The organism is Streptomyces sp. NPDC048295 (assembly GCF_040652135.1).
Classification (GTDB): domain Bacteria; phylum Actinomycetota; class Actinomycetes; order Streptomycetales; family Streptomycetaceae; genus Streptomyces.
On record NZ_JBEZLL010000031.1, the window covers coordinates 1 to 55,460 of the forward strand.

The following is a 55,460-nucleotide window of genomic DNA, read 5'->3' on the forward strand; positions in this document are numbered from 1 at the left end:
GTACTGCAGGGGGGACCCTGTGGGAGAGTAGGACGCCGCCGAACTCCTTTTACGGGAAAGCCCCGTGCCCTTGTGGCACGGGGCTTTTCTGCGTTCCGAGCGTCTAGGCTCGAACCATGCGCTACGAACTGGTCATCTTCGACAACGACGGTGTGCTCGTGGACAGCGAGCCGATCTCCAACACCATCCTGGCCGAGTACCTCACGGAGCTCGGTCACCCCACCTCGTACCAGGAGAGTCTTCGCGACTACATGGGGGCCGCCGTGCACCGGGTGCACGATCTCGTCGAGGAACGGACCGGGGAGAAGCTGCCCCCGGACTTCGACGCGACGCTGCACTCGCGGATCTTCGCCGCGTTCGAGCAGGAGCTGGAACCGGTGGCCGGGGTCGAGGACGTGCTGGGGAAGCTTGTCGCCGATGGGGTTCCGTACTGTGTCGCGTCCTCCGGCAGTCACGAGCGGATCCGGGTCGGGCACCGCAGGACCGGGCTCGACCAGTGGTTCGAGGAAGAATGGATCTTCAGCGCGGAGGACGTGGGGCACGGAAAGCCGGCGCCCGATCTGTTCCTGCGCGCCGCCGAGCGGATGGGCGTCGCTCCCGAGCGGTGCGTCGTCATCGAGGACAGCCCGCTCGGAGTGGAGGCGGCCAGGGCCGCGGGGATGGATGTGTACGGGTTTACGTCGATGATGCCGGCGGACCGACTCGCCGGGGTGACCGGGCACTTCTCCGACATGGGCCAACTCCGGGAATTGCTCGCCTGATCCGTCTACCCATGGGTAGGAACTGGCCTTACGCTCGCGGCCATGACAGATGCTCGTTTGCGGCACGGCAGGGCCTCCCTCACGCTCAGTTTCTTCGTACAGGGAGTCACCTTCGCTCTGCTGGTGACGCGGATCCCCGCCATTCAGGACCGGTACGGGATATCCGACGGGCTGTTGCCCGTCTTCCTGGCCGCGGTGCCCATCCTGGCCGGGGTGGGCAGCGTGGTCACCGAGAAGGTGGTCGCTCGGGTGCGGCCCAGGGTCGTGCTGCGGTGGGCCCAGCCCGTCGTGATGCTCGCGCTGCTCGGTGCCGGGGCCGGTAACGCACTGTGGGAAGCGGCTCTGGCACTCGGCGTGTTCGGGCTGTCCGTCGGGGCGCTCGACGCCTCCATGAACATGATGGGGGTCAGCCTCCAGCGGGCGTACGGGCGTTCCATCATGCTCGGCTTCCATGCCGCGTACAGCCTGGGCGGGATCGCCGGGGCGTCCATGGCGTGGGCCGGGGCGCACTGGGACCTCTCGCTGCTGGTCTCGTACCTGCCTGCGGTCGTCGTGCTGCTGCCCGCCGCGTTCATCGGGAGCCGGTGGTACGCCGAGGGCGCTTCGACGGAGGCGGGGGCGGGGGAGACGCAGGGCAAGGGGGCTGCGGCCTCGGTCTCCTTCAAGTTGCTGATGCCGCTCTGTCTGGTGATGAGCTTCGCGTACATCGGGGACTCGACGGTCTCGAACTGGAGCGCCAAGTATCTGCAGGACGTGCTGGGGAGCTCGGAGCAGCTGTCGACCGTTCCGTACAACGTCTACATGGTGACGACGCTGCTGGGGCGGGCTGTCGGGGACTTCGGGGTGCGGCGGTTCGGGGCCGTGGCCGTGGTGCGGTCCGGGAGCGTGCTGGCGGCTGCCGGGTTCGCCGTGGTGGCGGTGGCAGGTGGGGCGTGGACCGGGATGCTCGGGTTCACCATGCTGGGGCTCGGGCTCTGCGTGATCGTGCCGCAGACGTTCGCCGCTGCCGGGCGGATGTTCCCCGGGGCGAGCGATACGGCCATCGCGCGGCTGAACATCTTCAACTACGTGGGATTCCTGGTGGGATCGCCGTTGGTGGGGGCGCTCGGGGACGCCTGGAGCTACCGCGGGGCGATGCTCGTACCGATGGTGCTGGTGCTCGCGACGCTGGTGTACGCCAAGTCGTTCGGCGCGGAGTCCGCCCGATACGGTGGCGGGCATGAGCGGCCGCGCACAGTTGATGTGGGATGACGCAGTAACGGGTTACAACTTCGGGGAAAGTCATCCGATGGACCCCGTCAGGCTCGCCCTGACCATGGGGCTGGTCCGGGCGTTCGGGCTCGACGGCGCGGTGGACGTGGTGGCGGCCAGGCCCGCCGGGGAGTCCACGTTGCGACTGGTGCACCGCGAGGACTACGTGGCCGCGGTGCGTGCCGCCTCGGTCGATCCGAAGCGGGCCGATCAGCGCTACGGGCTCGGGACGGTGGACGATCCGGCGTTCGCGGGGATGCACGAGGTGTCGGCGCTGATCGCCGGTCAGTCGGTGGCGGCGGCCGAGGCGGTGTGGCGCGGGGACACCTCTCACGCCGTGAACTTCACGGGCGGGCTGCACCACGCCATGCCCGGCGGTGCGGCGGGGTTCTGCGTCTACAACGATCCGGCGCTGGCCATCGCGCGGATGCTGGAGCTGGGCGCCGAGCGGGTCGCGTACATCGATGTGGACGTGCACCACGGCGACGGGGTGCAGGCCGCGTTCTGGGAGGACCCGAGAGTTCTGACCGTCTCGCTGCACGAGCACCCGCGCACGCTCTTCCCGCAGACCGGCTGGCCGGAGGAGACCGGCTCCGGGGCGGGCGAGGGCAGTGCGGTGAACGTGGCGCTGCCGGCCGGTACGGGGGACGCGGGGTGGCTGCGGGCGTTCCACGCGGTGGTGCCGGAACTGCTGGCCGACTTCCGGCCACAGGTGCTGGTGAGCCAGCACGGTGCCGATACGCATTTCGAGGACCCGCTCGCCCACCTCGCGGTGTCGCTGGACGCGCAGCGCGCGGTGATGTCGGCCTGTCACGATCTCGCCCATGAGTACGTGGAGGGCGGGCGCTGGGTGGCGCTCGGCGGGGGCGGATACGCGGTGGTCGACGTGGTGCCGCGGTCCTGGACGCATCTGGTGGGGATCGCCGCGCATGCGCCGGTGGACCCGGAGTCGGTGATTCCGTCGTCGTGGCGGGACGAGGTCTACGCCCGGACCCGGCAGTTGGGGCCGGCCCGGATGACGGACGGCCGTACTCCTTCGTGGAAGTCGTGGGAGGAGGGGTACGACCCTGCGGACCGGCTGGACCAGGCGGTGCTGGCGACGCGGCGGGCGGCGTTTCCCCTGCGGGGGCTGCTGGCCTGATCCGGGCAGGGGTGGTCGTGGCGCGGACGTTTCCGTGCGGTGGCGCGCAATGGTTACGCCAACTGTGCGGCGTAACCCGGCTTCCGGCCCTCCGTCCGGGTGATTGGGGGAGCATCGGTGGTGTGTTGAGCACCGGAGCGCTGCGTGCGCATCTGCTGGCGGCCCGGCTGGCCGGGCCCGTGGCCACCTCGCGGGAAGCGAGTCTGCGGAGCTATCGGCTCTTCGCCGCCGGGGATCCGCGGGTGACGCTCGGCCTCGTCCCCGGGCAGGGCTGGAAGGAGCCCGATCTGCTCCGTCTGATGGCCGACCGGTGCGGGGTCTCCGACGATCCCGCTCATGTGTCGGGGCTCGATGTGATCGATCCGGAGCGGACCCTGGCCGGTCTGGAAGCTTTCGCCGAGCGGCTGTCGCATGCCGCGGTCCGGCGGGCGCCGGTGCTCTTCGGGACCGGGCATCCGCACCGGCTGCTCGGTTTCTACGCAGCGCTGGCAGACGCCATGTCGGCGGCCGGCTGCCGCGTACTCACCCCCGCGCAGGGGCGATGTATCGACATAACGACCCGGTTCGGCGTACGCACGTGCAGCCTCGATTACGTACGAGGAGTCGCGATGGTGCGCGAACCCGGCGTGCGGGCTCCGGGTGGTGACACCGGCGCACATACCCATTCCCCGCTGCCGGTCAGGGTCGTGCTGGAGGCTGCCGCGCAGGGTCGCGGGCGGCTGCCGGAACTGGTCGTCGGGGACCACGGGTGGGTCTGCGGGGCAGGTCAGCTGGGCATTGAGGCGATCGGCCTGGCCGATACGGACGATCCCGCGCTGTTCGTCGGGGAGGCCGAGGGGAGGGTGGCGGTCGCCGTGCCGCTCGACGACGCCGTGCCGTCCGCGTACTACCGGCCGCTCACGCGCTATGTACTCAATCGGGCGTTTCTGTCACGGTAGGCGGCCGATCGCCTCACCTCTTCCCCACTCGCATCACCCGCCCCTAACCTGGGGAGTGAGCGCACAACGACGAAGAGTCACCGGAGGGGAAGCCGGTGCGCGTCTCGTGCGGAAGGTACAGGTGGGTCATGGCTGCTGGCAGCGAGAGGCCTCTCAACGAGGTCAAGTTTCTGACCGTGGCGGAAGTCGCCTCGGTCATGAGAGTGTCGAAGATGACCGTGTACCGCTTGGTGCACAGCGGTCATCTGCCGGCGATCCGGGTGGGCAGGTCCTTCCGGGTTCCGGAGCAAGCGGTTCACGAGTATCTCCGCGAGTCCTTTGTGGGGGTGGAGTCCGCCTGAGGTTCACCTCGGATTACGCCCCTCACGCGCTGGCGGGTAGGCTAGGCCGACGTAGGTCGTGTGGGCCCAGACGCCCCGCACCAGTGAAGAAGAAGTGAGCGAGGGTAGTCGTGGGCTCTGTTATCAAGAAGCGGCGCAAGCGGATGGCCAAGAAGAAGCACCGCAAGCTGCTCAAGCGCACGCGCGTTCAGCGTCGCAACAAGAAGTAGGCGAACGCAGTTCGTGAATCCGCAGCCCTCCCGCCGATCCGGCGGGAGGGCTGCGGCGCGTTGTGGGGCGGTGACCCGCATTCGGGCCAAAGACTCGGGGGAAGGCCGCCGTGCGGTCATCACAGGGCAACATCCACCCGCTACGGTGACGGCCAGGGGAAACCTTTCGACGGAAGGCGCGGATCTTGGGGAAGGTCGTGCTGGTCACGGGAGCGGCCCGGCAGCTGGGCGGCCGCTTCGTGCGGCGCATCCAGCGTGATCCGGGCGTGGACCGGGTGATCGCCGTCGACGCGGTCGTGCCCGCACACGAGTTGGGCGACGCCGAGTTCGTGACGGCGGACATCCGCCAGCCGGCGATCGCCAGAGTCCTCGCCGAGCACTCCGTCGACACCGTGGTGCATCTGGACGTCTCGGCCAAGGCGGTCGGCACGGGCGGCCGGACGACGGTCAAGGAGACCAACGTCATCGGCACCATGCAGCTGCTCGGCGCCTGCCAGAAGGCGCCGAGCGTGCGGCGGCTGGTGGTCAAGTCCAGTACGAACGTGTACGGCTCGGCGCCGCGCGACCCGGCGGTCTTCACCGAGACCACCCCGCCCAAGTCCCTGCCCAGCGGCGGCTTCGCCAAGGACGTGGTGGAGGTCGAGGGGTACGTGCGGGGCTTCGCGCGCCGCCGCCCGGATGTGGCCGTGTGCGTACTCAGGTTCGCGAACATCCTGGGCCCCCGGGCCGATTCGCCGCTCGCCGACTATCTCTCGCTGCCCGTTCTGCCGACGGTGTTCGGGTACGACCCGAGGCTCCAGTTCGTGCACGAGGACGATGTCGTCGACGTACTGGGTGTCGCGTCGGGCGAGCCGGGGCGCGGGACGCTGAACAGCGGCACGTTCAACATCGCGGGGGACGGGGTGCTGCTGCTCTCGCAGTGCTCGCGGCGGCTGGGGCGGCCGACGGTGCCGTTGCTGCTGCCCGCGGTCACCTGGGTCGGCCAGGCGCTGCGTACCTTCGCCATGACGGACTTCTCGCCGGAGCAGATCCGGCTGCTCACCCACGGCCGGGTGGTCTCCACCGTGCAGATGCGCGAGACGCTCGGCTTCCACCCCCGGTTCAGTACCGCGGAGACGTTCGCGGAGTTCGCGCGCAGTCAGGGGCCCGGACTGCTGCCGCCCGAGGCGGTGGGCGGGGTGGTCGACAGACTGGCCGGCATGCCGTTCGCCGGGGCGGGCGGCGATGTTCCGGGGTTCACCGGGGCCGGCGAAACCGAGCCGACCCCCAGCGCCAGGTAGAGGAGCGCACCGACGATGGCGGATGCCAAGGTCATTCCGTTCGACGACGACCGTTCGCGGACGGGTGGTTCAGCGCGTCCCGCACGGCGCCGGTCCGCAGCGGGCGGTGTCCGGGGCCAGGGGCCCGGGCCGGCGGCCGTGAGCGCGCTTCCGGGGCAGCAGGACGCCTCGAAGCCGCAGGAGGAGCCCGAGGCACCCGAGGGGGCCGGGCGGTCCCTGGGAGGGGACGAGCGCGGCGGCTGGGACCGGAGGCTCGCCGGCGGGCTCGCGTTCCTGCGGCGACGGGTCACCGGCGAGTACGACGTCGACGAGTTCGGGTACGACGAGGAGCTGACCGGTCAGGTCCTGATGTCGATGCTCCGGCCGATGTACGAGAAGTACTTCCGGGTCGAGGTGAAGGGCATCGAGAACATCCCCTCCGAGGGCGGGGCGCTGATCGTGTCCAACCACTCGGGGACGCTGCCGCTCGACGGGCTGATGCTCCAGGTCGCCGTGCACGACAACCATCCGGCGGGCCGTCATCTGCGGCTGCTCGCCGCCGATCTCGTCTTCGTGCTGCCGGTGGTGAACGAGCTGGCGCGCAAGGCCGGGCACACGCTGGCCTGTGCGGAGGACGCCGAGCGGCTGCTGCGGCGGGGCGAGGTCGTGGGGGTGATGCCGGAGGGGTTCAAGGGCATCGGGAAGCCGTTCGGCGAGCGGTACAAGCTCCAGCGCTTCGGGCGGGGCGGCTTCGTGTCCACGGCGCTGCGGGCCGGGGTGCCGATCATTCCGTGCTCGATCGTGGGGGCGGAGGAGATCTACCCGATGATCGGCAACTCGAAGACGCTGGCGCGGCTGCTGGGCTTTCCGTACTTCCCGATCACGCCGACGTTCCCCTGGCTCGGGCCGCTCGGGGCGGTGCCGCTGCCGACGAAGTGGACGATCCAGTTCGGTGAGCCGATCTCCACGGCCGGGTATCCGGTGGAGGCGGCGGAGGATCCGATGCTGATGTTCAATCTGACGGATCAGGTGCGGGAGCAGATCCAGCACACGCTGTACAAGCTGCTGGTGCAGCGGAGGTCGGTGTTCTTCTGAGGCTGCGGGGATGGCAGCACGAGACGGGCGGACGGGCACTCCGAGCCCGTCCGCCCGTCTCGTGGCGGCGCCAGTCGTTCCCGCGCGGCGCTAGTCGTTCCCGTCCTCGCCGTTGATGCCCAGGCCCGGGAGCAGGCCGGGGAGGAGCGGCGGGAGGGTGACGTCCGGGGTGGGCGGGGTGCCGGCCCGGCCGTCGGTGGACGGGGCGGTGCCCGGGGGCGGGGTGCCGAGGAGGCCGTCCGTGCCGCCGATCAGGCCCTCGGACGCGGCGCTGCCCGATCCTGACGGGTGGGGCGCGGTGCTGTCGCCCGTGCGGCCGTGCGGGGCCTCCGGGGACGTGGGCGCCGAGGGTGTCGTGCGGGAGGGCGCGGTGTCCCGGTTCGTGGTGCCCGGCTGCTGTGCGCCGCCGCTGCCGTCCGGGATGCGGGGGAGCAGCGACTGGAGCGGCTGGACCTCTTGGTCTATGGCGTCGAAGACCGAGCTGACCTGGTCGCCGACGTCCGTCAGCTGCACGGGCAGCCGGTCGCGGAGGCTGCTCCAGGTCTCGCGGTGCGCGCGGGAGAAGGAGTCCAGGGTCTGGATGGGGCCGATGGCGCCGTTCTGCTGGTAGGCGGAGTGGAGCAGGCGGTGGCCCTCGCTGGCGTCGTGCGTCATGCCGTTGAGCGTGCGCCTGATCTCGCCGAGCTGTTCGTGGTCCAGGGCGCCGGAGCGGGCGCGCTCCATCAGCCGGCGTGCCTCGCTGAGCCTGGTGGACGCCTGGTCGAGGTAGACCTCGCCGCGGTCGGCGTCGCCGCTGGCCATGCCGAGGTGGATGTCCTCCATGCCGCGTTTGAGCCCGTACAGCGAATCACCCGGCAGGGCGTCGGAACTGGCAGCGGCCACGCCGCCGAAGGCTCCCGCCGCCACACCGACGGTGAGTCCGCCGGCCGCGAGGCCCTTCGTCCAGCGTGAACGCGGTCGCAATTTCCGGAGCGGGGAGGCCCGGTGGGCTCCCTTGGCACGCTGCTCGGGCACCGTAGGGCCCGCGGACGCGCCGCCCTCGGTGAGCATGGCCTCCATGGCGGCGACGAGTTGGGCTCGCTGCACCACTTTGACCTCGGGATCCAACTCCGGCCGCGGTACCTCACCGAGGCCGTTCGCCAGGGCCAGCAGCGGTCCGTGGCCGGCCTCTTCGGCCGGCTCCTCGGGCTGTGCGGCCGCCGCACCGCGGAGCGACTGCTCCTCCAGGGCCTGGGCGAAGGCGTTCGCCCGCCGGTGTGCCGAAACGTTTGCGATCACTGGCGGCACCTCCTCTCGTCATGACGGTCGACTCCCCTGGGGGTCCGGAAGGTTGCACACCTTGAGCGCTTCCACACGAATGAGTGAGTGTCGGCGGACATGGGGTGACGACAGGGGGCCTGCAACCGGCACAACGAGGGGCTCGGCACTTGGGTTACGCACGAAGGATGATCGGACCAGTGCGTGATGAGCGTGTCGCCGAGAGTGATTCGGCCCGGCGTGGGGTCAGCGGGCATCGTCCGGGAGGAGCCGGGCCAGCGTGCGGACGGCGCGGTACTGGAGGGTCTTGATCGCGCCCTCGTTCTTGCCCATGACCCGGGCGGTCTCGGCGACCGAGAGGCCCTGGAGGAAGCGCAGGGTCACGCACTCCTGCTGCTGGGGATTGAGCCGGCGCACGGCCTGCAGGAGCGCGGCGTTGGAGAGGGACTCCAGGACGGAGTCCTCCGGGCTGCGTTCGACCTCGTTGGCGTCGAGCATTTCGCCGGTGGTCACTTCGAGCCGGAAGCGGCTCGACTTGAAGTGGTCGGCGACCAGGTTGCGGGCGATGGTGACCAGCCAGGCGCCGAAGTCGCGGCCCTGCCAGGTGAAGGTGGAGATGCGGCGCAGGGCGCGCAGGAAGGTCTCGCTGGTGAGATCCTCCGCCGTCGCCTTTCCGCCCACGCGGTAGTAGATGTAGCGGTAGACGGTGTCGCTGTACTGGTCGTAGAGGCGGCCGAAGGCGTCGGCCTCGCCGGCCTGGGCGCGCTCGACGAGATCCATCATGCGCGCGCTGTCGCTGTCGGCGGTCGGCCGGCGGACGGTGGACGTGGTCGTTGCACCGCGGTTGCTGCGTCTTCCGACCGCCGCACCGCGTTCGGCCAGGGCATAGCAGGGGCCGACAGGTGCAGGGGTGGCAAATGCGGGGACGGCGTACGCGGTGGGGACGAAGCCGCGCAAGCGGTCGGCGACCGTTGCGCGCAGCGTAGCCAGGCCCGAGGTGTCAACCCCGACGTGTGGGTACACGGGACTCCCAGAGGCAGAGCTTCCATCACGTGCAGTGCGAAACCGTCACTCGTCGTAGTGAGCGGTGGGTTCCGGAATGCGTCTGAGGAGAATAACGCTTCGTACAGGCAGTGCTACACCCAGTTGCTCAAATCACCGATTACGTCGCTTCCGTAGCGACTAAATGACGCATCAGGTAGCACATCGTGACCGATTGTTGATCGAATTACTTCGTGATCTGTCTGCCGGGGCGACGGGTTGTGGTCGTGTGCGAGCAACGCGACTGGCGGGAGCGGTCGGTGGGTAAGGGGTTCGGATCGGTCGCGCGGGTCCGGGCGTGGCTCGCCCGGCCCCTGGAGGGGCCGGGCGGGGCGGGGACGTGTCAGCGGCGGCGTCGGTGCAGGGCGACGGCGGCCGCGGTGCCGCCCGCGATCGCGCCCACGCCGGCCGCGGCCGGGATGCCGACCTTGGCCGCCTTGCGGCCCGTGCGGTAGTCCCGCAGTCGCCAGTCGAGCGCGCGGGCGTGCTTGCGGAGCTTGGCGTCGGGGTTGATCGCGTACGGGTGTCCGACCAGGGACAGCATCGGGATGTCGTTGTGCGAATCGCTGTACGCCGCGCAGCGGTCGAGGTCCAGGCCCTCGGCGGCGGCCAGGGCGCGGACCGCCTCGGCCTTCGCGGGCCCGTGCAGCGGCTCGCCGACCAGGCGGCCGGTGTAGACGCCGCCCACGGATTCGGCGACCGTGCCGAGCGCGCCGGTCAGGCCGAGCCGGCGGGCGATGATCGTGGCGGTCTCGACCGGGGCGGCGGTGACCAGCCAGACCCGCTGTCCGGCGTCGAGGTGGGCCTGGGCGAGGGCCCGGGTGCCGGGCCAGATGCGGTCGGCCATGTACTCGTCGTAGATCTCCTCGCCGATGGACATCAGCTCGGAGACCCGGTGGCCCTTGACGATGGACAGGGCGCTGTCGCGGGCGTCCTGCATGTGTTCCGGGTCCTCGACGCCGGCCAGCCTGAACCAGGCCTGCTGCCAGGCGAACCGGGTCAGCTCGCGGCGCTGGAAGAACTTCCGCTTGTACAGGCCGCGGCCGAAGTGGAAGATCGCCGCGCCCTGCATGACGGTGTTGTCCAGGTCGAAGAAGGCGGCGGCCCGGTCGTCGCCGACGACGGGGAAGGGGGCTTCCTCGGCCTCCGCCTTCGTGGCGGCGTCCTGCCCGGTGCCGGGGGACTGATCGTCGGGGAGGGTGGATTTCCGCGCTGCCTCAGCTGCTGCCTCGCCGGCCAGCACGCTCCGTGCTGTCGCGGGGCGCCTACGGGGTGTGAGCCATCCAAGAGCGGCCATGCCGTGAGCATAGCCAGTCGGTCAGTCCCTTCCCGACCTGCCGGGATGCCGCGGCGTGAACTCTCGGCGGCCGATTTGTCGGGCGGGTCATTCCCTGCGTTCCGGATGGAGAACGTAAAGGCTTCGCCCCGGCGCAGAATGAAGGCATGAGTGCCCTGTTGCGACGTGCGAAGAAGAAGCCCGCGGAACGCGTGGTGACCCTGGTGGGGAAACCCGGGTGTCACCTCTGCGACGACGCCAGGCAGGTGGTGAGGGAGGTGTGCGAGGAGACCGGTGCGTCCTGGGCGGAGAAGGACATCACCCGGGACGAGGAGCTGTACCGGGAGTACTGGGAGCAGATCCCGGTGGTGCTGATCGACGACGAGCAGCACACGTTCTGGCGGGTGGACCCGGAGAGGTTGCGCAGGGCACTGCGTTCCTGAGCGAAAGCCGGTTACCATCGTGGGCGTTTTGAGTGCTCTCGGGGGAGTGGTTGTGAGGAGTGTGTGCCGCTTTGCCCCCTTCGGGCCTGCAACGGGCTGATGCGATCCTTGGTTCCGGGATCGCACGACGAATGTGCGTGACCCCGGTCACTTTGACCGGACAAAACGGACACTATCTTTGTGCACGCGTTCACAAAGACATAGCCTGCATTCGACGGGGCGGTCCTGGGAAATACGGCCGCCTGCAGCCCCGCTCATCCCGCAGGAGCACCGTGGCAACTGGCCGAACTCACCGACCGGCGACCCGTAGCCGAGGAATTCCCGAGGCCACCGTCGCCCGACTTCCGCTGTACCTGCGCGCACTGACCGCGCTCTCCGAGCGCTCGGTACCCACGGTCTCGTCCGAGGAGCTCGCCGCGGCGGCGGGGGTCAACTCCGCCAAGCTGCGCAAGGACTTCAGCTACCTCGGTTCGTACGGGACGCGCGGTGTCGGGTACGACGTCGAGTATCTCGTGTACCAGATCTCCCGCGAACTCGGGCTCACCCAGGACTGGCCGGTCGTGATCGTCGGCATCGGTAACCTCGGCGCCGCGCTCGCCAACTACGGCGGCTTCGCCTCCCGCGGTTTCCGGGTCGCCGCGCTGATCGACGCCGATCCCGCGATGGCCGGAACGCCGGTCGCCGGGATCCCCGTCCAGCACGCCGACGAACTGGAGCAGATCGTCGGTGACAACGGCGTGTCGATCGGTGTCATCTCGACCCCGGCCGGTGCCGCACAGCAGGTCTGTGACCGGCTCGTCGCCGCGGGTGTCACCTCCATCCTGAACTTCGCGCCGACCGTGCTGTCCGTGCCCGACGGGGTGGACGTCCGCAAGGTCGACCTCTCCATCGAGCTCCAGATCCTCGCCTTCCACGAGCAGCGCAAGTCCGGCGAGGACACCGCCGAGAGCACTCCGGACCCGGCCGCACCCCCGGTGCGCTCGGCCACCGGAAGCCGGAAGGGACCTGACGGGGACATGCCCGCCGTGATGCCGGCATGAGTCTTCTCGTCGTAGGGCTGAGCCACCGCAGCGCCCCCGTCTCCGTACTGGAGCGGGCCTCGCTGGCTGCCGAGACACAGGCCAAGCTGCTCCAGGACACCCTCGCCGCGGAGCCCGCGGTCGAGGCCGCCGTCCTGGCCACCTGCAACCGCATCGAGCTGTACGCCGACGTGGACAAGTTCCACGCGGGCGTCGCCGAGCTGTCCACGCTCCTCGCCCAGCACAGCGGCGTCGGTCTGGACGAGCTCACTCCGTATCTCTATGTGCACTACGAGGACCGGGCCGTCCACCACCTCTTCTCGGTGGCGTGCGGGCTGGACTCGATGGTCGTCGGCGAGGGCCAGATCCTCGGCCAGATCAAGGACGCGCTGGCGCTGGGGCAGGAGCTCCACACCGCGGGCCGGCTGCTGAACGACCTGTTCCAGCAGGCCCTGCGGGTCGGCAAGCGGGCCCACAGCGAGACCGGGATCGACCGGGCCGGGCAGTCGCTCGTCACCTTCGGCCTGGAGCAGCTCGCGGCCGGCGCGGACGTCGCCGACTGGGCCGCGGGCAAGCGCGCCCTGGTGATCGGCGCGGGCTCGATGTCCTCGCTCGCCGCCGCCACCCTGGCCCGCACCGGTGTCGCCGAGATCGTCGTCGCCAACCGGACCCGGGCCCGTGCCGACCGGCTCGTCGAGATCCTGGCCCAGCCCGGAGGCACCGGCGTGGCCGCCCGAGCCGTGGAGATGGCCGCCGTCCGCGACGAACTGACACGTGCCGACGTCGTCGTCTCGTGCACCGGTGCGACCGGTCTCGTGCTGACCGCCGAGGCCGTCGCCGGGGCGCTCGGCCTGGACGTCGAGGCCGCCGTCGAGACGCCCGCCGCCGCGCCCGCGGTGCCCGCCCCCGCCGACGCCGACCGGCATGCGGCCTGGGTGGAGAACGGCAGCGCCCCGGCGGTGCGCCAGGCCGCCCGCCGGGCCACCGTGCCCGCGCAGGGCGCCGGCCCCGTGCGCCTGGCCCTGCTCGACCTCGCCATGCCGCGCGACATCGACGGCGGAGCGGCCAGGCTCGACGGGGTGCGCCTCGTCGACATCGAGTCGCTCGCGGAGGCGTCGGCGGACGCCCCGATGGCCGCCGACGTGGACCAGGTGCGCACCATCGTCTCCGACGAGGTCGCCGCCTTCGGCGCCGCCCAGCGCGCCGCCCACATCACCCCGACCGTCGTCGCGCTGCGCACGATGGCCGCCGGAGTGGTCGCGGGCGAGATCGCGCGGCTCGACGGACGCCTCCCCGACCTGGACGAGAAGCAGCGCGCCGAGATCTCGCAGACCGTGCGCCGCGTCGTCGACAAGCTCCTGCACGCGCCCACCGTGCGGGTCAAGCAGCTCGCCAGCGAGCCCGGCGGCGCCGGGTACGCCGATGCGCTGCGGGAACTCTTCGACCTCGACCCGCAGACGGTCGCAGCCGTCTCCCGGGCAGACCTGAACGACCCGAATCGAGGGCGGTCATGACCGACAACTCACCCCTGGGCGCGGGGGCCGACAAGCCGCTGAGGCTGGGCACCCGGCGCAGCAAGCTCGCCATGGCGCAGTCCGGCCACGTCGCCGACGCGGTCAGCGAGGTGACCGGGCGCGCCGTCGAGCTCGTCGAGATCACCACGTACGGCGACACCTCGCGGGAGCACCTCGCGCAGATCGGCGGCACCGGTGTGTTCGTCGCGGCGCTGCGCGACGCGCTGCTGCGGGGCGAGGTGGACTTCGCCGTCCACTCGCTCAAGGACCTGCCGACCGCGCAGCCCGAGGGCCTCGTGCTGGCCGCGGTGCCGGTGCGCGAGGACCCGCGCGACGTGCTGGTGGCGCGGGACGGGCTGACCTTCGAGCGGCTGCCGTCCGGTGCCCGCATCGGTACCGGCTCGCCGCGCCGCATGGCGCAGCTCAACGCGTACGCCCGTAACCACGGCCTCGACATAGAGACCGTGGCGATACGGGGGAACGTCGATACGCGTATCGGATTTGTCCGGAGCGGTGAGCTGGACGCGGTGGTACTCGCCGCGGCCGGGCTCAGCCGCCTCGGCCGGACCGGTGAGGTGACCGACTTCCTGTCGGTCGACACCGTCCTGCCCGCTCCCGGCCAGGGAGCACTGGCGATCGAGTGCGCTGCGAGCAGCGCCGACCTCGCCGCCGCGCTCGCCGAGCTCGACGACCCGTACACCCGGGTCGCCGTGACCGCCGAGCGTGCCCTGCTCGCCGCCCTGGAGGCCGGCTGCTCCGCACCCGTGGGTGCGCTGGCCGACCTCCTGGTCGACGGACAGGCTGTCAACGAACTGCGCCTGCGCGGTGTCGTCGGTTCCACCGACGGTTCCTCGCTGGTGCAGATGTCCACCACCGGTCCCGTCCCCACGTCGCAGGACGACGCGGCGGCCCTCGGTCGCGAGCTCGCGGCCGAGATGCTTGCCAAGGGTGCGGCCGGTCTTATGGGGGAGCGAGCACTTTGAGCCCCACCGGCCCCGCCGCATCCGACTTTCCGGCCCTGTCCGCACAAGGGCACGTCACCTTCCTCGGCGCCGGTCCCGGCGACCCGGGACTGCTGACTCTGCGCGCCGTCGAGGCGCTTGCGAGCGCGGACGTCCTTGTCGCCGAGCCGGACGTCCTCGGCGTCGTTCGCTGCCATGCGCGGGCAAGCGTAAGCACACCTGAGCTGACGGTTGTTGACGCGCAGTCAGCAGCCGCCGGTGTTCCCGTTCTCAGGGATGCGGCCAATCTTGTCATGGAGGCGGTGAGGGGCGGCAGGCGGGTCGTCCGTGCCGTCGCGGGCGACCCGGGACTGGACGGCAACGCCGGTGCCGAGATGCTCGCCTGCGCCGCCGCCGGCATCCCCTTCGAGGTCGTGCCGGGCGTCGCCAATGTCGTGGGCGTGCCCGCGTACGCCGGTGTGCCGCTCCGTGACGAGCAGGGCGCGGACGTCAGGTTCGTGGATGCCCGTACCGCCTCCGACCGCTGCTGGACCGAGGTCGGCGCGAGCGATGCCACGGCCGTCGTCTCGACGACGCTCGACGCGGTGGCCGCGGCCGCCGGTGAGCTGGTCTCGGCGGGCCGCAAGCCCGACACCCCGCTGACCGTGACGGTCGCCGGTACGACGACCCGCCAGCGCACCTGGGCGGCGACCCTCGGGACGATCGCCCAGGTCCTGAAGCAGGCGAAGGTACTGCCGTCGCCGGAGGGGCACCGGCCCGTCATAGCCGTGGTCGGTGAGCGCAGCTCCGCCGCCCAGCGCGACCAGCTCGCGTGGTTCGAGTCCAAGCCGCTGTTCGGCTGGAAGGTGCTCGTGCCGCGTACGAAGGAGCAGGCCGCGTCGCTCTCCGACCAGCTTCGTTCCTACGGGGCCGTGCCGCACGAGGTTCCGACGATCGCCGTCGAGCCGCCCCGTACGCCCCAGCAGATGGAGCGTGCGGTCAAGGGCCTGGTCACGGGCCGCTACGAGTGGATCGCCTTCACCAGCGTCAATGCCGTGAAGGCCGTCCGGGAGAAGTTCGAGGAGTACGGGCTCGACGCCCGTGCCTTCGCCGGGATCAAGGTCGCGGCCGTCGGCGAGCAGACCGCCGCCGCGCTCGTCGACTTCGGTGTGAAGCCGGACCTGGTGCCGTCCGGTGAGCAGTCCGCCGCCGGGCTGCTGGAGGACTGGCCGCCGTACGATCCGGTCTTCGACCCGATCGACCGGGTCTTCCTGCCGCGTGCCGACATCGCCACCGAGACGCTGGTGGCCGGGCTCATCGAGCTGGGCTGGGAGGTCGACGACGTCACCGCGTACCGCACGGTCCGCGCCTCGCCGCCGCCCTCGGACACGCGTGAGGCGATCAAGGGCGGTGGTTTCGACGCGGTGCTCTTCACCTCGTCGTCGACCGTGCGGAACCTGGTCGGCATCGCGGGCAAGCCGCACAACGTGACGGTCATCGCGTGTATCGGCCCGGCGACGGCGAAGACCGCCGAGGAGCACGGTCTGCGCGTCGACGTCCTCTCCCCGGAGCCGTCGGTGCACAAGCTGGCCGAGGCGCTCGCCGAGTTCGGAGCCCGGCGCCGGGAGGCGGCGAAGGAGGCCGGCGATCCGGTGACCCGGCCGAGCGAGCGGCGTCCCGGTGCGCGACGGCGTCGTACGACGACCTGACCCGACCGGTCGAGCAGTGTGAGGGGCCCGGTTGCTTCGGCAGCCGGGCCCCTGCCCGTTTCACCGTCTTCTTTGGCTCTTTTTTCCCGTCCTTCTCCCCGTCCTGCGCCCGTCCTCTTTCCGGCACAGGTGTCGGTAAGACGGTGATGTGTGCGGGTCTAATCTCGAAGGATGACTGTGTACGGAAACTTCCCCGGCTCCCGCCCCCGGCGGCTGCGGACCACCCCGACGATGCGGCGGATGGTCGCCGAGACACGGCTCGATGCGGCGAATCTGATCCTGCCCGCGTTCGTGCGCGAGGGCATCGACGCCCCGGTCGCCATCTCGGCCATGCCCGGCGTGCAGCAGCACACCCTGGACACCCTGCGGAAGGCCGCCGTCGACGCGGTGTCGGCCGGGGTCTCCGGAATCATGCTCTTCGGCGTCCCCGCGGACGAGAAGAAGGACGCCCGGGGCACGGCGGGCACCGACCCGGACGGCATTCTCCAGGTCGCTCTGCGCGCGGTGCGCGCCGAGGTCGGTGACGATCTCGTCATCATGTCGGACCTGTGCCTGGACGAGTACACCGACCACGGCCACTGCGGTGTGCTGACCGAGGACGGCCGGGTCGACAACGACGCGACGCTGGAGCGGTACGCCGAGATGGCCCAGGTCCAGGCCGACGCGGGCGCCCATGTGGTGGGCCCGAGCGGCATGATGGACGGCCAGGTCGGTGTCATCCGGGACGCGCTCGACCAGACGGGCCACGAGGACGTCTCGATCCTCGCGTACACCGTGAAGTACTCCTCGGCGTTCTTCGGGCCGTTCCGCGAGGCCGTCGGCTCCTCGCTCCAGGGCGACCGCAAGACGTACCAGCAGGACCCGGCGAATGCCCGTGAGTCGCTGCGCGAGCTGGCGCTCGACCTCGAAGAGGGCGCCGACATGGTCATGGTCAAGCCGGCCGGTCCGTACCTCGACATCCTCGCGAAGGTCGCCGACTCGGTGGACGTGCCGGTCGCGGCGTACCAGATCAGCGGCGAGTACGCGATGATCGAGGCCGCCGCCGAGAAGGGCTGGATCGACCGGGACGCGGCCATTCTGGAGAGCCTGACCGGGATCCGGCGCGCGGGTGCGCAGATGATCCTGACGTACTGGGCGACGGAGGTCGGGCAGCGGCTGCTGCGCTGACGGTCCCCGTGGGAACCCCGCGCGTGCGGGGTTCCCACGGGCACCCGGTGGGTCAGGCCCGCTTGGAGCGGCGGCGGGCCGCCACGGTCAGGCCGGCGCCCGCGGCGAGCACCACGACGGTGCCGATGGCCAGCGGGATGGTGCCGCTGCTGCCGGTCGAGGCCAGGTCGCCGTCCTTGCCGCCGGGCGTGCTCTGCGACGGGGCCGGGGTGGCCGGTGCGGACTCGGACGGGCTGTCGGACGGGGTGCCGCTCGCCGGCGGTGTGCTTGCCGGGGTGGAGGGCGTGCCGGTCACCGGCGGGGTGGTCCCGGGGGTGTTGCCCGGGGTCGGGGTGGCCGGGGGCGGGGTCTCGCCGGTCTCCGGAAGGCAGCCGGTGAAGGGGAAGTGGTGCGTCTCCGCGCCGCCCGAGCCGTGCAGCGAGGCGACCCAGACCGAGCCGTTGACGGGGGCGCCGGTGCCCAGCTCCAGGTGTGCCCTGGGGGCCAGCACGCTGCCGGGCCAGGCGGCCTGGCTGCTCTTGGTGACCGCGGTGGCGTCGGGGAAGTTCCACAGCAGGCGGGCGCGGACCTTGCCGTCGGAGGCGCTCTGGAGCTTGTCGTCCAGTACGTAGTCCTGGCCGCCGGAGAGGAAGAAGCCGGTGGTTCCGGCCTTGGCCATGTCGTACGTCGTGCCGCTGACGTTGACGACCGCGGTGGCGCCGGCCGGGACCTTGAGGTAGATGTCCTTGGCGCCTTCGAGCTGTTCGGCCGTCACCTCGAAGATGTTGCGGGTGGTGTTCCCGCCCTCCAGGGTGAGCTTGCTGCCGGTCAGTTCCACTTCGGTGCCGGTGGTCGCGGGTTCCTTCGCCAGTGCGGTGGAGTAGGACCGGAGCTTGGTGAACTCGGCGTCGAAGTCGATCAGTCCGGCGTTCTTGCTGAAGGTGCCGGAGTGCATTTCGAGGGCGCGGTCGCTGACCTTGCCGCCGACGACCGCGTTGCCCTTCATCACCGCGGTGACGGAACTGCCGTTGAGCAGGTCGCCGCGGACGACGAGGGAGGCCCGGCCGGGCAGGGCGTCGACCTCCGCAGCCGTCAGTTCGTTGGCGGCGCTGAAGCCGCCGCGGAAGTCGGCGTTGCCACCTACGGCCACCGCGCCTTCCGCGTCGGGGGTGTGGACGTCGTCACCGAGGACGAACTCGCCGTACTTTCCGGCGATTCCGAAGGCGTCGGTGGTGCAGCCCGTGGTGTCGGCGGCGGGCGTGGCCTGTGCGGCGGGGACGGCCGTGAGGCCGAGGACGAGGGCTCCGCCGAGTACTGCGGACGCGGCGGCGGTTGCGGATATGCGCATGGGGGCGTGTCTCTCCAGCGGAGGTGCTTGTAAAGATTCCGTGGCGGCTACGGCCAAGTTCTTCACACAATAGGATATTGGTCAAGACCAATGCGCAGAGTGCTGCTCTGTCCGTTTGCCGGTTCCGGTCCCATGCCGCTGTCGTTTCCTGGCCCCAGGCCGTTGTCAGCCCCTGGTTCGTGGGTCTGCTTCCCCCGTGACGTAGGCGTTCCAGATCCGGAGCGGGAAGACGTTGCCGCGTCCCGAATCGGGCCCGCCCACCCCCTGCATTCCCAGCAGTTGAGGGGTGCCCGGCTTGTTGCGGAACATCGTGACGGCCGTGGTCACCCCTTCGGTGTGGCCGATGAACCAGGCCGACTTCATCCGGTCGTCCTCGCCGGTCGCACCCGCCGAGAGGTCGTCGGCCGCCTTGGTCGTGGCGAACGTGCCGAACTTCCCGTCCCGGCCCAGCCGTGTCCAGGCCACCATCCCCAGGGTGCTGTTCACATCGTTGGCCACCGAGGCGTCCATCGCGCGTCGCGGCTCGGGCTTCTCGAAGCCCTCGACCGCCTCGCCGTCCCGGGTCATCCCGGTCACCGAGTAGGGATCGGCCCTCATGCCTTCGTTGCTGAAGGCGGTGTACGCGTCCGCCATCCTGACCGCGCTCGGTGTGGACGTGCCGAGAGGGAAGGACTTGTCCAGACGGGCCAGGCTCTCCTTGTGCAGTCCGGCCGATACCGCCAGTTCCTTCACCTTCTTCAGCCCGATGTCCTTGCCGAGCAGCGTGAAAGTGGCGTTGGACGACTTGATCAGCGCATCGCGCAGGGACGTCGGCGCCGTGACCGTCACCCGGCCGGGACCGGCACCCGACGGGGTGGGTTGTGCCGTGTACGGACCGTCCTTGATCAGCCGCCCCCCACTGTCGTAGCCGCTGTCCAGGGAGACCCCGTCGCCGTGCTGGAGCGCTGCGGCCAGCACGAAGGGCTTGAAGGCCGAGCCGACGGGGACCCCCGCGGTGTCGGCGTTGTTGGCGAAATGGGTGACCGCGTCGGCTCCGCCGTACACCGCGACCACGGCCCCGTCGGCCCGCACGGATGCGGCGCCGACCTCGACGTACTTGTCCTCGGAACGCTTCTCGGGGTCGAGGTCGCGCTTGCGCACACTTCGCACGGCCCGCTCCAACTGCCCCACCCTGGCCCTGTCGAAGGTGGTGTGCACCCGGTAGCCGCCCTGGAAGAGGTCCTTGTCGGTGAGGCCTGAACGCTTCTTGATGTACTTGTTGGCGATGTCGACGAGATAGCCGGTCTGGCCGCCGAGGCTGGTCGGCTTCGTGGCCGGCTTCGGCTCGGGGAACTTCTGGTACGCGGCCCGCTCGGCCTTCGTCATCGTCCCGATCTCCACCTGCCGGTCGAGGATCCACTCCCAGCGGTCGACGGCGCGTTCGTGGTTGCCCTTGCCGCCCGCGGGGTCGTACTGCTCCGCTCCCTTGAGCAGGGAGGCGAGCAGTGCCGCCTGACCGGGATCGAGGTCCTTCGCCGGGATTCCGTAGTACGCGTTCGCCGCTGCCTGGATGCCGTAGGCGCCGCGGCCGAACCAACTGGTGTTCAGGTACCCCTGGAGGATCTCCTTCTTGCTCTGCTTGTTGTTCAGCTTCAGCGAGATGAAGAATTCCTTGAACTTCCGGGTGGCCGACTGCTCCTGGCTGAGATAGGTGTTCTTCACATACTGCTGGGTGATGGTGGAGCCGCCCTGGGTCTCGCCGCCCGCGACGATGCTCACGGCCGCGCGGGCGATGCCCGTTGCCGATACTCCCGGGTCGGAGTAGAAGGTCTCGTTCTCGGCGGCGATCACCGCGTTCTGCACCGATCGGGGTATGTCGGCGAGCGTGACGTTCTGCCGGTTGACCGCGCCCACGCTCACCAACTGGCTGCCGTCCGCCCAGTAGTAGACGGTGCCCTGCCTGCGCGCCTCGTCGTTCTCGTTCGGGATGTCGACGGACGCGTACACCACGGCGAACAGGCCGGCCAGCGCGACGAGTCCGAGTACGACCCCGCTCAGCATCTGCCGCCACGAAGGTATCCAGCGGCGCCAAGTACGTTTCCCGCGGCGGGGGTAGTCGATGCCGAGTCCGCGAAGGCGGATCGCGCGGATCGCACGGATGGGGCGGATGGGGCTTCGGGCCATGCTCCAGCTCCTCGTTCACCGTCCCGTACCGGTGGCGCGGGGCTTGTGAGAGAGGATGTTCCGGATCGCGATCAGGTTGTCCCGGGACCCGTCCGGCTCGAATGGTGAACGCGTACCGGGCCGTCTTTCCGGAGGAACAGTCCCTGATACCCGACTTTGTCGCCGGTCGCGCCGGTCGCGCCGGTCGCGCCGGTCGCGCCGGTCGCGCCGGTCGCGCCGGTCACGGCGACCGGGCGTGGGTTCCGGGCGCGCTCAGGCGAGGCCCGCCTCTTCCAGGGCGGATCTCGCGCAGGCTTGGACGAGGGGGTCCTCCTCGGACCCTCCGGCGGCGATCAGGGCCTCGGTGACCGCCGGGTCGTCCGAGGCGTAGGGGCCGAGCGCCATCGCCGCGTACTGGCGCACCAGATCCTCCTCGGGGTCGTTCAGCGCCGCCAGCAGGGCCCTGCCCGCGCGGTGGCGCAGTTCGGGCTCGGCCGGGGGCCACAGGCGAAGGACCGTGGCGGCCTCGGTGCGGGCGAGGTCGTACTCGCCCGCGTCGGCGACCACCGAGACGAGAAACGGCTGCGCGGCCGCGTCGCCGTCCAGTTCGGCGATGATCTCGCGTTTTCTGTCGCTGTCGGCCGGCAGGGTGCGGAACTCCTCGACGAGACGGGCGAGGTGGTCTGCCCGGGTGGCGCGGGCAGCGCGGGTGGCGTGGTCCGGGGCCGGCTCGGGGTTCATGGGTGGTGATCCTTCGCTCGAAGGCTCAGGGCCAGTTGATCAGGGTCATGAAGGCGACCCAGGTGAAGAACACGGTGGCGGGTGCGGCCACGGCGAAGCCGATCGCGGCCGGCGGCCTGCGCCTGGTGCACACCCAGCTCGCCACCAGGATGACCAGGGACAGCAGCAGGCCGCAGCAGGAGACCGTCCAGGCCGGACCGAAACTGGCGTCGAAGCGGTCGGCATCCGCGTCCGAGCAGGAGTCGCAGGCCATGGGCGAGAGCATGCTGTACACCAGGGCGAAGAACGCGAGCGGGAGCGTGACGACCGTGGAGATCAGCGAGGCGACCCAGGTGTGCCGGGGGCCGTCGGAGCCGCCAGAGCTGTCGGGGCTGTCGGGGTTGTCGGGGTTGTCGTCCGTGATGTTGTCGGGCATGCGTGCGATTCAACCCGGGCCCCCGGTACGGCACATGAGTTGCCGTACCTAGGGCCTCCGAGTCGGCTCAGTCCCACCAGAAGGACCAGGTCTCCTGTCCCAGCACCATCTTCTCCGCGTAGACGTCCAGGTCGTACGGCGGGTTCTGTTCGATGTTGTCCGGGCAGAACGCGAAGTGCTCGGCGGCCACCGCGCGGGCCTCCGCGAGGGTGGTGGGCGGCCGGCCGACCGAGACCATCAGGGTGTCGAAGCCCAGCACCACGACCCGTATGCCGAAGCGGTCCTCCCAGGAGCGGAGCACGGCGCTGAGCCGGGCCGTGTCCTCCTCGTAGTTGAGCGGGCCGGACCAGCCGATCGCCGCCGGTATGTCCGCGCTGCGCCGGGCCGGGACGAGCGCCGCCCGCGAGCCGGGGTACCAGCCGTCCGGGCCGACGCACTCCTCGGCGATCGCGGCCGCCAGGTCGTCGGGGGTGTCCTGCCCCTCGGCGGCCGGGACGGGGGCCAGGCCCGGCCAGTCGCCCTCGGTGGCGTCGAGCTCCTCGGGCGCGCAGTCCTCCCAGTACTCGCTGAGCACTTCCTCGGCGTCGTGATCGCCGGGGTACGAGGTGCTGTCCGGGGTCAGGTCCCAGTCCTCGGGCCACTCCGCGCGCCGTCCGCCGTCGATCAGTACGGGAAGCAGGCCGACCGCCCGCCCGGCCGCGCGCAGTGTGCGCCAAGTGCCGTGGGTGGCGGACTCGTCGGCACACCAGAGCAACGGCTCGTGCCAGGTGCCGTCGATCGTGGCGTCCACCATTGAGCCGGGCGGGAGTTGGAGCCCTGACGTGGCCAGGGACGGGAGCGGGTTCGGGAGCGTCGCCATGACCAAACTGTAGGCCCGGCCACTGACAACCGGCCGGGCAGTGCGGTCCGGCTACGGGTGTGCGTGGACGACGATGAACTCGGTGGGCGCCGGAGTGCCGTCGGGCAGTGGCGCGGGCGCGGTGACGTGGCCGAGCGCCTGGCCGTCGGCGTTCTGTCCGGGCCGGAGCACGCGGTTGAGGCGGAGGGCCAGTTCGCGTCCGTCGGGTGCCGTCGTGACCAGGATGTCCGTGCCGTCCGTGCTGTTGGCGGCGGTGAAGGAGACGAGCTCCGCAGTGATGCCCGATGCGTCGAGACGGGCGGTGACGGACGGGTCCGGGGTGTCGCTCGTGCTCTGCATCTGCGGCTCCGCCTCGCCGGCGAGGAGCGCGAACAACTGGGCCACGACGACCGGGTCGTGCGCTCCGTCGTACACCCAGCGCTGCCCCAGTACGCCGTGCTCGGTCGTGCCGATGAGCGCGTCGTCGGCGCCCGCGAGCGGTGCGCCGCGGTAGCTGAACAGCACCTGGTACGTGACCGGTCGGTCCCCCGACGTGTCGGTGACCACCATGATCTCGATGCCCACCTCGCCCTTCGGGTCGTCCAGCCGGAACCCGCCGGTCCGGGCCGGTTCGGGCTGCTGCCCCGTGCCCCGGTACCAGGGCTGTGCGGGCAGCCAGGTGGCGAGGAGTTCCAGCTTGGTGGGCGTCAGAGTGGTGCGGTGGATGACAGCCATGGCGGTGGGATCCCTCCGGTGGGTTCAGGCGAATTGCCGGTCGGCGGCGAAGCCGGCGAAGGCCGTCCAGGTGGTGGGGGCGACGGTGAGGACGGGGCCGTCGGGGTCCTTGGAGTCGCGGATGTGGATGGCGGCGGGGTGGGCGGCGATCTCGACGCACGCGCCGCCTTCGCTGCCGCTGTGGCTCGACTTGCGCCATTCGTAGGCGACTTCGAGGCAGGCGCCGCCCTCGTCACCGCTGTAGCTCGACTTGCGCCATTCGTAGGCCACTTCGAGGCACTGCCCGCCCTCGTCGCCGCTGTAGCTGGACTTGAACCACTTGCGTGCTGTGTTCATCGCTCTCCCAGCAGACGGTCCAGCAGGCCCACGGTGTCTTCGGGGCTGAGGGCCTGGGCTCGCAGCATCGCATATTTCTGGGAGAGGATGCTGACCTCGTCGGGGTCGGGGACGAGCAGGCTGCCGCGCTGTGTCTCGGAGTAGGCGACGCGCTGGAAGTCCGGCGTCTCCAGCAGGATGAAGGGGCCGTTCAGCCCGGCATGGGTGCGGTGGGCCAGCTGGAGGACCTGGAGGCAGATGCCGGGGAGTGCGGCGCATCTCCGCAGGTGGTCGAGTTGCTCTGCGTGCCCTTCGTCGTCGAGGAGTTGGAGCATCAGGACCGGCTTCCACACCACGAAGCTGATGGTCGGGGGTGACGGCCGGTGAAGGATCTCCTGGCGCTTCAAACGGGATTTCGTCTGGCCGGCCACCTTCTCCTCGCTGAAGGCCGGGACCCGGTTGCGGAACACCGCCTCGGCGTAGCGGTCCGTCTGGAGGAGACCCGGCATGACCTGGTTGTCGTACCAGGACAGCGCCAGCGCCTCCCGCTCCAGCTCCACGTACTCCTCCGCCCAGGCCGGGATCAGGTCGATGTCCGGCATGTTCGCCACTGCCATCGCCAACGCGCCCTTGGTGTCCAGCCGTTCGTCCAACTTGGCGGCGAGGTCGGGCAGCAGCGCCCGTCTGCCCTGCTCGATGGAGGCGATCGTCTCCACCTGGTGGCCCACCAGCTCGGCGAGTCGGGTCTGGGTCAGGCCCGCCGCCCTGCGGAAGACGGCGACCAGTTTTCCCACGAGTTTCATTGCCGACGCGTTCTTGCGCTTCCGCTTTCCGGGGTGCATACCGAGCGAACTTCCACGTGCACGCGCGCGTCACGCGCGCACGACCCGTACAAGAAATCTGTACGGGTTCGAGTCCGGTCGGAGCAGGGGGCCTCAGTCCTCGGGTGCGCTGGACTCGACGGCCTCCCGGACCGTCGCGTCCGGGTCCTGGGCGAGGCGGTGGAGGAGTTCAGCGGCGGCCGGGCTCGACCAGTTCTCGACGGCCCATACGAGGGCCCTGCGGACCCTGGGGTCCGGGTGGTCCGCGAGGTGGGCCAGCTGGTCGACCGGTCCGCGTCGGCGCATCCCGAACCAGTGGAGGGTCTCGATGAGCTGTTCGGGGTCTCCGGGGCTGCCCGCCGCGGCGATCCGGCGCACGAGGACCGCGGAGGCGGGGGGAGGGCCGTCGAGCGGGTGCGGTCGGCGTTGCCGCAGGCGCTGCGAGCCGTATTCGCCGCGTACCCGGCAGCCGAAGCAGGTGCAGGGCACCTTGCCGTTCGAGTCGGGGAAGTACCGCCAGCCGGTGACCTGGCTGACCGCGCGGATGCGGTGCACCTCGCGCCGGGTGACGGGCCGGGGGACGAAGACCTCCCAGCCGCGCGGGTCGGGCAGGGCGGTGACACGGCGTACGGCTTCGGCGGCCGTGACGGTCACGGGGTCGCGGTGGTAGCGGCCCACGGTGACGGGTTCGTCGTCCGGCAGGCGGATGTGCACGGCGACGAGCCCACGCGGGCCGCCGCGCCTGGCCAGCTCGCGCAGCCATTGGTGGGTGAGGGTGTACGAGGGGAGGACGGGGAAGCAGTAGAGGCCCCGTGGCAGTGAGGCGTCGCGGCCGTGGCTGACGGCCCGTATTCCGGAACGGCGTACGCGCGCCGCGTTCGCCGAGGGTGTCAGGTGCACGAACATCGCCATGCGGCCGATGCTAGGGCCTTTCGTTCCCGTTCCGGCGGCCCGGCCGGAACGGGGGTTCAGTTGGAACGGGGGTTCAGTCGGGACGGGGGTTCAGTCGCCGAGGGCCAGCCGGACACCGAAGGCCGCGATGACGGTTCCGGTGATCCGGTCGAGCAGGAGGCGGGCCCGGGGCCTGCGGAGCCAGCCGTGCAGGACGCGGGCGAAGCCGATGAGGGCGGCCGACCAGACCAGGCCGATGAGGATGTGCACCGCGGTGAGCAGGAGGCCCATGACGAAGTGGTCGGCGCCGGCGGGGATGAACTGGGGCAGGACGGCTACGTAGAAGGCGCCCATCTTCGGGTTGAGGAGGTTGGTGAGCGTTCCCTGCCGCCAGCCGCCGCGTACCGAGTCCGTACCGGCGAGTGGTGCGGACTCGCTCGTGTCCGGTGCGGAACGGCGTCCCCGGAGGGTGTCCCGGAGCATGCGGACGCCCAGCCAGACCAGGTAGGCGGCGCCGGCCCAGCGCAGGGCCGTGTAGGCGAGGTGGGAGGCGGTGAGGAGCGCGGTCACGCCGAGGGAGGTGAGCGCACCCCAGAGCAGGGTGCCGGTCTGGATTCCGAGGACGACGCCCCAGGCTCTTCTGCGCCGGCCGAGGGCCGAGGTCCGCAGGATCAGAGCGGTGTCGAGTCCGGGGGTCAGCGTGAGCAGCCCCACAACCAGGGCGAAGGACCACAGAGCGGTGCTTATAACCATGGAAGGCCAGCTTACGTCAGTTGACGGAGGCGGAGGCCAGGGCCGGGACCGAGGCCAGGGCCGAGGCCTCGCGGGCCTCGCGGTGGTTCAGCCAGGAGGCCGTCAGAGCGGCGGTTCCGGCGATGACGAGCGCGACCGGGGTCCAGATCCGCCAGTGGAGCGGGGACGTGGAGTCGTACGCCCATCCGTCGCCCGCGAAGATCGTGTCACCGGCTTCCACCCGGGCGCCGGTGATCTCGCCGGAGGCCGTACGGCCGTCCGCGAAGGCCCATGTGCCGTCGCAGTGGGCACGGGCCAACTGGCCGTCGCCCTGCACGCATTGGGTGACGCTGTACACGGTGGCGGAGTCGCCGGTGAGCAGTTTCTGCACGCCGTCACCGACCCACAGCGCTGCGAGGACCGGCAGGAAGGCCGCGAGCGCGAGCGCGGACACCAGAGGACCCAGCGACTTCAGTCGGGTCCGGTCCATGTGGTGCTCCCGTGGGTCGAATGCCGTTCAGCGCGATGACGAATGCGGACTCCAAGGCGTGCCGGCCACGCCGGATCACGAGGTCCGCGAGTACCGCCGGGCCCCGGGGACCGGCCGGTCGGGCCGGCCCCCGGGGCAGCGCCCCTCGGGGCGGTTCTCCGACGAGAGCGGCAAGGACTGCGCCGGACAGCCGGCGGTCCGTGCAGCGGATCAGTACATGAGGGCGTCGGACATCTCGCTCTGCCAGTAGGTGACGAAACCGTTGTCTCCCCAGGTGGTGCCCGCGGGGAGCATCAGCTCGGCGGGGACGCCCGTGGAGCCCTGGTTGGCCTTGCCGGTGAAGTACACCGTGAGGTGCTTGCTCTTGTGCAGTTCCTGCCCGTCGGACTCACCCGACAGCCCGATGGAGGCGTACGCGGACTGGCCCGGCGCAAGGGTGACCACGGCCTGCGGGATGCTGTCGCGGAGGACCGGGAAGGCGGCCTGGGCGTCGTCGAAGCGGAGCGCCGGCGCGTAGTACGCGTAGCAGGGCACGGAGCCGGTGTTGGTCGCCGTGAGCAGCAGGTGGTTGATGGGGCGGCTCACCTTGCTGATGGTGACCTTGGTGTTCGAGCCGGTGCAGGTGACGGGGGTCTTGCCGCCCCTTCCGGTGGCGCCGGCGCTGCTCTTCCCGCTGCTGCTGCCGGCGCTGGAGCTCTTGGAGGTGGTGGAGGTGTTCTCGGCGGGGGCCTGGGCCGTGCCGCTGTCGGTCTCCTTGGCGTCCTTGGTGCCCCCGGCGTCCTTGGCGTCCTTGCCCGTGTCGGTGGTGGTGGCGTTCGCCGCCGGGGCCGCCGCGCCTGCCTTCCCGTCGTTCGCGCTGTCGCCGCCGCCGCAGGCGGTGAGCGAGAGGGCGGCCAGGAGGGCGGTGGCGGCGAGGGCGGTGGTGCGGATGTGGTTGCGCATGGTGGTGGTACTCCCCGTGTGTGGGCCGGTGATGTCGGTCGGTCAGTTGTGGCAGATCAGGACCATGACGATCGCGGTGGACACGATCACCACTCCTATGGCCACTGCGTCGACGAGCTCGACGCGGAAGTGGAGTCGCACTGCGTTGTCCCGGTGGTCGCTGCGGTGTGTTCCCAGATTGCGGGGCGGTGGATTCCGGCCGCAACGCCGAACAGCCCATTGGGGAAGCTGGAATGCCTGCGCGTACTGTGACCTGGGCAGATTCCACGTCCCTGGAACGGCGTTCCGGGACGGACCAGGAGGGGGAACGCCGAGGTGGCGACGCCGGAGGCCGGAGATTTCGCGGCTCTGCTGAAGGAACTGAAGGACCGTTCGGGGCGCAGCTACGGGGTTCTCGCCGGAAGACTGCACGTCAGCACATCGACGCTCCACCGGTACTGCAACGGTGACGCGGTGCCGAGCGAGTACGCCCCGGTGGAACGCCTGGCGCGGTTGTGCGGGGCGGCCCCGGAGGAGCTGGTGGAGCTGCACCGGCGGTGGATCGTGGCGGATGCGGCCCGGCGGCGCCCTCCCGCGACTGCTCCCGCGACGACTGCTCCCGTGGCTGCTCCCGCGGTTGTTCCTGAGGCTGTTCCCGTTCCTGCTGCTGATTCCGCGGAGCCGGTGCCGGACGCGGTTTCGGACAAGGCTTTCGACCCGGGTCCGGAGACGGAGCAGGAGGCGGCTCGTGGTCCCGGGACCGGGACCGGTTCTGGTCCCGGGGGCGGTGGCGACGCGTCCGAGCGCACGCCCGAACCCGAACCCGAGACCGAGACCGAACCCACGATCCTGGCCGGCGGAGCGAGCCGGCCCCGGCGGTTCCTGGCCTCCACGCGGACGCGCGTGCTGCTCGCGGCCGTCGCAGTCGTCGCGCTGACCGTGCCGACCTCGATCGTCATCAGCAATCTGTCGGGTAAGGACAAGGGCGACTTCAGCAACGCCCCCGCCGTGGACGCGAAGGGCCCGGACGAGCCCGAGCTCGCCGGGTCCGGCGACGACGCGAGCGCCACCGCCTCGCCGAGCGCCAAGAAGTCGGGCAAGCCCGTACCGTCCCGCTCGGCGACCGTCCCGTCACCGCCGTCCGGCGGCGCCTCCGCCACGTCCGGGAAGCACGGCACGGGAGCCGGTTCGGATGGGCAGCGGAGCGGGGGCGTGCCGCTGAGCGCCACCATCAGCTCGTACAACTGGGACGCGCCCTGCGACCAGCACTACGTTCTGGACCAGAAGCCGGAGGACGTGCCTCCGCCGCCCTCGCCCCAGGACACCCGCGGCTGGGCCAGGGCGCTCGGCGGGGTGGACGGCGGGCAGATGCTCATCGAACTCACCGTGCAAGGGAAGTCGGGGCAGGCCGTCGTGCTGAGCGGACTGCACGTACGGACGCTGTCCCGGAAGGCGCCGCTGGCGTGGTCGGCGTACTCGATGGGCGAGGGCTGCGGGAGCGGCGTCACACCGCAGTCCTTCGACATCGACCTCGACGACGGCCAGCCGACCCTCACCCCGGTGGCGGGGAAGCAGGGGGACGTGCGGGTGCCGCCGAAGAACTTCCCGTTCCAGGTGTCCTCCACCGATGTGGAGGTGTTCGACCTCAACGCCCACGTCGAAGGGCACGACGTCAGCTGGTACCTGGAGCTGGACTGGAACAGCGGCGGACGGAAGGGGACGCTGCGCATCGACGACGGCGGGAAGCCGTTCCGTACCAGCAGCATCCAGACACGGCCGAAGTACATGTACCGGTACGACACGGCCCAGTGGGTGACCAAGGAGTGGGACTAGCGTCCCTCGTGGTCACGGCCACCGGGCCGGTGTGTACGGACTGACCGGCGTCCCGGTCAGAGGCGCTCGGGGGTCCGGATGCCGAGCAGCTCCATGCCCCGGTGCAGGGTGCGGGCGGTGAGGTCCGAGAGGAAGAGGCGGTTCTCGGCCACATCGCCCGGCACCTCGGGCTTGAGCACCGGGCACTGGTCGTAGAACGTCGTGAAGAGCGACGACAGCTGGTAGAGGTACGAGGCCAGCTTGTGCGGCTCGTACGCGGCGGCGACCTCGGCCACGACTTCGGCGAACTGGTCCAGGTGCAGGGCCAGCGCGCGCTCGGCCGGGGCCAGCTCCAGCTCCGGGCGGGGCCGGGACTCCAGCTCGCCCGCCTTGCGCTTGATGGACCGGGACCGGGCGTGCGCGTACTGGATGTACACGCTGGTGTCGCCGGTCAGCGAGACCATCTGGTCCAGGTCGAACTTGTAGTCGCGGGCGGCCGACGTCGACAGGTCCGCGTACTTCACCGCGCCGATGCCGACCTGCGTGGCACGCTCGGTGATCTCGTCCTCGGTGAGGTCCTTGGCCTTCTCGCGCACGACGGCCGACGCCCGGTCGATCGCCTCGTCGAGCAGGTCCTGGAGCCGGACCGTCTCGCCCTCACGGGTCTTGAACGGCTTGCCGTCCTTGCCGAGCACCGTGCCGAAGGCGAGCTGCACGGCCTTGACGTCCTCGTTCAGCCAGCCGGCCCGACGGGCGGTCTCGAAGACCATCTTGAAGTGCAGGGCCTGCCGGGCGTCCACGACGTACAGCAGGGTGTTCGCCTTGAGGTTCTGGACCCGGTCACGGATCGCGGAGAGGTCCGTCGCCGCGTAGCCGTAACCGCCGTTCGACTTCTTGACGATCAGCGGCACCGGGTTGCCGTCCGGGCCCTTCACGTCATCGAAGAAGACGCAGAGCGCGCCCTCGGAGCGGACGGCGACGCCCGACTCCTCAAGGATGCGGCAGGTCTCTTCAAGCATGTCGTTGTAGCCGGACTCGCCGACGATGTCGGCGTCCCGGATCTCCATGTCGAGCTTGTTGAAGACCGAGTAGAAGTAGATCTTCGACTCGTCGACGAAGCGCTGCCACAGGGCGAGCGTCTCCTCGTCGCCCGCCTGGAGCGCCACGACGCGGTCCCGGGAGCGGGCCTTGAACTCCTCGTCGGAGTCGAAGAGCGCGCGGGATGCCTTGTAGAGCCGGTTCAGCGAGGACATGGCGGCCTCGCCCTCCGCTTCGCCGCCGGCGCCCTCGTGGGTCAGCTCGCCCGGGTGCTCGGTCAGGTACTGGATGAGCATGCCGAACTGGGTGCCCCAGTCGCCGATGTGGTGCCTGCGGACCACGGACTCGCCCGTGAACTCCAGGATCTGCACCATCGCGTCACCGATCACGGCGGAACGCAGGTGGCCGACGTGCATCTCCTTGGCCACGTTCGGCTGCGCGTAGTCGATGACGGTGGTGCCCGCGGCGCTGTTGTACGGCACACCGAGCCGGCCCCGGTCGTCCGCGGCGCGCGCGGCGAGGGTCTCGATGATCGCCCGGTCGGCGAGCGTGATGTTGAGGAAGCCGGGGCCGGAGACCTCGATCTCCTTGATCAGGCCGCCCGCCGGGATCGCGGCCGTGACCTGCGAGGCGAGCTCGCGCGGATTGCCCTTGAGCTTCTTGGCGAGGGCCAGGATGCCGTTGGCCTGGAAGTCGGCCCGGTCGCTTCGGCGCAGCAGCGGGTCAGCGGTGCCGGCATCCGGCAGAGCTGCCGTCAGGGCGTCCGCCAGCTGCTGCTGGAGCGTGGAAGCGAGGGAATTGACCGAGCCGTGCTCAGGCATGGGACGGGCTGCCGTTTCCGTAGGAGTACAAGGGATCACACCCAGTATTCCACGGGCGGTAAAGCCGTTTTCTTCGTGCGGGCCGTAAGCCGTTTTCGCGCCGCCGGTGGACCTGGGAGAATGGGCGGAGCCCCTGGGGCCTTTCCAGGGCCTGCCCTGTGAGTCCCAGCGAGTCCCACAGGGGTTTGTTCCTACGAGTCCTACAAGAGAGAAGGACGTGCAGACCGTGGCTCAGAGTCAGAGCAGCACCGAGGCCGACTGGGTCTCCCGCTTCGCGGACGATGTCATCGCCGAATCGGAGCGTCGTGCGCCTGGCAAACCGGTCGTCGTCGCGTCCGGCCTCTCCCCGTCGGGCCCGATCCACCTGGGCAACCTCCGCGAGGTCATGACCCCGCACCTGGTCGCCGACGAGATCCGCCGCCGCGGGTACACCGTCCGGCACCTGATCTCGTGGGACGACTACGACCGGTACCGCAAGGTCCCGAACGGTGTCCCGGGGATCGACGAGTCCTGGGCCGAGCACATCGGTAAGCCGCTGACCTCGGTGCCCGCCCCGGCCGGATCCGCGTATCCGAACTGGGCCGAGCACTTCAAGGCCGCCATGACGGACGCGTTGGACGAGCTGGGCGTCGAGTACGACGGCATCAGCCAGACCGAGCAGTACACGGCGGGCGCCTACCGCGAGCAGATCCTGCACGCCATGAGGCACCGCGCCGACATCGACGCCGTCCTCGACCGGTACCGGACGAAGAAGGACCCGGCCGCGGCGGGCGCCAAGGGCGGCAAGAAGCCGCAGCAGCAGAAGAAGGTCGACGAGGCGGAGCTGGAGGCCGAGGCGGGCTCCGGTGCGGCGAGCGAGGACGACGGCAGCGGCGGTTCGGCCGGTTACTTCCCGTACAAGCCCTACTGCGGCAACTGCGAGAAGGACCTCACGACCGTCACCTCGTACGACGACGACAGCACCGAGCTGAACTACACCTGCACGGCCTGCGGCTTCGCCGAGACCGTGCGGCTGAGCGAGTTCAACCGCGGCAAGCTGGTCTGGAAGGTCGACTGGCCGATGCGCTGGGCGTACGAGGGCGTGATCTTCGAGCCGAGCGGGGTGGACCACTCCTCGCCGGGCTCCTCGTTCGTCGTCGGCGGCCAGGTCGTCCGGGAGATCTTCGACGGCGTGCAGCCGATCGGCCCGATGTACGCCTTCGTCGGGATCTCCGGCATGGCGAAGATGTCCTCAAGCAAGGGCGGCGTGCCGACCCCGGCCGACGCGCTGAAGATCATGGAGGCGCCGCTGCTGCGCTGGCTGTACGCGCGCCGCAGGCCCAACCAGTCCTTCAAGATCGCCTTCGACCAGGAGATCCAGCGGCTCTACGACGAGTGGGACTCGCTGGGGCGCAAGGTCGCCGACGGCTCGGTGCTGCCGGCCGACGCCGCCGCGTACGCGCGGGCCATCGGCACGGCCGCCGGTGAGCTGCCGAGCACGCCGCGCCCGCTGCCGTACCGCACGCTCGCGTCGGTCGTCGACATCACGGCCGGGCACGACGAGCAGACGCTGCGCATCCTGAGCGAGCTGGACCCGGAGAACCCGCTGACCACGCTGGACGAGGCGCGGCCGCGTCTCGACCGCGCCGAGAACTGGATCACCAGCCAGGTCCCGGCCGAGGCCCGCACCATCGTCCGCGACGAGCCGGACAAGGAGCTCCTCGGCTCGCTGGACGACCAGGGCCGCCAGTCGCTGCGGCTGCTCCTGGACGGCCTGGACTCGCACTGGTCGCTGGACGGGCTCACCACGCTCGTCTACGGCGTGCCGAAGATCCTGGCGGGCCTGGAGCCGGACGCCAAGCCGACGCCCGAGCTGAAGGTCGCGCAGCGGTCGTTCTTCGCGCTGCTGTACCGGCTGCTGGTCGGCCGGGACACCGGGCCGCGGCTGCCCACGCTGTTGCTGGCCGTGGGCGCGGACCGGGTACGCAGGCTCCTCGATGAGTAGGCTGCCCGGCGCGTAGGCGCCATGTGCGCGGAGGGCCGTCACCCGGTGATTCGGGTGACGGCCCTCCGTCGTTCGCGCCGTTGCCGCCGCCCCTTGCCGGATGCGGGACGGGGCGGGGCTCAGGCGATGTGGTCCGCTTCGAGCTCGGCGTGGTAGCGGTTCTTGAACTCCGGCATGAAGCGTCGGATCAGCGCCGCGCTGCGCGGGTGCCTGACGTTGTGGCCGTCCGTGACGTGTATGTCCAGGGCGTCGACGCTGGGGTAGTCGTTGTGCTGGTTCACGAACGCGGCGAACACCTCGTACGCGATCGCGGTGAACTCCGCGTCCTCCTGCGCCCACTCGTCCGGTTCGGAGGCCGGGGCCGGCTGGGGGGCGGGGGCCGGTTCGGGCTCCTGGATCTGCTCCTGGGCCTGCTCCTGGAGCTGCTGCTGCTCGTGGGGCTGGGGCTGCTCCTGGGGCGCGGTGCGGGGGCCCGGGACGGCGCCGATGGTGCCCACGTTGCCGAGGGGGCGGGTGCGCCCACCGGGGCCCGACGGGACCATCACCGGGGTCGGTTCCAGGCCCTCGACGTAGGTCGGGTTGTAGGCGCTCTCGTACGCGTCGTCCGGCACCTGGGGCGCCGCGAACCACGGGCTCTCGTGCGAGCCGGGGCCCTCCTGGGGCCATTCCTCGGCGGAGGCGGAGGCGGAGGCGGCGCCGGGTCCGGCGTCGGAGGGGTGGGCGTGCTGCTGCTGGTACTGCTGCTGCTGCGGTGCGTGCGGCTGCTGGAGGTGCCCGTCCTGCGGGTGGTGCCCGTGCTGCTCGGTGGCGTACGGCAACTCGGGCTGGGAACCGGCCGGTTCGGCCTGGGGCAGGGCGGGGGCCGGGGGCAGCAGGGCCGGTTCGATGCCCGCGGCGGCGAGGCCGGCCCCGGCGGTCTCGGCCAGCGGGACACCGTACTTCGCCAGGCGCAGCGGCATCAGGGACTCGACGGGGGCCTTGCGGCGCCAGTTGCGGCCGAAGCGGGCCTGGAGGCGGGCCTGGTAGATCAGCCGGTCCTGTTCGAGCTTGATGACCTGTTCGTAGGACCGGAGTTCCCAGAGCTTCATCCGGCGCCAGAGGCGGAACGTCGGTACGGGGGAGAGCAGCCAGCGGGTGAGCCGGACGCCCTCCATGTGCTTGTCGGCCGTGATGTCGGCGATCCGCCCCACGGCATGGCGGGCGGCCTCGACGGAGACCACGAACAGCACCGGGATGACGGCGTGCATACCGACGCCGAGCGGGTCGGGCCAGGCCGCGGCGCCGTTGAAGGCGATGGTCGCGGCGGTCAGCAGCCAGGCGGTCTGACGCAGCAGCGGAAACGGGATGCGCAGCCAGGTCAGCAGCAGGTCCAGGGCGAGCAGGACACAGATGCCCGCGTCGATGCCGATGGGGAAGACCAGCGAGAAGTCCCCGAAGCCCTTCTGGAGGGCGAGCTCGCGCACCGCCGCGTACGATCCCGCGAATCCGATCCCGGCGATGAGCACCGCACCGGCGACCACGAGCCCGATGAGTATCCGGTGGGTGCGTGTCAGCTGCATCGCGGCCACCCGCGTTCCCCTCCCCGTTCTCCCGTGTCCGACGCCGTCTTCCGGCGCCGTGCTTCGACGTCCTGTTCGGCGTCCTGCTGCCACTTCTGGCGGGCACAGCCTGGCACATGGGAACGCGGCGTGTTGCGCGGGGAGGGGCGAAGCCCGGCGCTCGGGGGAGCGTCGGGCTTCGTCGGGCCGCTTTCGGGCAGGGGTGTCGCTAGCTCGTCTTCTTGACGGTCGACTTGTGAGCGGAGGTCTTCTTGATCGTCGACCCGCTGCCCGAGGAGTCCTTGCCGGAGTCCTTGCCGGAGTCCTTGGCGGAGGACTTGGAGGAGTCCGCCTTGTCCGTCTTGTCCGTGGTCTTCCCGCTCGGAGCGGTCGAGCCGGACGGCTTGTCCGACGCCGCGCCGGCGACGGCGGCCACCGCTTCCTTGGCCGCCTTCTCGGCGCCCTTGAGGATGTCGTCGGCGGAGGGGGTCTTCGCGCCCGCGTAACCCGCGCCGTTGTAGGTGAGGGTGACGACGACGTTCTCGGTCCGGGTCACGATCGTCGCGTACTTGAAGTCCTCACTCGTCTTGGTGAGGTCGTAGGTGATCTTGGTGGCCTGCTCGCCGATGCCGCTGACGGGCGCCTCGGCGACCTTCTTGGCACCGTCGGCCGCCTTGGCCTTGGCGACCTGCTTGTCGAAGTCCTGCTGGGCGCGCTTGGCGCCGCTGCCCAGGGACTGGTCCGAGTCGAAGCGGGTGAAGGCGACATCGAGCCAGCGGTACTGGGAACCCTTCACGCCGTTGTCGTCGAGGCCGTTCCAGGAGCAGCCGGCGCGGGACAGGGCGTCGCTGGAAGTGGCGGCCGTGCCGTTCTTGGACTTCGCCGAGGGAACCAGCGAAGACACGGTCTTCTTGGTGATCGACTTGCACGGGTCGGGCAGCGCGGAGAACTTCGCGGGCTCGACGGTCGGTTCCGCCTTCTTGGTCGCGCTCGCCGATGCGGACGACTCGGACGAGCCCGATTCCTTCTTGTCGCCGGAGTCCGACGAGCAGCCGGCGACGACGAGCATCACCGGGACGGCGGCGCAGGCGAGTATGCGGGAGAGTCGCGGGGCTGAACGGTGCATGGTTCCTTCACTCGGGTGGCGCGGCGGGCGGGCTGCCAGGCGGTCGGGCGGTCGGCGGGGGTCGGCCGGTGCGGGCGGCGGGCGGTCGGCCGGTGTGGTCGGCCGGTGTTCCGGAGGGTCGCCCGGAAGCTGCTCCGGAGGGTTGTCCGGAGGGCCACGGTACGACGGACCGCGACCGGATGCCGCCTCGGCCGGAGAGCCGGTGGCCGGGGGCGGCACCCGTCGGGGGCGCCCCGGGCGGGGTCATTCGCTGAACTTGTCGACCAGCTGACGGGCCAGTGCCTGGGCCTTCTCCTGCAGTTCCTTGCTGTCGGGGACCATGGTGGAGACGGTCGGCTGTTCGGTGAAGTCGACGGTCACGATGACGTTCGATGTGCGGAATACCACGCTCACCGTGCGGTGCTGTGCGGTGGAACCTGCCCGGGTGAGCAGATCGTTCAGAAAAGCGTTGTCGCCGAGGTCGTCGAGGACACGCGGCTGGAGGTTGTCGCCCGGGTCTTCGTCGGTGTTCTCGGTCCCGCCGGTGCTTCCGGCGTCGTCGGTGTTCTCCGGCTCACCGCTCCCGTTCCCGGTCTCGGGGGAGGGGCCGGCCAGGGCGTGCGAGGCGGAGCCGGAGGCAGAGGCGGCGGTGGAGACGGTGCCGGAGGCGGCGGGGTGCGTCGGCTTCTTCGTGCCCTCCGCCTTCTTCGTGCTGTCGTCCGTGGCCTCGGGGGTCTCGGAGGGCGAGGACAGGCCGGCGGCGGTCTCCTTCTTCCCGTACACCTCGCGGGCGCGGTCGTCGTCGCTCACCGCGGGGTCGTAGGAGACGACGCGCTCGAAGTCGATGGACAGGGTGTGCGAGGAGGAGGGGTCCTCGGACTTCCAGCGGCAGCCGACCCGGCGGTCGGTGTCGTAGGTGACGGCGGCGGTGCCCTCGTACACCTTCTTCTGCTGTTCCTCGGAGAGTTCGGCGGCGCCCGGGAGCAGGTCCTTCAGTGTGGACGTCGCGACGGCGCGGCAAGGGTCGGGAAGGGTCTGGTACTTGCCGGGGGCCGCTGCGGCGACGGCTGTCTCGCCGGGCTTGCTGTCGCCTGCGGAACCATCGGTTCCGGTGTCGGCGCTGCAGCCGACGGCGAGCGTTGCCAGCAGCGCGGTGCCGGTTACATAGGCCATTCGTCGCACGGCCCTGGGCTCCCTTCGTGCGAAAAACGGTTGCCGCTCGATGGCGACCGGTGGACACAATGTGTATCGCACGCGCCGCTGTGAATGCCGGTCGGCCGACATATTTGCCGACCTTGGCACCGGTTTTGCGCTTTCAGACTTTTCGGGGGAATCGAGGAACTATGTCTTATGTAGAGGTGCCGGGGGCGAAGGTCCCCATCCGCATGTGGGCCGACCCGGCTTCGGTCGAGGACGTCGCGATGCAGCAGCTGCGCAACGTGGCCACGCTGCCCTGGATCAAGGGCCTCGCCGTCATGCCGGACGTCCACTTCGGCAAGGGGGCGACGGTCGGTTCGGTGATCGCGATGCATGGTGCGGTCTGCCCGGCGGCGGTCGGTGTGGACATCGGCTGCGGAATGTCCGCGGTGAAGACCTCGCTGACGGCCAATGACCTGCCGGGCGACCTGTCCCGGCTCCGGTCGAAGATAGAGCAGGCCATTCCGGTGGGGCGCGGCATGCACGACGAGGCCGTGGCGCCGGACCAGCTGTACGGCTTCCGGGCGCCGGGCTGGGACGACTTCTGGGGACGGTTCGACGGGGTGGCCGATGCGGTCAAGTTCCGTCAGGAGCGGGCCACGAAGCAGATGGGAACGCTCGGATCGGGCAACCACTTCATCGAGTTCTGCCTCGACGAGTCGGGTGCGGTCTGGCTGATGCTGCACTCCGGATCGCGGAACATCGGCAAGGAACTGGCCGATTTCCACATCGGACAGGCGCAGAAGCTGCCGCACAACCAGGATCTGATCGACCGCGACCTGGCGGTGTTCATCGCCGACACCCCGCAGATGGCGGCGTACCGGAACGACCTGTTCTGGGCGCAGGAGTACGCGAAGCACAACCGCGCCATCATGATGGCGCTCTTCCAGAACGTGGTCCGCAAGGAGTTCAAGAAGGCCAAGGTGACCTTTGAGCCGGTCATCTCCTGCCACCACAACTATGTGGCGGAGGAGCGGTACGAGGGCATGGACCTGCTGGTCACGCGGAAGGGCGCGATCCGTGCGGGGTCCGGGGACTTCGGGATCATCCCGGGGTCGATGGGTACCGGTTCGTACATCGTGAAGGGCCTCGGGAACGAGAAGTCGTTCAACTCGGCCTCGCACGGTGCCGGCCGGAAGATGAGCCGGAACGCGGCGAAGCGGCGCTTCTCGACGCGCGACCTGGAGGACCAGACGCGGGGTGTGGAGTGCCGCAAGGACTCCGGCGTCGTGGACGAGATCCCGGCCGCGTACAAGCCGATCGAGAAGGTCATCGAGCAGCAGCGGGACCTGGTGGAGGTCGTCGCCAAGCTCAAGCAGATCGTGTGCGTGAAGGGCTGAGGGCCTGTCGAGGGCCTGCCTACGGCCCTGTTGACGGCCTGCTGACCGGCCGTCGCGCACGGCTGACGGAAGAGCCTCGGACGCGGGTGGTGTGTCCGGGGCTCTTCCTTCTTTTCCGCGGCTTTTCGCGGCCGCTCTCTCCCGGCTGCTTTCCCGGTGGCCCTGTCTTGGCCGCGCTCTCCCGATCGCTTCGGTCAGCCGGTGCGGTGGACCTTGGAGTTGGAGGCCTGGGCGCGGGGGCGGACCACGAGGAGGTCGATGTTGACGTGGCTGGGCCGGGTGACGGCCCAGGTGATGGTGTCGGCCACGTCGTCGGCGGTGAGGGGGGCGTCGACGCCCGCGTAGACCTTGGCGGCCTTCTCGGTGTCGCCGCGGAAGCGGGTGGTGGCGAACTCCTCCGTCCTGACCATGCCGGGGGCGACCTCGATGACGCGGACCGGGGTGCCGACGATCTCCAGGCGGAGGGTCTCGGCCAGGACGTGCTCGCCGTGCTTGGCAGCCACGTATCCGCCGCCGCCCTCGTAGGTGGAGAGGCCCGCGGTGGAGGAGAGGATCACGATCGTGCCGTCGCCGCTCTCGGTGAGGGCGGGGAGCAGGGCCTGGGTGACATTGAGCGTGCCGATGACGTTCGTCTCGTACATCTGGCGCCAGTCGGCGGGGTCGCCGGTGGCGACGGGGTCGGCCCCGAGCGCGCCGCCCGCGTTGTTGACGAGGACGGCGAGGGAACGGAACGCGGTGGCGAACTCGTCCACCGCGGCGCGGTCGGTGACGTCCAGCGCGTAGGCCGCTGCCTGGTGGCCCGCTTCGTTGATCTCGGCGGCGAGCGCCTCGATGCGGTCCTTGCGGCGGGCGGTCAGTACGACGCGGTAGCCGGCTGCCGCCAGCTGCCGGGCGGTCGCGGCACCGATGCCGCTGCTCGCTCCGGTGACGACGGCGATCGGGGTGGCGGCCATGGCGGACTCCTCGGACAGCTGATCGGTACGGGGTCAGGATAGGCAGGCGCGGGGCCTCCTAGTGGTTGCGGGGGGCGTACATGATCACGGCCATGCCGGCCAGGCAGATCAGGGCGCCGATCACGTCCCACCGGTCGGGGCGGTAGTTGTCGGCCACCATGCCCCAGGCGATCGAGCCGGCGACGAAGACACCGCCGTACGCGGCGAGGATGCGGCCGAACTCGCCGTCCGGCTGGAGCGTGGCGACGAAACCGTAGGCGCCGAGGGCGATGACGCCCGCACCGATCCAGATCCAGCCGCGGTGCTCACGCACGCCCTGCCAGACCAGCCAGGCGCCCCCGATCTCGAAGAACGCGGCGACGACGAACAGGGCGACGGAGCGGGTGATGGACATGGGGCTCAGCGTTTCACGAGGTGACGGGCCGGATGGGCGCCGAGTGCGGGGCCGGGCGGCAGGTGCGTGAGGGCCGAGCGAGCGGTGAGGGCGCGCCGAACCGGTCGGCCAATACGGATAATTCAGGGCGATCTGTATCTTCGGGGCATGGTAGTGACGCATGGAGTCGCACGAGCCCTCTCCACGAAAGCCCCGGCAGTGGTGCCGGCCGCACCAGCGGCGGTGGCAGTGGCTGCGGCTGCGGCAGTGGCGCTGGCTTCGACGGTGGTGGTGGGGGCGGGCACCGCGGCTGCCGCTCCTTCTGTGTCTCTGCTCCCTGCGTCCTCTGCGCCCTCCCCGGCCCTTGTGTCTTCCTCCGCTCTTGCGCCTTCCCGGGCCGTCGCGGCCTCGTCCGCCCTTGCGCCCGAGGCCGATGTGTCGCACCACGGGCATGTCCTGCTGTGGGGTTCGGGGCTCGGGGTCCGGGTACGGACCGAGAACCACGGCCCGTCGAGCCTCACGGGTGTGACCGTGCGCGTGCGGACATCGGTGGCGCTCGCCGCGCGGCAGGAGCTTCCGCGGAGCTGTCTGCAAAGCGACCGGTGGACCGTGCTGTGCCGGACGGGCGCGCTGCACGCCGATGGGGCGGAGGAGCGGCGGCTCGCCCTCGATCTGCGGCTCGTGGGGCGGCCGGACGAGGTGGTCGTACGGGTCGACACGCTGTGGAACGGCGGCGCGACCGACCGGAACCCCGCGAACAACGACCACGAGGTGCTGGCTCCGGCCACCGGGGACGAGTACGTGTTCTGAGCCCGGGTGGGGCATGCGGGCTTCGTGGACGGCGGTTCGGGTTCCGCGGCCGGAGCCGCGGGGCGCGTGCTCATCGGGTGAGGGCGGCCCGCAGCTCCGCCGGGCCGGGGTGCTCGCTCGCCCAGGCGATGTAGCCGTCGGGGCGGACGAGCAGGGTGGTGGCGCGGTCGCTCCGCCAGTGGGCGTGCACCAGCGGGGTCGATGACGGCGGAGCGGTGGCGCCGGCGGGGGTGACGAGGACGAACGTCCCGTCGCGCAGCAGCTGGTGCAGACGGCCCTCCCGCAGGCTCAGGTCGGGGGCGCGCTTCGAGGTGAGGGGATGTGCGCCGCGCGGGGCCGGGTAGGCGATCGAGATGCCGGAGACCATGCCGATGGTCTTGTCGGAGGCGGGCCGGACCGTGGACAGCACGTTGGCGGTGAGGGTTCTGACCGCTCGCTGGAGCGGGGTGCGTGCCATGGCGAGGCGGACGAGCGCGCCGCTGGAGCGGAGCACTCTCGTGCCGACCGGGTGCCGTTCGGCGTGGTAGCTGTCGAGGAGCGCCTCCGGGTCGGCCGTCTGCCCCCGCAGTACGGCGGCGAGCTTCCAGGAGAGATTGGCGGCGTCCTGAAGGCCGGTGTTCATGCCCTGGCCGCCCGCGGGCGAGTGGACATGGGCGGCGTCCCCGGCGAGGAAGACCCGGCCGGTGCGGTAGCGCGGAACCTGGCGCTCGTCGCTGTGGAAGCGGGAGATCCAGCGGGGGTCGTGCATGCCGTAGTCGGTGCCGAGGGCGCTGCGGGTGATCTCGCGCAGCTCTTCGAGATCGACGGGGTCGGAGGGGCCGCTGTCGGCGGCCTGGCGGGAGTGGCTCCACCCCATCACGCGGTACCAGCCGTCGCCGAAGGGCGCGATGAAGGCGAAGGCGTCCCCGCCGCCGCTGACCGTGAGGGTGTCGTCCGGCTCCTCGGTGAGCCGGACGTCGGCGAGGGCGATCGATTGGATCACGGACTTGCCGGGGAAGGGCAGGCCGAGTGCCTGGCGCACGGGGCTGCGCATCCCGTCGGCGCCCACGAGATAGCGGGCGGTGAGAGTGGCCCGGCTGCCGTCCGGCTCGCGCAGCTCGGCGCTGACCGATTCCGACGGGGCGCTCTGCCGGAGCCCGGTCAGCTCCGTCTCGTACCGGAAGTGGACGCCGGCGGTGCGGGCCCGGCGCTCCAGCAGCTGCTCCACCTCGTACTGCGGGGTGATCAGCACGAAGGGGAAGCGGGTGTGCAGCCGGCCGAGGTCGAGTGAGAGCTTGCCGAAGAAGCGCAGGGAGCTGAGGGGGGTGCCCGTCTTGATCAGCTCGTCGGCCAGGCCGCGGCTGTCGAGCAGTTCGAGCGTGCGGGCGTGCACGGCGAAGGCGCGCGTCATATTGCTCGTCCGGTGCGGGCGGCGCTCCACGAGCGTCACGGAGATGCCCTGGGCGGCGAGATCCCCTGCGAGCAGCAGGCCGGTGGGGCCCGCGCCCACGACGATGACGTCGACGCTCTCGGGTGTGGTGCGCGGGGTGGTGGTCATGACTGCCTCCTGGGCCCGTTCATCAACTTTCACCTTCGTGCCAACGAGCGTTGGTCAACGCTTGTTGGCAACGGTAGTCCCGACGGGGCTGGCATGTCAACGCTTGTTGGCCTACATTTGTTGGCATGACGAAGCCCGCCACTGCGCCCCGCCGTTCGGATGCCACCAAGGCGGCGATTCTCGAAGCCGCGCGCGAGCGGTTCGCCGCCGACGGGTACGAGCGCGCCACCATCCGGGCCATCGCCCGTGACGCGAACATCGACCCGTCGATGGTCATGCGCTACTACGGCAACAAGGAGGGGCTGTTCGTCGCCGCGTCCGCGATCGATCTGCGGATGCCCCAGCTGGGGGCGTTGCCGGGCAAGCACGTCGGTTCGGTCCTCGTCACGCACTTCATGGACCGCTGGGAGAACGACGACGTGCTCACGGCCATGCTCCGGGTCGGTGTCACCAACGAAGCGGGTGCGGAGCGAATGCGGGCGGTCTTCGCCGAGCAGATCGGCGCGGTCACGGCCGGTGTCTGCCCCGTTCCGGCCGAAGCGCCCCACCGTGCGGCGCTCGTCGCCTCGCAGATACTCGGAATGGCGCTCACGCGCTACGTGCTGCGCTTCGGGCCGGCCGTCGAGATGTCGCGCGACGAGGTGATCGCCTGGCTCGCGCCCACCGTCCAGCGCTACCTGACCGCCGAGGCGCCGTAGGGCCTGCCCGACGGATCAGGGGGTGCCGGTGAATCGGGGGCCTGCCCGGCGGATCGGGGGGTGCCGGTGAATCGGGGCCTGCCCGGCGGATCGGGTCGGGGCGGACGAGTTGTCTGCTTCGTACACTCTCTGCATGTCGCAGATGTCCCAGCAGTCCCGCCGCAGTGCGCTGATGGCCGAGCTGACCGTCGAGTCGCGCCGCTACATGGCCGCGTACGCGCTCTTCAACCAGGCCGTCGCGGACCATCTGCGGCTCCACCCGACCGACCTGCAGTGCCTCAATCTGCTCGGCCTGGAGACGGGCCCGGTCACCACGGGCCGCATCGCGGAGCTGACCGGGCTGACCACGGGGTCGGCGACCCGGCTGGTCGACCGGCTGGAGCGGGGCGGGTACGTGACGCGCGAGCGCGACACCGTCGACCGGCGGCGGGTGCTCGTCGCGACCGTGCCGGAGCGGATGGCGGAGATCGGCGCGGTATGGCAGCGGCTGAACGGGGCGTGGGCGGCCATGTTCGAGGCGTACGACGACAACGAAGTGGCCCTGCTCATCACTCACATGCGGCGGACGGTCGAACTGAGCGCATCGCAGGTCGAGGCGTTGCGGAAGGCCGGCGACGCGACCGCCGAGGGCGATGCGACGGCCGCCCGGCCTTCGGGCACCCGCCCCGGGCCTTTGGGAAGCGACCTCAGGCCTTCGGATACCGGCCCCGGGCGGGGCTGACGCCGTACCGCCTCCCCGGAACTACGCCCCGTCCGCCGGAGCGGGCGCGAATTCGTGGAGCGCCTTGGTGACGATCGCTTCCAGATGGGAGTGGTGGGCGCCCCGCCAGTAGACACGGTCGCACTCCGTGCACTGCGCGAAGACGTCGTACGAGCGCCGGGTGCCGTGCTCCAAGTGGTCGCTGACCGAGTCCTTGTCGGCCGTTCTCAGCGGGCCGTTGCAGGCGGTGCACCTGGTCCAGGGAGCGAGGTGCGGGGCGAACCGGCCCAGCACGTCGCGGAGTTGGTCCTCCGGGCGGTCGCTGTAGACATACGCCCCGGCCCAGATCTCCCGGCGGTGCAGCAGCCCCCGGTCCCGCGAGAGCAGTACGCGCCGCTCGTCCGCCGACCGGGTGGCCAGCGCGGGATCGCCGATGTCCTCGCTCTCGTACGCCGCGTCCACACCCAGCAGCCGCAGCCGACGGGCCAGCGTGCCGAGGTGGACGTCGAGCAGGAACCGCAGCGGCGCGCCCGGGACGTGCTGGGGGCGCTCCACGGCCCGTACCTCGACCAGTTCGCCGTCCCCGGGGATGTGCGAGACGGGCACGGGGCGGCCGTCGACCAGGATCTGCCCGGCCTCGGTGAGCGGGATGCCGAGCGACTCCACGACATGGCCGAGGGTGGAGGCGCCGTCGGTGGTCACGGCCGTGCGTCCCCGGCGGCGCTCATGGGCGACGAAGAGCCGCAGCTCGGGGGCGACTTCGAGGTGGATCTCCGGTCCGTTCACCCCGTCAGGATGTCATCGGCAGGGGTGTACCAGCCAGGGGGTTTCGATCCAGGGGTGTGCCGGCCAGGGGGTTCGACCGCCCGCGGGTGCGGTCAGGGACGGAAGGCGGCGGCGTGTTCCGCGGCCCAGGCGGCGAAGGTACGGGCCGGGTGGCCGGTCAGCTTCTCGACGTCGCCGGTCACCTCGTCCGGGGAGCCGTCCGTGGCGGCCGCGTACGCGAGCAGTGCGTCGGCGACCTGCTCGGGCAGATAGGCGGCCATCGACTCCTTCCAGGCCGCCCCGGACACGGTATTGACGGTGATGGGGTGCCCGCTCGCCGCTGCCAGCAGCCCGACCTGTTCGGCGGCGGTCAGCGACTCGGGGCCGGTCAGGTGGTACGCGACGCCCCGCAGTCGGGGGTCGGTGAGAACGGCGAAGGCGGCCTCCGCGATGTCCGCTCCGTCGATGGGGCTGCTGTAGCTGTTGGGGTAGGGGAGGTCGACGGAGCCGTGGGCCCGTACCGAGTGCGCCCACTGGTACGCGTTGCTGGCGAAGGCGCCCGGGCGGAGCGACGTCGTGATGAGGGGCGAGGCGATCAGGGCCTGCTCCACCGCGTGGTGGGAGGCGGCGATCGGGTTGTCCCCGGCGTCCGGGGCGAGGACCGAGCTGGACGAGAGCAGCACGATGTGGTCGACCCCGGCGGTCTCGGCGGCGGCGAGGAAGGCGTCGATGCCGGACGGCTCGGCGTAGAGGAAGACGGAGTCGATGCCGTCGAGAGCGGCATCGAAGGTGCCCGGATCGCCGAGATCGCAGGTCACGACCGGCACGCCGGCGGGCAGTGTGGCGGCGAGGTCCCCGGGCTTGCGCGAGGCCGCGCGGACGGTGTGGCCGTCGCGGTGCAGCAGCGGGACGAGAGCGGCGCCGATACGGCCGCGGCATCCGGTGACGAGAGTGTGCATGGCGGAGGAACCTCTCCTCTGAAGATATGACTGCGCTGCGCATAGGTTGCGCAACGCAGGTAAATATCCCGGAGGAGTCCCGAGCCGTCAAACGTTTTCGGCAGGCACGCAGGCACGCAGGCGGGCGGGCAGGCAGGCGGGACCGAAAGCGCCGGCGGGGCGCGGGCCGGGCGCCTCTACAGTTCCCGCATGAAGATCACCGACCTCGAACCCGGCGACGCCCGACTGGCCGAAGACCTGCTCCCCGTCCTGCGTGAACTCCGCCCCCACCTCACCGAGGACCTCTTCCGTGAGATCTACGAGCGGGGGTACGGGCAGGGCCTGCGGTTCAGCGCCGCCTACGACGACGGGGGCGCCTGTGTGGGCGCGGCCGGGTGGCGCGTCGTCGACAACACCAGCCAGATCCGGATGCTGTACGTCGACGACCTGGTCACCGCCGGGGGTGCCCGCTCCACCGGGGTCGGCCGAAGGCTCCTCGGCCATCTGGAGGACCGTGCCAGGGAGGAGGGCTGTCTCCACCTCAACCTGGACTCGGGCACCCACCGCACCGATGCCCACCGCTTCTATCTGCGGGAGCGGCTGGACATCGTCGCGTTCAACTTCGACAAGACCCTCGGTTCGGACTGAGCGCCGGACGCCCGGACACTCAGTGCGGCGCGAACGCCTTCGGGGGTACGCCGACCGTGGCCGTGAAGTCCCTGGTCAGATGGGCCTGGTCGCTGTAGCCGAGCTCCGCCGCGAGCGCCGCCCAGTCCACCTGCCGGTCCGACTCGGCCCGCTCCAGCGCCTCGTGGATGCGGTAGCGGAGGATGACCCACTTGGGGCCGACACCGACGTACGTGGCGAAGAGCCGCTGGAGCGAGCGCGACGACACCCCCTCCATGCGCGCGAGTTCGCCGACGCGGCGCACCGTGCGGTCCGTGCGCACCAGGTCGACCAGGGCCATCGCACGCTCGGCCTGCGGGTCCGGCTCCGGGGCCAGAGCCAGCAGGTATGCGTCGAGCGCCGCCACCCGCGCGTCCTCGTCCGCCGGGCCGAGCACGTCCGACGGCGGCGCGGGCGGGGTGAACACCTCGGCGGCCGGAAGCCGCCGCCCGGTCCACCGGGAGACCGGCCGGTCCGGTGCGAACGGCCGGAATCCGCCGGGCCGGAACTGCACCCCGCAGACCCGGCCCCGGCCCGCCAGCTTCTGCGTGAAGAGAGCGAGCCCGATGCCCGAGACCTCCGCGAAATCGGCCTCGTCCTCGTACCGCTGGAAGACCAGGTTCACCGACGGGTGCGGCACCAGGTGGGAGGCGTACGGCTGGGACAGGTCCCAGTCGATCAGCCAGTAGTGCTCCAGGTACGGCCGTAGCCCGGCGGCGGGTTCACGGCGGCGGAAACGTACCTGGGCGAAGAGCTCGGGGGCGTCGACGATGCCCCGGGTGTCGCGTCGAGGACCGGCCATGACGGCGATCCTATGGCGCGGGGTCCACCACCCCCGGGCGCCCGGGACGGACGGCCGGGGGTGGTCGCTCCCCGGGGGCGTGGAGGCCGCCCCGCCCCGCACACGTGCCCTCCCCGGCCCATGTCCGCCTACCGGCTCCACACGTGCAGTGCGTCGCCCGCCTCCGTCACCGTGTACCAGGTGCCGTCGCCGAGGGCCGTGGGCGCGCCGGACACCGGGAACGGGTACGTGAGCTGCGCGGTCAGCCGCATCTCCGCCCCGGCCGTGCCCACCAGCCAGTGGCGCGCCTCGCCGTACTCCTCGTCCCGTTCCGACGTACCGGCGACGACGGTCTCCTCGTCGAGGAAGCCGCACGCGTAGTCCCAGAGCGCCTCGTCGGCGTCCCGGTCGTCGGGATCGGCCCCGGGGTGGCGGGGGACGGTGTGCTCGGTGCCGAGTTCGGACAGTACGGAACCGTCGACGACCCGGTGCACGCCGAGGGTCTCCTCGTAATGGGTCACCGTCAGGAAGCGGTCGCCGGAGGGGCTCACGTCGGTCAGGATCCGCTCGTCGTCGCAGAACCGCTGGACGGAGAGCCTCTCGCCGTCCCATCTGCCCCACAGCATCGGCACCCCGTCCTGGCCCTCGCCGACGCACAGCCCCATGCGGGCGGGGTCGGGGTGCGGGACGTGGTCCGAGCCGATCGCCGCGGTCTCCGCCTCCGCCCGGCCGAGCACCCGTCCGTCGGCGGCGTCGAGGACCAGCCACTCGTCCAGCGCCTCCGGATCGGGCCCGGACGCGGCGACCGGGCCGCGGACATGGGCCCACACGAGGCTCCCGTCCGCGGAGAACACGGCCGAGCCGCTGTCCGCGTGGAGATGGCGGCGGTCGGCCGCGTACTCCGCGTACGTGGTGTGCAGGGTGTGGCAGCTGCCCTCCCGGCAGCCGTGCCGGACCTCCCAGCGCACCGCCCCCGTCCGGTCCACCGCACGCACCGCGTGCACCCCGGCGAAGACCGCGAGGCCGCCGTCCGGGGCCACCGTGCAGGTGCCGAAGCCGCGGGGCCAGGGCGCGGGGAAACGGACCGCCGCCGCGTCCGGGGAGTCGGGGTCGACGACGGCCAGCTCGGTGTCACCGTGCTGGACGAGCAGGCACCGGACACCTGCCGGCCGCCCGCCACCGGGCGCGGGCCACCGCAGGAGAGCCGGGGCGTCCGCAGCGTCCCGCACCCGGTCCAGCGGTGCGGCGAGCGTGGTGACAAGGCGTGCGACGGCGGCGTCGACCATGTGGGCGGGCCCTCCCCCTCGTGCGTGGGTGCAGCGACTCGAACGTGCGTGCATCGGTACGAGGAGAACCGTACGGCCGCGGCCCGACGCGCATCAGCCCTGGTACGTGTCCGGGACGACGGCGACCGGGCAGGGCGCGTAATGCAGCACCGCGTGGTTGACCGGGCCCAGTTGGAGTCCGTGCCACCCGCTGCTCCGCCGGGCGCCGACGACCAGCAGTTCCGCCTTCTCGGCGGCGTCGATCAGTACCTGGTGCGCCGGTCCCTGTACGACCGACCGGTGGACGGCCGTTCCGGAATCGTCCCCTTCGGCCAGCGCCCCCAGGATCGCGTCGAGGTGGTCCTCGGCCCGTCGGCGCTGCGGGGACGCGGGGGAGCCGGGGAGCGGCGGGTGGGTCAGGAGCTCGTGTGCGGGGCGGCGCCAGGCCCGTACGGCGACCAGTTCCGCGTGGCGCGCCGCGGCCTGGGCCAGGGCGAAGACGGCGGCCGCCGAGGGCGCGTCGGCGTCGCTGATCCCGACGACGACGCGGCCGGGTTCCGCCGGTGCGGCCGGCAGGACCGCGGGAACCACCACGACGGGGCAGTGGGACCGGCCGGCCAGCGAGAGTCCGACGGAGCCGAGGAGCATTCCGGCGATCCGGCCCCGTCCCCGGGACCCCAGGACGACGAGTGCCGCCTTGTGGCTCTCCCGCACGAGTGCGGCCACCGGGTCCTCGGGCTGCACGTCGGACACCACGCCCACCTCGGGCCTGAGGTCCCGCACACGGTCCCGGGCCGAGGCGACGAGGTGCTCGGCGAGGGCCTGTTCGCCGGGGTGCTCGTCGTCGGCTCCGGGCCGCAGCCCCTCGTAGTGCTCCCACAGCGAGGCGTGCACGATGCGCAGGGGGAGCCGGGAGCGTGCCGCTTCCTCCGCGGCCCAGTCCAGGGCCCGCAGGCTGCCATCCGATCCGTCCACTCCGACGACCACGGGGAGCCGCATCGCGCACACCGCCTTCTCTCGGGGACTCTTCCGGGCGTTCCTACGGTTCGATCGTCAGCACCCGGTCCAGCGGGCGGCGCGGTGTGCGCGGCCCCCGGGGCCCGTATCCCAGACGGATGATCATCTGGGGGTGCCCGGCGCCGTGGACCGGGTCGCGCAGGACCCAGCGCAGGTCCGGCCACTCCAGGGGCTGGGTCGCGAACGAGGTGGACACCCGTTCCAGCGTGGCGGTGAGCAGGACGCGCTCCAGCGCCTGACCGGCGCGCAGCCAGTCCGCCGGGCGGTCGCCCCCGGTGCTCAGCAGGGCCAGCTGGGGCCGGCGCTCGAACCGGACATGGGGCCGGCCGGCGAAGGGGACGGTGCCGGCGAAGTCGCGGTTGGTCGCCCGCTCGGCGGCGTCGCGGGGGCCGAAGGCGTAGTCGGGGACGCCGTCGACCGGCGCGTCGGACTTCGTGTTCCTGGCCCAGTGCTCCTGCTCGGCCTCCCGTGCCGGGTCCCCGCGGTCGTACCCCTCGGCGTCCCGGATCAGGCCGAGCACGGTCTCCAGATGGGGCCCGGCCAGGAACGAGAAGTCCGCGCCCTCGGCGCCGGCCGCCGCGGCGAGACGCGCCCGGACGTCGTCGGGGATCGCCTGCTCGTCGAACGGATAGCGGCTGGTGTGCCGGTCCGCGATCGCGGGATGGAGCGCGCGCAGCGCTTCGCCGGACGGCCCGAGGGGGGTGTCGGGGCGGTCGTCCAGGCGTACGGATGCCAGGAGGGCCGGCTCCGACGGCGAGGGCAGCAGCGCGGTGACCGCGTCCAGGCCGTGGTGGGCGGCGGAGACCCGCAGGTTGAGCAGGGCCGCGCCGCAGCCGATGTGAAGGGCGCGGGTGGAGGGGTCGGCCTCCGGCATCCGGCGCTCGAAGTCGGCGCGGAGGACGAGGGTGCGGCTGCCGCGTCCGTAGCGGAAGAGCCAGGGCTGGGCGTTGTGCATGGACGGAGCGGCGGTGGCGTCGGCGACGAGGCCGGTCACCACGGCGTCGGTGAGTGTCTCGGTGGACATCGGACCCCCGGGGGTCGGGAACTGTCGATGTCTCTCCAGCATGTATCAAGAGCCGCCGAGGCGATATGGGTCTTTCCTCCCGAAGGTCGTGATTCCTGTGATTCTCGGGATCCCGTCGTGCGGGGGAACGCGGGGGAACGCGGGGGAAGGCGGAGGGTCGGGGCGCCGGTCTGTCTACGCGGGTGCCCCGAGCCGGGTGACCAGGTGGTGCCAGGCTTCCTCCAGGCGCTCCAGGGGCATGCCGCGCTCGGTGGTGAGGTGGTGCACGAGGGCGGTGTCGACGGAGCCGAGCAGGGTGTGCGCCAGCAGTTCCGGATCGCCGGGCACGTTCGCCTGCCGCAGCAGCATCGCGATGTGGTTGATGCGCAGATGGAGCGCCGGGACGGCGTAGTGGCGCAGCGGGTCGCTCCGGCTGGCCAGGATCAGCGGGTGGTGATTGCGTTCGTGGCGCAGGACGGCGGGTCCGAAGGCGTGCAGCCGGTCTGCCGCCGGGGCGCCGGGGCCCAGCGGCGCGGGGCCGGAGAGGAAAGCGGCCTGGAGCTGCTTCTCCCGGTGGTCCAGGAGCGCGATCAGGAGCCCGGCCCGGTCGCCGAAGCGCCGGAAGACGGTTCCCTTGCCCACTCCCGCGGCGGCGGCCACCGACTCCATGGTCAGGTCCGCCGCTCCGCACCCGGACAGGAGCCGGGAGGCGGCGTCCAGCAGGAGCGTGCGGTTGCGCGCCGCGTCCGCTCGTAGCTGCGGGGGCTCGTCGGTCGGGGCGAGCGGGAGATTTATCCGCTCTCCTCCTGGTTCGGGTACCTGTGAGGGAGGGATGACGGGGCCGGTCATGACCTCAGCGTAGCGCCCGGGAGGAATAAGTGGACCGTGGTCCGTTTAGCTGGTACAACTTTAAACGGACCACGGTCCGCTTGAATGTTCCTCGCAACCGCCTCGCCGCCTTCCGGGAGTTTCCATGTCTGTACGCATCCTCGCCCTCGTCGGCAGCCTCCGCGCCGGCTCGCACAACCGTCAGCTCGCCGAGGCCGCTGCCAAGCACGCCCCCGAGGGTGCCGAGATCGAGCTGTTCGAGGGCCTGGCCGATGTGCCCTTCTACAACGAGGATCTCGACGTCGAGGGAAGCGTCCCGGCGGCCGCCGCACGGCTGCGTGAGGTGGCGGCAGGGGTCGACGCCTTCCTGCTGTTCTCGCCCGAGTACAACGGCACCATGCCGGCCGTCCTGAAGAACGCCATCGACTGGCTGTCGCGCCCGTTCGGCGCCGGCGCCGTCTCCGGCAAGCCGGTCGCCGTGGTCGGCACCGCCTTCGGCCAGTACGGCGGCGTCTGGGCGCAGGACGACGCCCGCAAGTCCGTCGGCATCGCGGGCGCCGTGGTCCTGGAGGACGTCAAGCTGTCCATCCCCGGCTCCGTGACGCGCTTCGCCGACACCCACCCGGCGGACGACGCCGAGGTCGTCACCGCGATCACCGAGGTCATCGCCCAGGTGCGCTCGGCCGTCCCGGCGGCTGCCTGACCTCCGGGGCCCCTCGGGCCCTGCGTGTGCGACGGGCCCCTCGGGCCCTGCGTGTACGACGGGCTTGTCAGGCCCTGTGTGTACGACGACGGCGGTGGCCGGGCGAGAACGCCCGGCCACCGCCGTCGTCATGCTCCAAACGACCCTGGGCGGGTGAGCGCGCCCCGCCGCGGCACCGCGCCGAACGGGCCCGGGTCAGGGCCAGACCAGGCAGTACGCCTGGTGCCCCGCGTCATGCAGCCGGTGCGAGAAGTCCTGCCACTCGTGCAGGAGCTGGTACACGTTGAACGCGTCGCGCGGGCCGCCGCGGTCCGGGACCGTGGACCAGATGAACGCCGCGGCGCCCACCGACTCCTCGCCGACGCCGCGCAGCGGGTCGACGACCGTCATCGGAAGCTTGACCACCGCGTAGTCGGGGTGCAGCACGACCAGTTCCAGCGGGGGGACCCGGTGCAGGGGTATGCCCTGGATTCCGGTGAGGACCATCGCCGCCACCGTCTCCGGCTTGATCTTGGTGAACATGCCGCCCATGCCCAGCTCGTCGCCGCCGAGTTCCTCGGGGCGCATCGAAATGGGCACGCGTGCCGCGGTGGCCCCGTCAGGGGCACCGAAGTACTTGTAGGTCACCCCCACGCGGCCACCACTCCTGCTTCCGGCTTCGCCACCGTGCGTACCACCGGCCCGTATGCCTTGCTCGCGCTCCGCCTCACGCCGGTGCCGACCCCGCCGGGCAGGCTCGGGCCCCAGGTCGTCGGTCCCTTCGCCCACTCCGCCACCGCGATGCATATCTCATCCACCCGACTACTACTTAGGAGACACAGCCCCCGCCGCGCAACCCGATCATCGTGTCAGTGACCTCCCCCACGGGCGTGCGGTGAAACACCTGTCCGCAAGACCGTCCGCGGCTCTGACACCATGGCTTGTGTGAGCTTTCCCTATGACGCCCCAGTTTCGCAGACGCTTTTCGACCGCGCGTCCCTCGTGACGCCCGGCGGCGTGAACTCTCCCGTCCGTGCCTTCCGGGCCGTGGGCGGTACGCCCCGCTTCATGGTGTCCGGCAGCGGTCCCTACCTCACCGACGCCGACGGCCGTGAGTATGTCGACCTCGTGTGCTCGTGGGGGCCGATGATCCTCGGCCACTCCCACCCGGAGGTCATCGCCGCAGTCCAGGAGGCCGTCGCCCGCGGCACCTCGTTCGGTACGCCCGGCGAGGGCGAGGTCGCGCTCGCCGAGGAGATCGTGGCCCGGGTCGAGCCCGTGGAGCAGGTGCGGCTGGTGTCGTCCGGCACCGAGGCGACCATGTCCGCGATCCGGCTGGCCCGCGGGTTCACCGGCCGGGCCAAGGTGGTGAAGTTCGCCGGCTGCTACCACGGCCACGTCGACGCGCTGCTCGCCGCCGCCGGTTCCGGGGTCGCGACCTTCGCCCTCCCGGACACCCCCGGGGTCACCGGCGCGCAGGCCGGCGACACGATCGTGCTGCCGTACAACGACCTGGACGCCGTCCGCGAGGCGTTCGCCGCGCACCCCGGCGAGATCGCCTGCCTGATCACCGAGGCGTCGCCGGGCAACATGGGCGTCGTGCCGCCGCTGGACGGCTTCAACGCGGGGCTCAAGGAGCTGTGCGCCGCGAACGGTGCGCTCTACATCTCCGACGAGGTCATGACCGGATTCCGCACGTCGAAGGCCGGCTGGTTCGGCGTCGACGGGGTGCGGCCCGACCTGATGACCTTCGGCAAGGTCATGGGCGGCGGCTTCCCGGCCGCGGCCTTCGGCGGGCGCGCGGACGTGATGGCCCACCTCGCCCCGGCCGGCCCCGTCTACCAGGCGGGCACCCTCTCCGGGAACCCGATCGCCACCGCCGCCGGTCTCGCCCAGCTGCGGCTGCTCGACGACGCGGCGTACGCCAAGGTGGACGCGGTCTCCGCGGAGATCCGCGGCCTGGTCGGCGAGGCGCTGGCCAAGGAGGGCGTGGCGCACACGGTGCAGGCGGCGAGCAACATGTTCTCCGTCTTCTTCACCGACCGCCCGGTGCGGAACTACGAGGACGCCAAGCAGCAGGAAGCTTTCCGCTTCAACGCCTTCTTCCACTCGCTGCTGTCGCAGGGCGTCTACCTGCCCCCGTCGGCCTTCGAGTCCTGGTTCGTCTCCACCGCCCACGACACGCAGGCCGTCGAGCGCATCGCCGCCGCCCTGCCCGCCGCCGCCCGCGCCGCCTCGGAGGCCACCGCATGAGCGAGACCGCAAACCGCAAGGACGACGGAGGCCGCAAGGACAAGGACATCACCGTCGTCCACCTGATGCGGCACGGCGAGGTGCACAACCCGGAGGGCGTGCTCTACGGGCGCCGCCCCGGCTACCACCTCTCCGAGCTCGGCCGGCAGATGGCCGACCGGGTCGCCGAGCACCTCGCGGGCCGCGACATCACCCATGTCGTCGCCTCCCCGTTGGAGCGCGCCCAGGAGACGGCCACGCCGATCGCCAAGACGCACGGCCTGGACCTGGCCACCGACGCGCGGCTCATCGAGGCGGCCAACGTCTTCGAGGGCAAGACCTTCGGCGTCGGCGACGGCGCGCTGCGCAAGCCGGACAACTGGAAGCACCTCACGAACCCGTTCCGCCCGTCGTGGGGCGAGCCGTACATCGAGCAGGTCGTACGGATGATGGGCGCGCTGGACGCCGCGCGCGACGCGGCCCGCGGCCACGAGGCGGTCTGCGTCAGCCACCAGCTGCCGATCTGGATCGTGCGGAGCTTCGTGGAGCGGCGGCGGCTCTGGCACGACCCGCGCAAGCGGCAGTGCACCCTCGCCTCGCTGACCACCTTCACGTACCAGGGCGACAAGATCGTGTCGGTCGGGTACTCGGAGCCGGCGCGGGACCTGGTGCCGGCTCATCTGCGGGCCGGGGCGAAGCCGGTGAAGGGGAAGTCGAAGGCGTTCGGCGCGTAGCCGGCCCACGGACCGACGGGGCGGGCGGGGTGCGGGGGCCCCGGTCCCGGGCGTCGGATGCCGGTTCGTCCGTGGTCGCCGTTCTGTCCTCGATCGCCGGACGGGCTTGATTTTCGCCCGTCCGGCGATTTTCCGTCTGCCCGGCGATCGCTGTCCCCGGTGGTGGTCGAAGCACTGCTCCCACCCCGTGCCACCTGCTAGGTCATGCGTTCGGCCACGCCCGGGGCCTGGTCACACAAAGAATCATGTGCTAATCAGCGGAACCCTCGTGTTGATTCACCCATCTAAGCCTTCGCCAGTTTGTATGGACTTAAGGCAAAACGACCGCAGATGGGGTAATCATGCGCGACATCAGCCGAAGGGGTCTGCTCGGAGCCGGGCTTGGAGCCGCCGCCGCCGTCGGGGTGGCGGGCTGTGGCGCCTTCGGTTCCTCGGACGCGGGCCGGTCGGGGACCACGGGGGAGAAGGGTTCCGACGGAAGCACCCGCGGAACCGGGTCCGCGAAGAAGGACGTGCGGAAGATCGGGGACGGTTCCACCGCGGACACCGGGAAGCAGCCGCATCAGCCCGCCAAGCCGGTCCCGCTCGAACCCGGGCAGACGCCGCCGCAGTTCGTGATCTTCTCCTGGGACGGGGCGGGCGAGGTCGGCAACGGGCTCTTCCCGCGCTTTCTGGAACTCGCCAGGGATCATGACGCGGCGATGACCTTCTTCCTGTCCGGGCTCTATCTGCTACCCGAGTCGAAGAAGTCCATGTACCGGCCGCCCAACAACCCCGTCGGCGCTTCCGACATCGGATATCTCACCGACGCCCACATCAAGGAGACGCTGAAGAACGTCCGTCAGGCCTGGCTCGACGGGCACGAGATCGGAACCCACTTCAACGGGCATTTCTGCAGCGGTTCCGGATCGGT

55 protein-coding genes (1 of these 55 running past the window's edge) are annotated in these 55,460 nt (G+C 71.1%); 25 read left to right on the forward strand and 30 right to left on the reverse strand.

Annotated elements, in window-relative coordinates; all coding sequences use genetic code 11:
- The first annotated feature begins 116 nt into the window (after positions 1-116).
- The 8 genes from AB0D53_RS34165 to AB0D53_RS34200 all read left to right on the forward strand — a co-directional run bounded on the left by AB0D53_RS34165 (position 117) and on the right by AB0D53_RS34200 (position 6,995).
- A complete protein-coding gene (locus tag AB0D53_RS34165) occupies positions 117-761 on the forward strand; it encodes an HAD family hydrolase (protein WP_362453126.1) in 645 nt (214 codons plus the stop codon).
- Between the two features lie 42 nt (positions 762-803).
- The gene (locus AB0D53_RS34170; RefSeq protein ID WP_362453127.1) at positions 804-2,012 is read left to right on the forward strand and encodes an MFS transporter; all 1,209 of its coding nucleotides are present in this window, start codon (positions 804-806) and stop codon (positions 2,010-2,012) included.
- Positions 1,981-3,153: an acetoin utilization protein AcuC gene (locus AB0D53_RS34175; RefSeq protein WP_362453128.1), complete on the forward strand. Its 1,173-nt coding sequence runs from the start codon at positions 1,981-1,983 to the stop codon at positions 3,151-3,153. The genes AB0D53_RS34170 and AB0D53_RS34175 overlap by 32 nt, the downstream gene beginning before the upstream one ends.
- Positions 3,154-3,275: 122 nt before the next feature.
- Positions 3,276-4,091: a phosphatase gene (locus AB0D53_RS34180; protein WP_362453129.1), complete on the forward strand. Its 816-nt coding sequence runs from the start codon at positions 3,276-3,278 to the stop codon at positions 4,089-4,091.
- A 128-nt stretch (positions 4,092-4,219) separates the two neighbouring features.
- The gene (locus tag AB0D53_RS34185; RefSeq protein ID WP_014046653.1) at positions 4,220-4,432 is read left to right on the forward strand and encodes a helix-turn-helix domain-containing protein; all 213 of its coding nucleotides are present in this window, start codon (positions 4,220-4,222) and stop codon (positions 4,430-4,432) included.
- Between the two features lie 110 nt (positions 4,433-4,542).
- Complete coding sequence (locus AB0D53_RS34190; RefSeq protein WP_003948845.1) at positions 4,543-4,641, forward strand: AURKAIP1/COX24 domain-containing protein; 99 nt, start codon at positions 4,543-4,545, stop codon at positions 4,639-4,641.
- A gap of 185 nt (positions 4,642-4,826) precedes the next feature.
- Positions 4,827-5,921 (forward strand): NAD-dependent epimerase/dehydratase family protein, encoded by a 1,095-nt coding sequence (locus AB0D53_RS34195; protein ID WP_362453130.1) that lies wholly within the window; start codon positions 4,827-4,829, stop codon positions 5,919-5,921.
- Positions 5,922-5,936: 15 nt separating this feature from the next.
- Positions 5,937-6,995 carry a lysophospholipid acyltransferase family protein gene (locus AB0D53_RS34200; RefSeq protein WP_362453131.1) on the forward strand — a complete coding sequence of 353 codons (1,059 nt, stop codon included), beginning with the start codon at positions 5,937-5,939 and terminating at the stop codon, positions 6,993-6,995.
- A 90-nt stretch (positions 6,996-7,085) separates the two neighbouring features.
- Here the strand turns inward: AB0D53_RS34200 and AB0D53_RS34205 are convergent, their stop codons facing one another.
- From AB0D53_RS34205 to AB0D53_RS34215, 3 genes are all read right to left on the reverse strand, one after another.
- On the reverse strand, positions 7,086-8,273 hold the full coding sequence (locus AB0D53_RS34205; protein WP_362453132.1) for a DUF5667 domain-containing protein: 1,188 nt from the start codon (positions 8,271-8,273) through the stop codon (positions 7,086-7,088).
- Positions 8,274-8,498: 225 nt separating this feature from the next.
- A complete protein-coding gene (locus tag AB0D53_RS34210; RefSeq protein WP_266417839.1) occupies positions 8,499-9,275 on the reverse strand; it encodes an ECF subfamily RNA polymerase sigma factor, BldN family in 777 nt (258 codons plus the stop codon).
- Positions 9,276-9,636: 361 nt separating this feature from the next.
- The gene (locus AB0D53_RS34215; protein WP_362453133.1) at positions 9,637-10,590 is read right to left on the reverse strand and encodes an HAD-IB family hydrolase; all 954 of its coding nucleotides are present in this window, start codon (positions 10,588-10,590) and stop codon (positions 9,637-9,639) included.
- A gap of 146 nt (positions 10,591-10,736) precedes the next feature.
- Here AB0D53_RS34215 and AB0D53_RS34220 point away from each other — a divergent pair, with 146 nt between their 5' ends.
- The 6 genes from AB0D53_RS34220 to hemB all read left to right on the forward strand — a co-directional run bounded on the left by AB0D53_RS34220 (position 10,737) and on the right by hemB (position 17,362).
- Positions 10,737-11,012, forward strand: a complete 276-nt coding sequence (locus tag AB0D53_RS34220; RefSeq protein WP_362453135.1) for a glutaredoxin family protein — start codon at positions 10,737-10,739, stop codon at positions 11,010-11,012.
- Positions 11,013-11,284: 272 nt separating this feature from the next.
- Positions 11,285-12,052, forward strand: coding sequence for a redox-sensing transcriptional repressor Rex (locus AB0D53_RS34225; RefSeq protein WP_362453136.1), 768 nt, complete (start codon positions 11,285-11,287; stop codon positions 12,050-12,052).
- Positions 12,049-13,545, forward strand: coding sequence for a glutamyl-tRNA reductase (locus tag AB0D53_RS34230; RefSeq protein ID WP_362453137.1), 1,497 nt, complete (start codon positions 12,049-12,051; stop codon positions 13,543-13,545). Before AB0D53_RS34225 ends, AB0D53_RS34230 begins: the two co-directional genes overlap by 4 nt.
- On the forward strand, positions 13,542-14,528 hold the full coding sequence (hemC, locus tag AB0D53_RS34235) for a hydroxymethylbilane synthase (RefSeq protein WP_362453139.1): 987 nt from the start codon (positions 13,542-13,544) through the stop codon (positions 14,526-14,528). Before AB0D53_RS34230 ends, hemC begins: the two co-directional genes overlap by 4 nt.
- Positions 14,525-16,195: a bifunctional uroporphyrinogen-III C-methyltransferase/uroporphyrinogen-III synthase gene (locus AB0D53_RS34240; RefSeq protein WP_362453140.1), complete on the forward strand. Its 1,671-nt coding sequence runs from the start codon at positions 14,525-14,527 to the stop codon at positions 16,193-16,195. Before hemC ends, AB0D53_RS34240 begins: the two co-directional genes overlap by 4 nt.
- Before the next feature lie 171 nt (positions 16,196-16,366).
- Positions 16,367-17,362: a porphobilinogen synthase gene (gene hemB / locus AB0D53_RS34245; protein WP_362453141.1), complete on the forward strand. Its 996-nt coding sequence runs from the start codon at positions 16,367-16,369 to the stop codon at positions 17,360-17,362.
- Positions 17,363-17,414: 52 nt separating this feature from the next.
- Here hemB and AB0D53_RS34250 read toward each other — a convergent pair whose 3' ends face one another.
- From AB0D53_RS34250 to AB0D53_RS34305, 12 genes are all read right to left on the reverse strand, one after another.
- On the reverse strand, positions 17,415-18,689 hold the full coding sequence (locus AB0D53_RS34250; RefSeq protein WP_362453142.1) for a choice-of-anchor A family protein: 1,275 nt from the start codon (positions 18,687-18,689) through the stop codon (positions 17,415-17,417).
- A gap of 165 nt (positions 18,690-18,854) precedes the next feature.
- Positions 18,855-20,852, reverse strand: a complete 1,998-nt coding sequence (locus AB0D53_RS34255) for a transglycosylase domain-containing protein (RefSeq protein ID WP_362453143.1) — start codon at positions 20,850-20,852, stop codon at positions 18,855-18,857.
- A gap of 252 nt (positions 20,853-21,104) precedes the next feature.
- Entirely contained in the window at positions 21,105-21,572 is a 468-nt protein-coding gene (locus AB0D53_RS34260) for a hypothetical protein (protein ID WP_362453144.1), read from the reverse strand.
- Positions 21,573-21,597: 25 nt separating this feature from the next.
- Positions 21,598-21,987 (reverse strand): hypothetical protein, encoded by a 390-nt coding sequence (locus AB0D53_RS34265; protein ID WP_362453145.1) that lies wholly within the window; start codon positions 21,985-21,987, stop codon positions 21,598-21,600.
- Between the two features lie 67 nt (positions 21,988-22,054).
- On the reverse strand, positions 22,055-22,846 hold the full coding sequence (locus AB0D53_RS34270) for a DUF4253 domain-containing protein (protein WP_362453146.1): 792 nt from the start codon (positions 22,844-22,846) through the stop codon (positions 22,055-22,057).
- A gap of 51 nt (positions 22,847-22,897) precedes the next feature.
- Positions 22,898-23,560, reverse strand: a complete 663-nt coding sequence (locus AB0D53_RS34275) for a 1,4-alpha-glucan branching protein (protein ID WP_362453147.1) — start codon at positions 23,558-23,560, stop codon at positions 22,898-22,900.
- A 24-nt stretch (positions 23,561-23,584) separates the two neighbouring features.
- Entirely contained in the window at positions 23,585-23,896 is a 312-nt protein-coding gene (locus AB0D53_RS34280) for a DUF397 domain-containing protein (protein ID WP_362453149.1), read from the reverse strand.
- Positions 23,893-24,678: a helix-turn-helix transcriptional regulator gene (locus AB0D53_RS34285; RefSeq protein WP_362453151.1), complete on the reverse strand. Its 786-nt coding sequence runs from the start codon at positions 24,676-24,678 to the stop codon at positions 23,893-23,895. Before AB0D53_RS34285 ends, AB0D53_RS34280 begins: the two co-directional genes overlap by 4 nt.
- A gap of 132 nt (positions 24,679-24,810) precedes the next feature.
- The gene (locus AB0D53_RS34290; protein ID WP_362453153.1) at positions 24,811-25,608 is read right to left on the reverse strand and encodes a HEAT repeat domain-containing protein; all 798 of its coding nucleotides are present in this window, start codon (positions 25,606-25,608) and stop codon (positions 24,811-24,813) included.
- A gap of 90 nt (positions 25,609-25,698) precedes the next feature.
- Positions 25,699-26,340 carry a LysE family translocator gene (locus tag AB0D53_RS34295; protein ID WP_362453155.1) on the reverse strand — a complete coding sequence of 214 codons (642 nt, stop codon included), beginning with the start codon at positions 26,338-26,340 and terminating at the stop codon, positions 25,699-25,701.
- A 16-nt stretch (positions 26,341-26,356) separates the two neighbouring features.
- Complete coding sequence (locus tag AB0D53_RS34300; protein WP_362453156.1) at positions 26,357-26,809, reverse strand: hypothetical protein; 453 nt, start codon at positions 26,807-26,809, stop codon at positions 26,357-26,359.
- A 210-nt stretch (positions 26,810-27,019) separates the two neighbouring features.
- The gene (locus tag AB0D53_RS34305; RefSeq protein WP_362453157.1) at positions 27,020-27,751 is read right to left on the reverse strand and encodes a DUF4232 domain-containing protein; all 732 of its coding nucleotides are present in this window, start codon (positions 27,749-27,751) and stop codon (positions 27,020-27,022) included.
- A 315-nt stretch (positions 27,752-28,066) separates the two neighbouring features.
- Between AB0D53_RS34305 and AB0D53_RS34310 the strand changes: the two genes are divergently transcribed.
- On the forward strand, positions 28,067-29,563 hold the full coding sequence (locus tag AB0D53_RS34310; RefSeq protein WP_362453158.1) for a helix-turn-helix transcriptional regulator: 1,497 nt from the start codon (positions 28,067-28,069) through the stop codon (positions 29,561-29,563).
- Between the two features lie 56 nt (positions 29,564-29,619).
- Here the strand turns inward: AB0D53_RS34310 and argS are convergent, their stop codons facing one another.
- The gene (gene argS, locus AB0D53_RS34315; protein ID WP_362453159.1) at positions 29,620-31,401 is read right to left on the reverse strand and encodes an arginine--tRNA ligase; all 1,782 of its coding nucleotides are present in this window, start codon (positions 31,399-31,401) and stop codon (positions 29,620-29,622) included.
- Between the two features lie 217 nt (positions 31,402-31,618).
- Between argS and lysS the strand changes: the two genes are divergently transcribed.
- Positions 31,619-33,385, forward strand: coding sequence for a lysine--tRNA ligase (gene lysS, locus AB0D53_RS34320; protein ID WP_362453160.1), 1,767 nt, complete (start codon positions 31,619-31,621; stop codon positions 33,383-33,385).
- A 119-nt stretch (positions 33,386-33,504) separates the two neighbouring features.
- Here lysS and AB0D53_RS34325 read toward each other — a convergent pair whose 3' ends face one another.
- From AB0D53_RS34325 to AB0D53_RS34335, 3 genes are all read right to left on the reverse strand, one after another.
- Positions 33,505-34,944 carry a DUF2637 domain-containing protein gene (locus tag AB0D53_RS34325; protein ID WP_362453162.1) on the reverse strand — a complete coding sequence of 480 codons (1,440 nt, stop codon included), beginning with the start codon at positions 34,942-34,944 and terminating at the stop codon, positions 33,505-33,507.
- 208 nt (positions 34,945-35,152) lie between these two features.
- Positions 35,153-36,049: a DUF3558 family protein gene (locus AB0D53_RS34330; RefSeq protein ID WP_362453164.1), complete on the reverse strand. Its 897-nt coding sequence runs from the start codon at positions 36,047-36,049 to the stop codon at positions 35,153-35,155.
- A gap of 243 nt (positions 36,050-36,292) precedes the next feature.
- Entirely contained in the window at positions 36,293-37,201 is a 909-nt protein-coding gene (locus tag AB0D53_RS34335; protein WP_362453247.1) for a DUF3558 domain-containing protein, read from the reverse strand.
- Positions 37,202-37,371: 170 nt separating this feature from the next.
- On the opposite strand from AB0D53_RS34335, the gene AB0D53_RS34340 reads away from it, so the two are divergent.
- Positions 37,372-38,565, forward strand: a complete 1,194-nt coding sequence (locus AB0D53_RS34340; RefSeq protein WP_329814538.1) for an RtcB family protein — start codon at positions 37,372-37,374, stop codon at positions 38,563-38,565.
- A gap of 194 nt (positions 38,566-38,759) precedes the next feature.
- On the opposite strand, the gene AB0D53_RS34345 is transcribed toward AB0D53_RS34340, so the two are convergent.
- Positions 38,760-39,518 (reverse strand): SDR family NAD(P)-dependent oxidoreductase, encoded by a 759-nt coding sequence (locus tag AB0D53_RS34345; RefSeq protein ID WP_362453165.1) that lies wholly within the window; start codon positions 39,516-39,518, stop codon positions 38,760-38,762.
- A gap of 58 nt (positions 39,519-39,576) precedes the next feature.
- Entirely contained in the window at positions 39,577-39,912 is a 336-nt protein-coding gene (locus tag AB0D53_RS34350; protein ID WP_329814540.1) for a YnfA family protein, read from the reverse strand.
- 504 nt (positions 39,913-40,416) lie between these two features.
- On the opposite strand from AB0D53_RS34350, the gene AB0D53_RS34355 reads away from it, so the two are divergent.
- Positions 40,417-40,701: a hypothetical protein gene (locus tag AB0D53_RS34355; protein WP_362453166.1), complete on the forward strand. Its 285-nt coding sequence runs from the start codon at positions 40,417-40,419 to the stop codon at positions 40,699-40,701.
- Positions 40,702-40,771: 70 nt separating this feature from the next.
- Here AB0D53_RS34355 and AB0D53_RS34360 read toward each other — a convergent pair whose 3' ends face one another.
- Positions 40,772-42,238 carry an FAD-dependent oxidoreductase gene (locus AB0D53_RS34360; protein WP_362453167.1) on the reverse strand — a complete coding sequence of 489 codons (1,467 nt, stop codon included), beginning with the start codon at positions 42,236-42,238 and terminating at the stop codon, positions 40,772-40,774.
- A 125-nt stretch (positions 42,239-42,363) separates the two neighbouring features.
- Between AB0D53_RS34360 and AB0D53_RS34365 the strand changes: the two genes are divergently transcribed.
- A complete protein-coding gene (locus AB0D53_RS34365; RefSeq protein ID WP_362453168.1) occupies positions 42,364-42,936 on the forward strand; it encodes a TetR family transcriptional regulator in 573 nt (190 codons plus the stop codon).
- 142 nt (positions 42,937-43,078) lie between these two features.
- A complete protein-coding gene (locus AB0D53_RS34370; protein WP_362453248.1) occupies positions 43,079-43,657 on the forward strand; it encodes a MarR family winged helix-turn-helix transcriptional regulator in 579 nt (192 codons plus the stop codon).
- Positions 43,658-43,678: 21 nt separating this feature from the next.
- On the opposite strand, the gene AB0D53_RS34375 is transcribed toward AB0D53_RS34370, so the two are convergent.
- Both AB0D53_RS34375 and AB0D53_RS34380 read right to left on the reverse strand, forming a co-directional pair.
- Positions 43,679-44,422, reverse strand: coding sequence for a Mut7-C RNAse domain-containing protein (locus AB0D53_RS34375; protein ID WP_362453169.1), 744 nt, complete (start codon positions 44,420-44,422; stop codon positions 43,679-43,681).
- 92 nt (positions 44,423-44,514) lie between these two features.
- Positions 44,515-45,360, reverse strand: coding sequence for an NAD(P)H-binding protein (locus AB0D53_RS34380; RefSeq protein WP_362453170.1), 846 nt, complete (start codon positions 45,358-45,360; stop codon positions 44,515-44,517).
- Between the two features lie 189 nt (positions 45,361-45,549).
- On the opposite strand from AB0D53_RS34380, the gene AB0D53_RS34385 reads away from it, so the two are divergent.
- Positions 45,550-45,987 (forward strand): GNAT family N-acetyltransferase, encoded by a 438-nt coding sequence (locus AB0D53_RS34385; RefSeq protein ID WP_362453171.1) that lies wholly within the window; start codon positions 45,550-45,552, stop codon positions 45,985-45,987.
- Positions 45,988-46,006: 19 nt separating this feature from the next.
- Here the strand turns inward: AB0D53_RS34385 and AB0D53_RS34390 are convergent, their stop codons facing one another.
- The 5 genes from AB0D53_RS34390 to AB0D53_RS34410 form a co-directional block, all read right to left on the reverse strand.
- Positions 46,007-46,807 (reverse strand): helix-turn-helix domain-containing protein, encoded by an 801-nt coding sequence (locus AB0D53_RS34390; RefSeq protein ID WP_362453172.1) that lies wholly within the window; start codon positions 46,805-46,807, stop codon positions 46,007-46,009.
- 128 nt (positions 46,808-46,935) lie between these two features.
- Positions 46,936-48,072, reverse strand: a complete 1,137-nt coding sequence (locus tag AB0D53_RS34395) for a hypothetical protein (protein WP_362453174.1) — start codon at positions 48,070-48,072, stop codon at positions 46,936-46,938.
- A gap of 93 nt (positions 48,073-48,165) precedes the next feature.
- Entirely contained in the window at positions 48,166-49,050 is an 885-nt protein-coding gene (locus AB0D53_RS34400) for a universal stress protein (protein WP_362453175.1), read from the reverse strand.
- 40 nt (positions 49,051-49,090) lie between these two features.
- Positions 49,091-50,092 carry a nitroreductase gene (locus AB0D53_RS34405; RefSeq protein WP_362453176.1) on the reverse strand — a complete coding sequence of 334 codons (1,002 nt, stop codon included), beginning with the start codon at positions 50,090-50,092 and terminating at the stop codon, positions 49,091-49,093.
- Positions 50,093-50,266: 174 nt separating this feature from the next.
- On the reverse strand, positions 50,267-50,920 hold the full coding sequence (locus AB0D53_RS34410) for a TetR/AcrR family transcriptional regulator (protein WP_362453178.1): 654 nt from the start codon (positions 50,918-50,920) through the stop codon (positions 50,267-50,269).
- A 124-nt stretch (positions 50,921-51,044) separates the two neighbouring features.
- On the opposite strand from AB0D53_RS34410, the gene AB0D53_RS34415 reads away from it, so the two are divergent.
- Positions 51,045-51,602 carry an NAD(P)H-dependent oxidoreductase gene (locus tag AB0D53_RS34415; RefSeq protein ID WP_362453179.1) on the forward strand — a complete coding sequence of 186 codons (558 nt, stop codon included), beginning with the start codon at positions 51,045-51,047 and terminating at the stop codon, positions 51,600-51,602.
- Between the two features lie 195 nt (positions 51,603-51,797).
- On the opposite strand, the gene AB0D53_RS34420 is transcribed toward AB0D53_RS34415, so the two are convergent.
- Positions 51,798-52,388 carry a hypothetical protein gene (locus AB0D53_RS34420; RefSeq protein ID WP_362453180.1) on the reverse strand — a complete coding sequence of 197 codons (591 nt, stop codon included), beginning with the start codon at positions 52,386-52,388 and terminating at the stop codon, positions 51,798-51,800.
- A gap of 138 nt (positions 52,389-52,526) precedes the next feature.
- Here AB0D53_RS34420 and hemL point away from each other — a divergent pair, with 138 nt between their 5' ends.
- From hemL to AB0D53_RS34435, 3 genes are all read left to right on the forward strand, one after another.
- Positions 52,527-53,834, forward strand: coding sequence for a glutamate-1-semialdehyde 2,1-aminomutase (hemL, locus tag AB0D53_RS34425; protein WP_362453181.1), 1,308 nt, complete (start codon positions 52,527-52,529; stop codon positions 53,832-53,834).
- Entirely contained in the window at positions 53,831-54,547 is a 717-nt protein-coding gene (locus tag AB0D53_RS34430) for a histidine phosphatase family protein (RefSeq protein WP_362453182.1), read from the forward strand. The genes hemL and AB0D53_RS34430 overlap by 4 nt, the downstream gene beginning before the upstream one ends.
- Positions 54,548-54,888: 341 nt before the next feature.
- Positions 54,889-55,460: the beginning of a hypothetical protein gene (locus AB0D53_RS34435; RefSeq protein WP_362453183.1), read on the forward strand. It continues 679 nt past the right edge of the window; the window shows 572 of its 1,251 coding nt (coding positions 1-572); the start codon lies at positions 54,889-54,891; the stop codon falls past the right edge of the window.

Coding starts and splice junctions, on each gene's coding strand:
- AB0D53_RS34165 (WP_362453126.1), top strand. CDS start 117: ATGCGCTACGAACTGGTCATCTTCGACAACGACGGTGTGCTCGTGGAC.
- AB0D53_RS34170 (WP_362453127.1), top strand. CDS start 804: ATGACAGATGCTCGTTTGCGGCACGGCAGGGCCTCCCTCACGCTCAGT.
- AB0D53_RS34175 (WP_362453128.1), top strand. CDS start 1,981: ATGAGCGGCCGCGCACAGTTGATGTGGGATGACGCAGTAACGGGTTAC.
- AB0D53_RS34185 (WP_014046653.1), top strand. CDS start 4,220: ATGGCTGCTGGCAGCGAGAGGCCTCTCAACGAGGTCAAGTTTCTGACC.
- AB0D53_RS34200 (WP_362453131.1), top strand. CDS start 5,937: ATGGCGGATGCCAAGGTCATTCCGTTCGACGACGACCGTTCGCGGACG.
- AB0D53_RS34215 (WP_362453133.1), bottom strand. CDS start 10,590: ATGGCCGCTCTTGGATGGCTCACACCCCGTAGGCGCCCCGCGACAGCA.
- AB0D53_RS34220 (WP_362453135.1), top strand. CDS start 10,737: ATGAGTGCCCTGTTGCGACGTGCGAAGAAGAAGCCCGCGGAACGCGTG.
- AB0D53_RS34230 (WP_362453137.1), top strand. CDS start 12,049: ATGAGTCTTCTCGTCGTAGGGCTGAGCCACCGCAGCGCCCCCGTCTCC.
- hemC (WP_362453139.1), top strand. CDS start 13,542: ATGACCGACAACTCACCCCTGGGCGCGGGGGCCGACAAGCCGCTGAGG.
- hemB (WP_362453141.1), top strand. CDS start 16,367: ATGACTGTGTACGGAAACTTCCCCGGCTCCCGCCCCCGGCGGCTGCGG.
- AB0D53_RS34250 (WP_362453142.1), bottom strand. CDS start 18,689: ATGCGCATATCCGCAACCGCCGCCGCGTCCGCAGTACTCGGCGGAGCC.
- AB0D53_RS34255 (WP_362453143.1), bottom strand. CDS start 20,852: ATGGCCCGAAGCCCCATCCGCCCCATCCGTGCGATCCGCGCGATCCGC.
- AB0D53_RS34260 (WP_362453144.1), bottom strand. CDS start 21,572: ATGAACCCCGAGCCGGCCCCGGACCACGCCACCCGCGCTGCCCGCGCC.
- AB0D53_RS34265 (WP_362453145.1), bottom strand. CDS start 21,987: ATGCCCGACAACATCACGGACGACAACCCCGACAACCCCGACAGCCCC.
- AB0D53_RS34270 (WP_362453146.1), bottom strand. CDS start 22,846: ATGGCGACGCTCCCGAACCCGCTCCCGTCCCTGGCCACGTCAGGGCTC.
- AB0D53_RS34275 (WP_362453147.1), bottom strand. CDS start 23,560: ATGGCTGTCATCCACCGCACCACTCTGACGCCCACCAAGCTGGAACTC.
- AB0D53_RS34280 (WP_362453149.1), bottom strand. CDS start 23,896: ATGAACACAGCACGCAAGTGGTTCAAGTCCAGCTACAGCGGCGACGAG.
- AB0D53_RS34285 (WP_362453151.1), bottom strand. CDS start 24,678: ATGAAACTCGTGGGAAAACTGGTCGCCGTCTTCCGCAGGGCGGCGGGC.
- AB0D53_RS34290 (WP_362453153.1), bottom strand. CDS start 25,608: ATGGCGATGTTCGTGCACCTGACACCCTCGGCGAACGCGGCGCGCGTA.
- AB0D53_RS34295 (WP_362453155.1), bottom strand. CDS start 26,340: ATGGTTATAAGCACCGCTCTGTGGTCCTTCGCCCTGGTTGTGGGGCTG.
- AB0D53_RS34300 (WP_362453156.1), bottom strand. CDS start 26,809: ATGGACCGGACCCGACTGAAGTCGCTGGGTCCTCTGGTGTCCGCGCTC.
- AB0D53_RS34305 (WP_362453157.1), bottom strand. CDS start 27,751: ATGCGCAACCACATCCGCACCACCGCCCTCGCCGCCACCGCCCTCCTG.
- argS (WP_362453159.1), bottom strand. CDS start 31,401: ATGCCTGAGCACGGCTCGGTCAATTCCCTCGCTTCCACGCTCCAGCAG.
- AB0D53_RS34325 (WP_362453162.1), bottom strand. CDS start 34,944: ATGCAGCTGACACGCACCCACCGGATACTCATCGGGCTCGTGGTCGCC.
- AB0D53_RS34330 (WP_362453164.1), bottom strand. CDS start 36,049: ATGCACCGTTCAGCCCCGCGACTCTCCCGCATACTCGCCTGCGCCGCC.
- AB0D53_RS34335 (WP_362453247.1), bottom strand. CDS start 37,201: ATGGCCTATGTAACCGGCACCGCGCTGCTGGCAACGCTCGCCGTCGGC.
- AB0D53_RS34340 (WP_329814538.1), top strand. CDS start 37,372: ATGTCTTATGTAGAGGTGCCGGGGGCGAAGGTCCCCATCCGCATGTGG.
- AB0D53_RS34345 (WP_362453165.1), bottom strand. CDS start 39,518: ATGGCCGCCACCCCGATCGCCGTCGTCACCGGAGCGAGCAGCGGCATC.
- AB0D53_RS34350 (WP_329814540.1), bottom strand. CDS start 39,912: ATGTCCATCACCCGCTCCGTCGCCCTGTTCGTCGTCGCCGCGTTCTTC.
- AB0D53_RS34360 (WP_362453167.1), bottom strand. CDS start 42,238: ATGACCACCACCCCGCGCACCACACCCGAGAGCGTCGACGTCATCGTC.
- AB0D53_RS34365 (WP_362453168.1), top strand. CDS start 42,364: ATGACGAAGCCCGCCACTGCGCCCCGCCGTTCGGATGCCACCAAGGCG.
- AB0D53_RS34370 (WP_362453248.1), top strand. CDS start 43,079: ATGTCCCAGCAGTCCCGCCGCAGTGCGCTGATGGCCGAGCTGACCGTC.
- AB0D53_RS34380 (WP_362453170.1), bottom strand. CDS start 45,360: ATGCACACTCTCGTCACCGGATGCCGCGGCCGTATCGGCGCCGCTCTC.
- AB0D53_RS34385 (WP_362453171.1), top strand. CDS start 45,550: ATGAAGATCACCGACCTCGAACCCGGCGACGCCCGACTGGCCGAAGAC.
- AB0D53_RS34390 (WP_362453172.1), bottom strand. CDS start 46,807: ATGGCCGGTCCTCGACGCGACACCCGGGGCATCGTCGACGCCCCCGAG.
- AB0D53_RS34395 (WP_362453174.1), bottom strand. CDS start 48,072: ATGGTCGACGCCGCCGTCGCACGCCTTGTCACCACGCTCGCCGCACCG.
- AB0D53_RS34400 (WP_362453175.1), bottom strand. CDS start 49,050: ATGCGGCTCCCCGTGGTCGTCGGAGTGGACGGATCGGATGGCAGCCTG.
- AB0D53_RS34405 (WP_362453176.1), bottom strand. CDS start 50,092: ATGTCCACCGAGACACTCACCGACGCCGTGGTGACCGGCCTCGTCGCC.
- AB0D53_RS34410 (WP_362453178.1), bottom strand. CDS start 50,920: ATGACCGGCCCCGTCATCCCTCCCTCACAGGTACCCGAACCAGGAGGA.
- AB0D53_RS34415 (WP_362453179.1), top strand. CDS start 51,045: ATGTCTGTACGCATCCTCGCCCTCGTCGGCAGCCTCCGCGCCGGCTCG.
- AB0D53_RS34420 (WP_362453180.1), bottom strand. CDS start 52,388: ATGCATCGCGGTGGCGGAGTGGGCGAAGGGACCGACGACCTGGGGCCC.
- AB0D53_RS34430 (WP_362453182.1), top strand. CDS start 53,831: ATGAGCGAGACCGCAAACCGCAAGGACGACGGAGGCCGCAAGGACAAG.